This window comes from Acinetobacter sp. YH12129, assembly GCF_013418685.1.
GTDB lineage: Bacteria > Pseudomonadota > Gammaproteobacteria > Pseudomonadales > Moraxellaceae > Acinetobacter > Acinetobacter amyesii.
In genome coordinates, this window is record NZ_VPBP01000025.1 from 1 (window position 1) to 46,301 (window position 46,301).

42 protein-coding genes and 2 pseudogenes are annotated in these 46,301 nt (G+C 40.1%); 20 read left to right on the forward strand and 24 right to left on the reverse strand.

Annotation, left to right across the window (positions count from 1 at the left end):
* Positions 1-244: 244 nt before the first annotated feature.
* Positions 245-631 carry a hypothetical protein gene (locus tag FTU65_RS12140; protein ID WP_180010413.1) on the reverse strand — a complete coding sequence of 129 codons (387 nt, stop codon included), beginning with the start codon at positions 629-631 and terminating at the stop codon, positions 245-247.
* Between the two features lie 181 nt (positions 632-812).
* On the opposite strand from FTU65_RS12140, the gene FTU65_RS12145 reads away from it, so the two are divergent.
* From FTU65_RS12145 to purB, 4 genes are read left to right on the forward strand one after another with little or no spacing between them, the layout of a single operon-like run.
* A complete protein-coding gene (locus FTU65_RS12145) occupies positions 813-1,298 on the forward strand; it encodes an NUDIX hydrolase (RefSeq protein ID WP_180010414.1) in 486 nt (161 codons plus the stop codon).
* Between the two features lie 4 nt (positions 1,299-1,302).
* Positions 1,303-2,439 (forward strand): tRNA 2-thiouridine(34) synthase MnmA, encoded by a 1,137-nt coding sequence (gene mnmA / locus FTU65_RS12150; protein WP_168379207.1) that lies wholly within the window; start codon positions 1,303-1,305, stop codon positions 2,437-2,439.
* 12 nt (positions 2,440-2,451) lie between these two features.
* Complete coding sequence (gene hflD, locus FTU65_RS12155) at positions 2,452-3,183, forward strand: high frequency lysogenization protein HflD (protein ID WP_078190181.1); 732 nt, start codon at positions 2,452-2,454, stop codon at positions 3,181-3,183.
* Positions 3,184-3,239: 56 nt separating this feature from the next.
* Positions 3,240-4,628 carry an adenylosuccinate lyase gene (gene purB, locus FTU65_RS12160; protein ID WP_180010415.1) on the forward strand — a complete coding sequence of 463 codons (1,389 nt, stop codon included), beginning with the start codon at positions 3,240-3,242 and terminating at the stop codon, positions 4,626-4,628.
* A 293-nt stretch (positions 4,629-4,921) separates the two neighbouring features.
* On the opposite strand, the gene FTU65_RS12165 is transcribed toward purB, so the two are convergent.
* Positions 4,922-5,581 (reverse strand): IS1595 family transposase, encoded by a 660-nt coding sequence (locus FTU65_RS12165; RefSeq protein ID WP_180010416.1) that lies wholly within the window; start codon positions 5,579-5,581, stop codon positions 4,922-4,924.
* A 406-nt stretch (positions 5,582-5,987) separates the two neighbouring features.
* Between FTU65_RS12165 and FTU65_RS12170 the strand changes: the two genes are divergently transcribed.
* Positions 5,988-6,653, forward strand: a complete 666-nt coding sequence (locus FTU65_RS12170) for a DUF2238 domain-containing protein (RefSeq protein ID WP_180004911.1) — start codon at positions 5,988-5,990, stop codon at positions 6,651-6,653.
* Between the two features lie 364 nt (positions 6,654-7,017).
* Here FTU65_RS12170 and FTU65_RS12175 read toward each other — a convergent pair whose 3' ends face one another.
* From FTU65_RS12175 to FTU65_RS12200, 6 genes are all read right to left on the reverse strand, one after another.
* A complete protein-coding gene (locus FTU65_RS12175; protein ID WP_257222996.1) occupies positions 7,018-7,443 on the reverse strand; it encodes a hypothetical protein in 426 nt (141 codons plus the stop codon).
* A 105-nt stretch (positions 7,444-7,548) separates the two neighbouring features.
* The gene (gene sohB / locus FTU65_RS12180) at positions 7,549-8,511 is read right to left on the reverse strand and encodes a protease SohB (RefSeq protein ID WP_078190186.1); all 963 of its coding nucleotides are present in this window, start codon (positions 8,509-8,511) and stop codon (positions 7,549-7,551) included.
* Positions 8,512-8,701: 190 nt separating this feature from the next.
* Positions 8,702-9,625: a phosphate ABC transporter ATP-binding protein PstB gene (gene pstB, locus FTU65_RS12185; protein WP_218949716.1), complete on the reverse strand. Its 924-nt coding sequence runs from the start codon at positions 9,623-9,625 to the stop codon at positions 8,702-8,704.
* Positions 9,626-9,638: 13 nt separating this feature from the next.
* Complete coding sequence (pstA, locus tag FTU65_RS12190) at positions 9,639-11,030, reverse strand: phosphate ABC transporter permease PstA (protein WP_180065638.1); 1,392 nt, start codon at positions 11,028-11,030, stop codon at positions 9,639-9,641.
* Positions 11,027-12,406: a phosphate ABC transporter permease subunit PstC gene (gene pstC, locus FTU65_RS12195; protein WP_180010418.1), complete on the reverse strand. Its 1,380-nt coding sequence runs from the start codon at positions 12,404-12,406 to the stop codon at positions 11,027-11,029. The genes pstA and pstC overlap by 4 nt, the downstream gene beginning before the upstream one ends.
* Positions 12,407-12,504: 98 nt before the next feature.
* The gene (locus FTU65_RS12200) at positions 12,505-13,533 is read right to left on the reverse strand and encodes a substrate-binding domain-containing protein (protein ID WP_373683468.1); all 1,029 of its coding nucleotides are present in this window, start codon (positions 13,531-13,533) and stop codon (positions 12,505-12,507) included.
* 408 nt (positions 13,534-13,941) lie between these two features.
* On the opposite strand from FTU65_RS12200, the gene FTU65_RS12205 reads away from it, so the two are divergent.
* Positions 13,942-14,994, forward strand: a complete 1,053-nt coding sequence (locus FTU65_RS12205) for a Rieske 2Fe-2S domain-containing protein (protein WP_180010419.1) — start codon at positions 13,942-13,944, stop codon at positions 14,992-14,994.
* Between the two features lie 362 nt (positions 14,995-15,356).
* Here the strand turns inward: FTU65_RS12205 and FTU65_RS12210 are convergent, their stop codons facing one another.
* Both FTU65_RS12210 and FTU65_RS12215 read right to left on the reverse strand, forming a co-directional pair.
* Complete coding sequence (locus FTU65_RS12210; RefSeq protein ID WP_180007695.1) at positions 15,357-16,889, reverse strand: aspartate aminotransferase family protein; 1,533 nt, start codon at positions 16,887-16,889, stop codon at positions 15,357-15,359.
* Between the two features lie 2 nt (positions 16,890-16,891).
* A complete protein-coding gene (locus tag FTU65_RS12215; protein ID WP_180004919.1) occupies positions 16,892-18,265 on the reverse strand; it encodes a diaminobutyrate--2-oxoglutarate transaminase in 1,374 nt (457 codons plus the stop codon).
* A gap of 492 nt (positions 18,266-18,757) precedes the next feature.
* Here FTU65_RS12215 and FTU65_RS12220 point away from each other — a divergent pair, with 492 nt between their 5' ends.
* The 6 genes and pseudogenes from FTU65_RS12220 (at position 18,758) to arsH (ending at position 22,286) form a co-directional block, all read left to right on the forward strand.
* Positions 18,758-19,459, forward strand: a complete 702-nt coding sequence (locus FTU65_RS12220) for an SIMPL domain-containing protein (RefSeq protein ID WP_180004920.1) — start codon at positions 18,758-18,760, stop codon at positions 19,457-19,459.
* A gap of 75 nt (positions 19,460-19,534) precedes the next feature.
* Positions 19,535-19,627 (forward strand): annotated as a pseudogene (locus FTU65_RS16555) (hypothetical protein); the annotation flags it as partial.
* Between the two features lie 113 nt (positions 19,628-19,740).
* Positions 19,741-20,070, forward strand: coding sequence for a metalloregulator ArsR/SmtB family transcription factor (locus tag FTU65_RS12225; RefSeq protein WP_168379193.1), 330 nt, complete (start codon positions 19,741-19,743; stop codon positions 20,068-20,070).
* Entirely contained in the window at positions 20,067-20,540 is a 474-nt protein-coding gene (locus FTU65_RS12230) for an arsenate reductase ArsC (protein ID WP_180010420.1), read from the forward strand. Before FTU65_RS12225 ends, FTU65_RS12230 begins: the two co-directional genes overlap by 4 nt.
* Complete coding sequence (gene arsB / locus FTU65_RS12235; protein ID WP_180065640.1) at positions 20,540-21,580, forward strand: ACR3 family arsenite efflux transporter; 1,041 nt, start codon at positions 20,540-20,542, stop codon at positions 21,578-21,580. Before FTU65_RS12230 ends, arsB begins: the two co-directional genes overlap by 1 nt.
* A 1-nt stretch (position 21,581) precedes the next feature.
* A complete protein-coding gene (gene arsH / locus FTU65_RS12240; RefSeq protein WP_078191860.1) occupies positions 21,582-22,286 on the forward strand; it encodes an arsenical resistance protein ArsH in 705 nt (234 codons plus the stop codon).
* A gap of 57 nt (positions 22,287-22,343) precedes the next feature.
* Here arsH and FTU65_RS12245 read toward each other — a convergent pair whose 3' ends face one another.
* The 4 genes from FTU65_RS12245 to FTU65_RS12260 all read right to left on the reverse strand — a co-directional run bounded on the left by FTU65_RS12245 (position 22,344) and on the right by FTU65_RS12260 (position 25,930).
* Entirely contained in the window at positions 22,344-22,796 is a 453-nt protein-coding gene (locus FTU65_RS12245; RefSeq protein WP_218952802.1) for a GNAT family N-acetyltransferase, read from the reverse strand.
* Between the two features lie 157 nt (positions 22,797-22,953).
* Entirely contained in the window at positions 22,954-24,087 is a 1,134-nt protein-coding gene (gene proB / locus FTU65_RS12250) for a glutamate 5-kinase (RefSeq protein ID WP_078190202.1), read from the reverse strand.
* Between the two features lie 40 nt (positions 24,088-24,127).
* Positions 24,128-25,342 (reverse strand): Obg family GTPase CgtA, encoded by a 1,215-nt coding sequence (gene cgtA / locus FTU65_RS12255; protein WP_078190204.1) that lies wholly within the window; start codon positions 25,340-25,342, stop codon positions 24,128-24,130.
* A 213-nt stretch (positions 25,343-25,555) separates the two neighbouring features.
* Positions 25,556-25,930 carry a helix-turn-helix domain-containing protein gene (locus FTU65_RS12260; protein ID WP_078191873.1) on the reverse strand — a complete coding sequence of 125 codons (375 nt, stop codon included), beginning with the start codon at positions 25,928-25,930 and terminating at the stop codon, positions 25,556-25,558.
* Positions 25,931-26,045: 115 nt separating this feature from the next.
* Here FTU65_RS12260 and FTU65_RS12265 point away from each other — a divergent pair, with 115 nt between their 5' ends.
* Complete coding sequence (locus FTU65_RS12265; RefSeq protein ID WP_180065644.1) at positions 26,046-26,900, forward strand: SDR family oxidoreductase; 855 nt, start codon at positions 26,046-26,048, stop codon at positions 26,898-26,900.
* A 58-nt stretch (positions 26,901-26,958) separates the two neighbouring features.
* Here FTU65_RS12265 and FTU65_RS12270 read toward each other — a convergent pair whose 3' ends face one another.
* The 7 genes from FTU65_RS12270 to uvrB all read right to left on the reverse strand — a co-directional run bounded on the left by FTU65_RS12270 (position 26,959) and on the right by uvrB (position 36,557).
* Positions 26,959-27,639: a hypothetical protein gene (locus tag FTU65_RS12270; RefSeq protein ID WP_180066834.1), complete on the reverse strand. Its 681-nt coding sequence runs from the start codon at positions 27,637-27,639 to the stop codon at positions 26,959-26,961.
* Positions 27,640-27,642: 3 nt separating this feature from the next.
* Positions 27,643-28,344, reverse strand: a complete 702-nt coding sequence (locus tag FTU65_RS12275; protein ID WP_218949720.1) for an MFS transporter — start codon at positions 28,342-28,344, stop codon at positions 27,643-27,645.
* A gap of 308 nt (positions 28,345-28,652) precedes the next feature.
* On the reverse strand, positions 28,653-30,110 hold the full coding sequence (locus tag FTU65_RS12280; RefSeq protein WP_111885541.1) for a glyceraldehyde-3-phosphate dehydrogenase: 1,458 nt from the start codon (positions 30,108-30,110) through the stop codon (positions 28,653-28,655).
* A gap of 692 nt (positions 30,111-30,802) precedes the next feature.
* Complete coding sequence (locus tag FTU65_RS12285) at positions 30,803-32,506, reverse strand: hypothetical protein (protein WP_180065650.1); 1,704 nt, start codon at positions 32,504-32,506, stop codon at positions 30,803-30,805.
* Between the two features lie 218 nt (positions 32,507-32,724).
* Positions 32,725-33,657 carry an EamA family transporter RarD gene (gene rarD / locus FTU65_RS12290; protein WP_180065652.1) on the reverse strand — a complete coding sequence of 311 codons (933 nt, stop codon included), beginning with the start codon at positions 33,655-33,657 and terminating at the stop codon, positions 32,725-32,727.
* 133 nt (positions 33,658-33,790) lie between these two features.
* On the reverse strand, positions 33,791-34,381 hold the full coding sequence (locus tag FTU65_RS12295; protein ID WP_180063384.1) for a lipocalin family protein: 591 nt from the start codon (positions 34,379-34,381) through the stop codon (positions 33,791-33,793).
* 154 nt (positions 34,382-34,535) lie between these two features.
* Positions 34,536-36,557, reverse strand: a complete 2,022-nt coding sequence (uvrB, locus tag FTU65_RS12300; RefSeq protein ID WP_180065654.1) for an excinuclease ABC subunit UvrB — start codon at positions 36,555-36,557, stop codon at positions 34,536-34,538.
* A gap of 294 nt (positions 36,558-36,851) precedes the next feature.
* On the opposite strand from uvrB, the gene FTU65_RS12305 reads away from it, so the two are divergent.
* A complete protein-coding gene (locus FTU65_RS12305; protein ID WP_180065656.1) occupies positions 36,852-37,640 on the forward strand; it encodes a hypothetical protein in 789 nt (262 codons plus the stop codon).
* Between the two features lie 198 nt (positions 37,641-37,838).
* Positions 37,839-39,290, forward strand: coding sequence for a sensor domain-containing diguanylate cyclase (locus FTU65_RS12310; protein WP_180065666.1), 1,452 nt, complete (start codon positions 37,839-37,841; stop codon positions 39,288-39,290).
* Positions 39,291-39,359: 69 nt separating this feature from the next.
* On the opposite strand, the gene FTU65_RS12315 is transcribed toward FTU65_RS12310, so the two are convergent.
* On the reverse strand, positions 39,360-39,539 hold the full coding sequence (locus tag FTU65_RS12315) for a hypothetical protein (RefSeq protein ID WP_099339550.1): 180 nt from the start codon (positions 39,537-39,539) through the stop codon (positions 39,360-39,362).
* Between the two features lie 401 nt (positions 39,540-39,940).
* Between FTU65_RS12315 and FTU65_RS12320 the strand changes: the two genes are divergently transcribed.
* The 4 genes from FTU65_RS12320 (at position 39,941) to FTU65_RS12330 (ending at position 43,813) form a co-directional block, all read left to right on the forward strand.
* Positions 39,941-41,077 (forward strand): OmpW family protein, encoded by a 1,137-nt coding sequence (locus tag FTU65_RS12320; RefSeq protein ID WP_180050857.1) that lies wholly within the window; start codon positions 39,941-39,943, stop codon positions 41,075-41,077.
* A gap of 219 nt (positions 41,078-41,296) precedes the next feature.
* A complete protein-coding gene (locus FTU65_RS12325) occupies positions 41,297-42,508 on the forward strand; it encodes an MFS transporter (protein WP_180065657.1) in 1,212 nt (403 codons plus the stop codon).
* Positions 42,501-42,635, forward strand: a complete 135-nt coding sequence (locus FTU65_RS16375; RefSeq protein WP_257221407.1) for a hypothetical protein — start codon at positions 42,501-42,503, stop codon at positions 42,633-42,635. Before FTU65_RS12325 ends, FTU65_RS16375 begins: the two co-directional genes overlap by 8 nt.
* Before the next feature lie 221 nt (positions 42,636-42,856).
* Positions 42,857-43,813: a TauD/TfdA family dioxygenase gene (locus FTU65_RS12330; protein WP_180066835.1), complete on the forward strand. Its 957-nt coding sequence runs from the start codon at positions 42,857-42,859 to the stop codon at positions 43,811-43,813.
* Between the two features lie 107 nt (positions 43,814-43,920).
* Here FTU65_RS12330 and FTU65_RS12335 read toward each other — a convergent pair whose 3' ends face one another.
* Positions 43,921-44,832, reverse strand: coding sequence for a LysR substrate-binding domain-containing protein (locus FTU65_RS12335; RefSeq protein WP_180065662.1), 912 nt, complete (start codon positions 44,830-44,832; stop codon positions 43,921-43,923).
* A gap of 102 nt (positions 44,833-44,934) precedes the next feature.
* On the opposite strand from FTU65_RS12335, the gene FTU65_RS12340 reads away from it, so the two are divergent.
* Positions 44,935-45,786 carry a pirin family protein gene (locus FTU65_RS12340; protein ID WP_180065664.1) on the forward strand — a complete coding sequence of 284 codons (852 nt, stop codon included), beginning with the start codon at positions 44,935-44,937 and terminating at the stop codon, positions 45,784-45,786.
* 94 nt (positions 45,787-45,880) lie between these two features.
* On the opposite strand, the pseudogene FTU65_RS12345 reads toward FTU65_RS12340, so the two are convergent.
* Positions 45,881-46,177: pseudogene (locus FTU65_RS12345) on the reverse strand (alpha/beta hydrolase); the annotation flags it as partial.
* Positions 46,178-46,301: the final 124 nt, after the last annotated feature.

The following is a 46,301-nucleotide window of genomic DNA, read 5'->3' on the forward strand; positions in this document are numbered from 1 at the left end:
GAGGATCAGAAAGCTTGTTTGAATCGATGTATTTCATCCGCAGATTATGCACGAATGCTAAGAAATCCGGAGTGCAAATATTAACCAAAAAGAAGATCGTTTTTTGATTTATGAAAGAGATCTATTACTACTTTATTAAGCAAGTAGTTTTGAAAAGCAGTAATGTTAAATCTCTAACAACTCGGTTAGTACTGAGCTAAAACTATAATTTCACTAACTAATAAAACAATACACTTTTATTTATTTAACAATTTTTCTTACTATAAACAAAAGAAAATATAACTGTATCACTCATATCATATGTAATTGACTCTACAGAATAATCCCAACCAAATGTTTCTAATAAAGATTTGCAAATAACATTCTTTACAGAATCTGATTTTGCATATTCTTCTAACAAATATATTTTATCTTTTGGAAATGTATAATTATCCATCTGATATATTAATTTAATAGTTGCACCATCTCTGTATATATCTTTCCAAACTGTATATGCATTATTTTTCTTTGGCAGCGTTTGTTTAACGTCGAGAATTGCATCATCTACAAGCAACAAATTTTCATCAGCACCGCTTTTTGCAGTACAACTAACCATTAACATAACAAATATAAATAAACTTAGTATTTTCATCTAATTCTCAAAATAATTTTCAGTGTGAAGATATGTACAATGGATTTATCTTACAAGATTCCTCCACGTTCTTCTTACTTCAATATTGAAACGCATCTCAAGGAAATTAAGAAAAAAATCAATCATAGCCACCGCTCCCTAAATTTTGTAGAATAGCGTTTTTACCCCATGGTGCTTTTCTATGACCGCTTGGACTGCTCATGTCACTGTTGCTACAGTCGTTGAAAAAGACGGAAAATTCCTATTTGTTGAAGAACATACAGAAGGTGTGACCCATACTGTATTTAATCAACCTGCAGGTCATGTTGAAGCTGGCGAAACCATTATTGAAGCCGCCATTCGAGAAACCATGGAAGAAACAGGTCATGATGTAGAAATCACGAACCTCCTAGGCATGTATACTTATACTCCTCCGATGTTCCCTGATCGTACTTATTTCCGTTTCTGTTTCTTAGCTAAGGACATTCAGTACCATTCCGATGCACAGTTAGACACAGGTATTGTCGGTGCAGTATGGATGACGCTTGATGAACTCATTGAGTCTGCCCGTGCGCGCAGTCCATTAGTGATTAAAGCAGTGCAAGATGCTCTTTCAGGTCAAAAATTTCCTTTATCGCTCATTTACGAGCACCAAAATTCTCCCTTAATTTCAAATTTGGATGCTTAATCCTATGCAACAACGTGTCATCGTCGGTATGTCTGGTGGTGTAGATTCTTCTGTATCTGCAGCACTTTTACTTCAACAAGGTTATCAAGTTGAAGGTCTTTTCATGAAAAACTGGGAAGAAGATGACGGCACGGAATACTGTACGGCAATGGAAGATCTTGCCGATGCTCAAGCCGTTTGTGACAAAATTGGTATCAAACTTCATACCGCAAACTTTGCGATGGAATATTGGGACCGTGTCTTTGAGCATTTCTTAGAAGAATATGCCGCAGGTCGTACACCAAACCCAGATATTCTCTGCAACAAAGAAATTAAATTCCGCGCATTTCTAGACCATGCTGTCAACTTAGGTGCTGACTTTATTGCGACAGGCCACTATTGCCGCCGTGGTGAAACGCTAAAAAATTCACGTGGTGAAGAGTATGCACCTCTACTGCGTGGTCTAGACAACAACAAAGACCAAACCTATTTCCTACATGCAGTGCATGGTCGTGAAATTAACAAAACTTTGTTCCCTGTGGGTGAAATTGAAAAACCACAAGTGCGTAAAATCGCTGAAGAATTAGGTCTAATCACCGCGAAGAAAAAAGATTCAACAGGAATTTGCTTTATTGGCGAACGTCGATTTAATGACTTCTTAAAGCAATATTTACCTGCTCAACCCGGAAAAATCGTCCTAGACACGGGTAAAGAGGTTGGTGAACATCACGGCTTAATGTACTATACGCTCGGCCAACGTGGTGGCATCGGTCTTGGTGGTCTAAAAGGTGCTGAAGAAGGCGCTTGGTTTGTACTGCATAAAGATATCGAAGGTAATCGCCTAGTCGTTGGTCAAGGTCATGAACATCCACTCATGCAAAGCACCATTTTATGGTCTGAAGCGATTGATTGGGTGGCTGGTGAACAAGAGATTCCTGAATCAGGCTTCCGCTGCACAGCGAAAACTCGCTATCGTCAGCCTGACCAAGACTGTACAATATTTAAAGACCCTACAGCGCCAAATGGTGTGCGTGTCGAATTCGATGAGCCACAACGTGCTGTTACACCGGGTCAAAGTGTGGTGTTCTACACCGGTGAAGTTTGTTTAGGGGGTGGTGTGATTCATCATACCAATGCGCCTAAACCGGATTTTATTGAATAAGGATTGTTTCGGATGACAGAGTTACCGTTTCAACAGCCTCAGACTCTGAATACTCGCCAAAATCGTGCATTGGCGTTAGCTGCTGTTTTTCAAGCGACACAGCTGACCCACATGACTGCATTGACTGGGCAACAGAGTATCGGGGAAAGCGGTAACTTTTATTTTGAACATCTCATTAAAGCCAGTTTAAATATCCGTCCTAAGTCGAATCAGTCTAGTCAGACGCTTGATTTTTTTAGTGGCTTGGCGGATATTTCGCTGGGATTAAAAACCTTAGAAAGTAGCATTACTCAACCCTTCAATACATCTCCCAAATCTAGACTTCCTAAACTTGCCAATACTAAGCTACCCATGACGTATGCGATGGCGTTATTGCAGTTAGAAAAGAAAGTCTATAGCAATCCTAAATTTGTCGAAATCATCGAACAATCCCAACAAAAAATTCTAAGACAGCTTTCCTTTTTTGATAATAATTATTTACATCCAAGTATCATTGCCAATTTAGCGCAAACCTATATTGAAACTGCTGGCCAAATTAATCCACGTATTATGGTTCGTGGTAATGCCGAAGCATTTAAAGACACCTCTCATACCAATCGCATTCGCGCCACCTTATTTACCGGCTTACAAATGGCACATTTATGGCGTCAGCTCGGTGGTAGCTCATGGGGTATGATTTTCAGTAAGCGCAAGCTACTACAAGATATTCAAGATCTTGCCCGTTTACAGTATCAGGTGGTTTAACTGATGCAGTACAGGCTTTTTGTTTTACGTTTAATTCCAAAATTAAAGGAATCGCTATGAACGCTTTAACCGCACTTTCTCCATTAGATGGACGTTACGCAAGCAAATGTGATGCTCTACGTCCCTTCCTCTCTGAGTTTGGTTTAATCCATGCTCGTGTGACTGTTGAAGTGCGTTGGTTACAAGCGCTTGCAAACCGTCCTGAAATCACTGAAGTTCCAGCGTTCAGTGCTGAAACTAACGCTGCACTTGATGCAATTGTTGCGAACTTCTCTGAAGACAATGCAAACCGCATTAAAGAAATTGAACGTACAACTAACCATGACGTAAAAGCAGTTGAGTACTTCTTAAAAGAGCAAATCGCGCATATTGATGAGCTTAAAAATGCTGGCGAATTCATTCACTTTGCATGTACATCTGAAGACATCAACAACTTGTCTCATGCTTTAATGCTTAAAAATGGCCGTGAAGTTTTAGTTGCAGCAATGCAGCAAATCATCGATTCAATCGTTGCTTTGGCTGAACAACACGCTGAACAACCAATGTTGTCTCGTACACATGGTCAAACTGCAAGCCCAACAACTTTGGGTAAAGAAATGGCGAACGTGGCTTACCGCCTTGCACGTCAAATCAAACAATTCAAACAAGTTGAATTACTTGGTAAAATCAATGGTGCTGTAGGTAACTACAACGCGCACTACTCTGCTTACCCTGAAATTAACTGGCCTGCTCATTCACAAGCATTTGTTGAATCATTAGGTTTAGAATTCAACCCGTACACCACTCAAATCGAACCACATGACTACATGGCGGAACTTTTTGATGCGCTACGTCGTTTCAACACCATCTTGATCGACTTTAACCGTGACGTTTGGGGCTACATCTCACTTGGTTTCTTCAAACAACGTTTGAAAGAAGGTGAAGTTGGTTCTTCAACTATGCCGCATAAAGTAAACCCAATTGACTTCGAAAACTCTGAAGGTAACTTGGGTATTGCAAATGCAGTACTTGCGCATTTAGGCGAAAAACTTCCTGTATCTCGCTGGCAGCGTGACTTAACTGACTCAACTGTTCTTCGTAACATGGGCGTTGGTTTTGCACAAAGTTTGATCGCATTTGAAGCTTGCTCTAAAGGTATTGGTAAACTTGAATTGAATGCTCAACGTATTCTAGAAGACCTTGACCATGCGCAAGAAGTACTTGCTGAACCGATTCAAACTGTTATGCGTCGTTATGCAGTTGAAAAACCATACGAAAAACTTAAAGCCCTAACTCGTGGTCAAGCAATGACTCGTGACATGATGGTTGATTTCGTAAATGGTAATGAGCTTGAAGCTGTTCCTGCTGCTGACCGTGCGCGTCTTGCGACAATGACACCTGCAACTTATACAGGTAATGCATCAACTCAAGCGGCAAACATTAAAGATCTTATTTCTAAAATCTAATTTTAGATAGATCAAAAAACGAGGCTTCATGCCTCGTTTTTTATTTCCACCTATATACTCCTTCTCACTTTGGCATGAGGAACGTGCGCCGCACGGAGATGAGACTATCCATCTCTCCCTTGCGAACTCAGAATATATTCTGCGGATTCTCATCTCCTATAAGGAGAGTGAAAATTTAGAAGTAAATTTTATTCCGCAGGGCAATATTTCGCCCAATCATCTTTCATTCGTTGTAATTCACAGCCTGTTAAAACATCTGAGTAATAAATATAAGGGGCTGTACTAGATAAGATTTAAATTCCAGTCCAAACTCGCAAAGTTTTTAACTGTTGACTTGGACTGCCATAATTAAATCTAAACTCACATTCCTTTAGAAACAAGCGAAAAGATTCTTTAGGAATACCATTATATTTTCTCAATATTCTTTTCGCTTGATTCCAAAAAATTCTCAATTCCATTGATATGATTTTTCCCATTTGCGAAATGAGTTGAATGGTTAACTCTATGGTGGCAAAAACCTGCAACATCCAAAGCATTGTAGCTACCCATTGATCTGTATAAACAATGCTATCTGGTGTGATTTTCTTAGAAATTACAGGCATTAAAGTACCAGACTTAGTATCAGGAACAACAACAGTATAAACTTTACCATTTCGCTTCAATAGACCAAATACGATAACTTTGTCAGCAGCTCCACGTCCTCGTTTCCCTTTACGGGTTCCGCCGAAATAGCTTTCATCTAATTCAATCTCACCATCGAATATTTCAAAGGCTTCAACTTCTAAATGATAAGAAATAATTTTACGAATCTTAGTAAAGAAAAGTGCTGCTGAATTATGATGAATTTTTAATAAATCAGCAGCAGCTCTTGCAGTCACTCCTAGCACGAAAAACTCTAGTAGTTTTAATTGAGTTTTCTTATTTAATTTACAGTTAGTTAGCTTCATTTTCATCGATTAACATAGTGCTAATCTAGTACAGCCCCAAATATAAATATGGCATCAGGATACTGAATTTCATGGCGAAACATCATGCCGCGCAAAGACACTGAGAGCTCTTCTGGAAAATCATCTGTTAAATAAAGTTATTCAAACTCATAGTTAAAATAACAATTTTGAGTCGCAATAAATGCCTCAACAACGGTTATAGTCATTTCCAAATATATAAACTTCGATATACATCTGAGTTTAATACAATCTTTTTGAAAATACTTATCCCTAGTAGCTAGCTGATGACATTTGAAAAAATAATGCACAAATTCTAACGCCGGCGAACTAACACCTTTCATCGCATTATGGCTATACTTGCCGCGAATTATAAACATTGCACACCGATAAAAAATTTGAGCTTTGCCTTTTCATGATTGATTTCAAATTAAAACTTAAGCACATCTTAGCTTTTGCGTTATTAACTCTTGCTATTGCGATCGCCAGTATCCAACCTTTAGAAATGGAAGCGTATATACTCCATCAAATTGGCACAGCGTTTATGCTGATCGTGCTGCTCGTTTTCCTCTATAAAATAGGGCTAAGTTTCGCAACTGTTTGCCTGTATCTTGGCTTTTTACTGATTCATGTCATCGGTGCCCATTATTTATATTCTTATGTGCCTTATTCTGAATGGACACAAGCTCTCTTCGGTTTCAACCTTGACCAAAGCATGGGATGGTCTCGGAATATGTATGATCGGCTTGTACACCTTGCCTATGGATTGCTGCTCTATCCGTTCTTTTATCGCATATTTCAAATCTGGCTACCACAATTAAAAGCCGGAACACTCTTTTTATTGGTCGTACAATTCGTCATGGCGACCAGTTTATTTTATGAATGGATCGAATGGCTGATTGCCATTGGCTTATCACCAGAAGAAGCTGAAAATTATAATGGGCAACAAGGTGATATTTGGGATGCGCATAAAGATATGCTGCTCGCAACACTTGGTGCGATGATCACTGGTGGTATTTGTTTAATGACATCAAATTTGTTGAATAACGCTAAACAAAAGCCTGAATATTTTTTATCTTAAATACTGATGTTACGCACCTAGAAGTAATTTCTCATTTTAAAAATGATTTTTAAGTCTATTCGACGGAGTCTTACATCTAGGAATTGAATAACGGGATTAGCCTTCGGCTGGAGGTACTTTTACGAAACGATGTTTCTCATTCGGCAAAATGAGAAGCGAAGCTTCGCAAGGAAACCATCTTGCGGAGCAATGCTCCTCACCGCAAAACTCGTTCGCTCGCGTCTACGTATTCAAAGTATCGCAAAAAAATTTTTGATTAGAAGCAGCCCTGTCTCAAACACTTGCGGATGACGTTACCGCGTATCGTTGTTTTATTTGAATCAAATTGCACTTCTGGTGTTACTGCGTAACATCAGTTAAATATTTAAGCAGTCCATTGAGTTAAGATTGAATCTGTCATATGCGGGTTCAATTTTCGGTCATAATATTCAAAACAAACGTTTGCGCCCGCTGGCTGTTTTTGCAGCTCATTTGCTATACGTAAATGCCGTGTATATTTTGCATGATTCACTAAAATTTCAACCCGTTCAAAAGGTTGTCTTTTATTTTTATTGCCACTGCTCATATAACGCTGATAACTCACAATAGTGCCGCATGCTTTGGAGCGGACATCTGTCTGTAGTGATGAATAATAAAAATAGCCTGCCAACAGCGTTGCTGCTGGGCAAAACAGCGCAGCATACTGTTTCAGCACAGATGTTTGCGTACTGTGAAAATGCAGCAGATAAATCCAAGGCCAAACCATTAGGCAAATGACACCACCTAAAATAAACAGAAAATTAGACATCATTATCATCAATATCTATGAACGCAACGCAATCTATCACAGCAGCATCATTTAGCATAAAAAAAAGCCCACCAAGGTGGGCTTTAAATACTTCATAACAAAACAATTTTAGAGTTTTGGATCACGCAACTGCACGAGACTCGAATTTGCTTTACTCAATGACTCCATCACTTTAGACATGACTGCAGGAACCAATGAGTCCGCAATTTGTGCTGCTTGTAAGCCCAACTTCTCACCAAGTGTTGGCTTTTTGCGGGTTTCAATCATATATACATCATGTTGTGGCATAAGACTTAACAGATATTCATCTGACGTTTGCAATTTATCGACTAGATTAAGATCAATGGCATCTTGCCCATACCAATGCTCACCTGTTGCAACTTTATCGACATTAAGCTGAGGACGATATTTTTCAACAAAGTGTTTAAATAAGTTATGGGTTTGCTGTAACTCTTCTTCAAATTTGGCTTTACCTTCAGCCGTGTTTTCACCAAACATCGTTACGGTACGTTTAAACTGACCCGCAGTATACAGTTCAAAATCGATATGCTTTTCTTTCAATAAACGGTTAAAGTTCGGCACTTGTGCAACCACACCAATCGAACCCACCACAGCAAATGGTGCTGAAACGATTTCATTTGCAATGCAAGCCATCATATAGCCACCGCTTGCAGCAACTTTATCCACACAAATGGTTAAGTTAAATCCAGCATCACGTAAACGTACCAATTGTGCAGCAGCTAGACCATAGCCATGCACCATCCCGCCTGGACTTTCTAAACGTAAAACCACACGGTCGCGCCCAGCTTTTGCTGTCGCTAAAATCAGGGTAATTTCTTCACGTAGACTTGTTACCGCAGATGCAGCGGTATCACCATTAAAATCGATTACATAAATTTTTTGGTTATTCTTTTTACGTGCGCGCGCTTCTTTTGATAATTGTTGGCTTAGTTGCAGCAGCTCAAGTTTAGATGCAGTCGTTTGCGCAATTTTTTTTCGTTGTTCATTAATACGTGCATTTAAGTGACTTACACGAATTTCCGCAGGCAACTTGGGATTATGAAATAGCATAAAATTGAAACTCATTTAATTCATATTTATGTTGTATAACATGTGGGTTGCATCACAAAAATTCAATCTATTTTTTGAAAATAATTCTCATTGAATCAAATTGAGCATTTTATTTCTATCAGGACTTTTTTACCTTAATATTTACTCCATAAAAAAAGAGCCTTTCGGCTCTATTTTCAAACAGTCTAGATTAACCAAAACGACCGGTAATATAAGCTTCTGTCAGCTGATGATCTGGTTGGGTAAAGACTTTTTCAGTGGAATTGACTTCAATCAAATCACCCAAATGGAAATATGCGGTACGGTCAGATACACGTGCTGCTTGTTGCATCGAGTGGGTCACAATCGCAATGGTATATTGCGCTGAAAGTTCAGTGATGAGTTCTTCTACTTTTGCTGTTGCAATCGGATCGAGTGCTGAACAAGGTTCATCCATCAAAATTACTTCAGGACTGACTGCAATGGTTCGCGCAATACATAGACGCTGCTGCTGACCACCTGAAAGTCCCGTACCTGGTTGACTCAAACGATCTTTCACTTCATCCCAAAGCCCTGCTTTACGCAGACTATTTTCTACAATTTCTTCCATGTCATATTTATCACGTGCCAAACCATGAAGTTTTGGACCATAAGCGACATTATCAAAGATTGACTTTGGAAATGGGTTCGGTTTTTGGAAAACCATACCCACTTGGGCACGCAGTAACACCACATCTAGATTTGGATCATAGATATCTTGATTATCCATGAGCACTTGCCCTGTCACACGACAAGAATCAATCGTGTCATTCATACGGTTGAGCGTACGTAGGAAAGTTGACTTACCACAACCAGACGGACCAATAAAGGCAATCACTTCATTTTCATAAATATTCAGATCAATGCCTTTGATCGCTTCAGATTCGCCATAGTACACATGCACATCATTGGTACTGATTTTCACATTGGTCGATTTCGCATCTTTTTTCGCGCTAGATTGCGTATCGAATTGTGATACAAACGCAGTATTGGTTTGTTTTTGGCTGCCCTGAGCAGAGGTAAATTGTGTTTGTTCTGGATTCACGGACTTATCCTGATCTAAGGAATTCTTTTCTGTTGTAACGACGCTATTCATATAATGCCCTCAATTACCAGCGTACTTCAAATTTCTTACGTAACCAGATGGCTAAACTGTTTAAGCCGATCATGAGAGCAAGAAGTACAATGATTGCTGCTGCGGTACGCCCTTCAAAGAAGTTACGTAGTTCGTTACCTTGCCAAAGGAAAATTTGTACAGGTAATGCAGTGGATTGATCTAAAGGAGTGGCTGGTACACTTGCCACAAAGGCACTCATACCAATCAATAATAATGGAGCAGTTTCACCTAAGGCTTGCGCAACACCAATAATGGCACCAGTTAAGATACCCGGTAATGCCAATGGCAAGACATGGTGAAATACAGTTTGTAAACGTGATGCACCCAAACCTAAAGCGGCTTGGCGGATCGATGGCGGTACAGCTTTCAGTGAAGCACGTGTGGTAATAATGACCGTTGGTAGTGTCATCAAACTTAAGACTAAACCACCAACCACAGGTGCCGAAAGCGGCATGTGCATCCAACCAATAAAGATCGCAGCACCAAGCAAACCAAAGACAATCGAAGGAACTGCTGCTAGGTTGTTAATGTTGACTTCGACAACATCGGTAATCCAGTTTTTAGGTGCAAATTCTTCTAAGTAAATTGCGGATGCTACACCGATTGGAATCGAAATAATGATCACAATCAGCATCATGAAGAGTGAACCCATAAACGCCCCTGCTAAACCTGAAGTTGCAGGTGAGCTACGAGAGTCTGGATTTTTAAATATTTCAGTATTAAATGAGTTAGATATCACACCGTCAGCTTTAAGTTTATCTGCGAGTTGACGCAGTTCCGGACTTAATTGCTGCTGTTCATCAGGCAAGCTACGGTCAATATTACCGGCTAACCAGACATCGACATTGGCATCTGCAAGGATTTTTAAATCTTGTTTTTGACCGATCAATGAAGGATCTACCATAACCATGTCTCGTAAGCGATAAGCTTCTGAACTGGTATATAAACTGTTGAGATCATCACGTTGAGAGGCAATCGCTGGATCTTTTGCAATGATCCCATTCACAATCAGCGCATCCCAATCCACCATGCCCATTTCTGTTTGCCAAGCAATATAACGCTCTTGGAACTGTGCAGGAGATTCACCTTCTTTTTGAACCGGTTTCGCACCTATATTGACAATGCTTGGATCAAAAAACACAGGCACCGTCATCGAGCTTTGCCAGAATGCTGGTAAGCCTTTGGCTAAAATACTGCCAAACAATAGCACGACGAACAATAAGCCAGTCACTACTGCACTAAAGCCCAAGACACGGAAGGTATTTTCTTTACGGTGTCTTTTTGCCAATGAGTTTTCAATGATTTTCTTACGTTTTTCACGAAGCTCTGCGGCTGCGTGCGGATCAAAATTTTGATCCATATTTGATGTATTCGTCGTACTCATTCGTATTGCTCACGGTATTTACGCACAATGTACAGTGCAACAATATTCAGACCTAAAGTAATCACAAACAGTGTTAAACCGAGTGCAAAAGCGACCAATGCTTGAGGACTCGCAAAGTCTGTATCACCTGTTAATTGGTTTACGATGGTAATGGTGACTGTAGATACCGCTTCGAGTGGGTTGATATGCAGTAAAGGACTGTTGCCTGCTGCAAGCACCACAATCATGGTTTCGCCAATCGCACGAGATGCTGCCAATAAGAATGCACCGATGATGCCCGGCAATGCAGCTGGAATCACTACTTGGCGAATGGTTTCTGATTTTGTAGCACCCAAACCGAGTGAACCGTCACGAAGCGCGCGAGGGACTTGGGTAATGATGTCGTCAGATAATGATGAAACGAATGGGATAATCATAATCCCCATCACAAAGCCCGCTGTTAAAGCACTGGTTGCATTAATATCAAGTCCAATATATGCACCGAGCTGTTTTGCAAAGGGTCCAATAATCATTAAGGCAAATACACCGTAAACGATGGTTGGAATACCTGCGAGAACTTCAATGGCCGGTTTTGCCCAAGCACGGAAACTTGGCTTGGCATATTCAGCTAAGTAAATAGCAATCATCAAACCAACAGGAACAGCAACCAATAGCGCAATACCACTCACCATGAGCGTACCCCACAATAAAGGTAATAAGCCGTAGCTGCCTTCTGCACTTCCCGAAGTACTAAAACCTGGGTTCCATTCAGTACCAAAGAAGAAATCGAGTGGATTAACAAAACTAAAGAAGCGCATTGCTTCACTAAACATCGACATTACGATGCCGACAGTGGTCAAAATCGCCACGCCTGAACATAGTGCCAATGCCACATTTAAAACTTTTTCAACTTGGTTTCGTGCACGATATTTTTCTGCGATGCGGCGTTTAGCCATGACTAAACCAATCAATGCCGCACAAATCACAACGGCCAATTTTGCATATGAGCCGATGTTTTCAATTTTCTTTAACTGTTCTGCTGCTGCAAGTTCATATGCAGCTGGCGTATCACTTACCCCAAAACCAGAAGCAATCGCTTGAACGCGGTCAACCATTACGCTCGTGCTTGCAGGATCTAAACTTAAACGAATATTTTCAGGGACATTATTTAAAATAACGTGTTGAAAAATACTCGGTTCAACCAAGTTCCAAACAATCAAGATTAAAAAAGCGGGAATCCCACACCATAAAGCGACCAAAACACCATAATAGCCCGGTCGTGAATGCAACATTGCTGAGTTATTGCCTTTACCTGCAAGTTTGCGACTTTTAGTCAGTCCAACTTGATAAGCGATTGCAATAATTGCGAGCAACACACCAATAAGTAGCAGATTCATGTAATCTCCACTGTTTTTTCAAAAGCCCTTCTTGAAAAAACTGTTTCTTTGCAAAAAGCCAATGGCAGGTCGACCCTGCCATTGGCTATTTCCATACTTTATTTAACAGCCTTACCCGCTTTGAAGTTTGCAAGTACCGCAGCACGTTCTTTGTCAGACATTGAAATTAAGCCTGCTTTTTCTAGCTTAGAACCTTTACCTGATACTTTTTTACTTAGGAAGAATTCTGTGAACTCTTTTAAGCCTTTAATTGATTTTAAGTGCTCGCCTTTAACGTAGAAGAACAATGGACGAGATACTGGGTATGAACCATTTAAAATTGTCTTCTCAGACGGCGCTACATTATTCACTGTTGCTACACGTAGCTTGTCACGGTTTTGGTCATAGAAACCTAGACCGAATACACCTACTGCATTAGGAGACGTTTTCAAGCGTGCCAATGTTTCTGTATAGTCGCCCGCAATTTCAATCACACGACCATCTTTACGGAAAGTTGAGCATGCTTTTTTCTGAGCATCTTTATCTAAAGCTTTGATCGCTGAGTACGTCTCACAACCTGCTTCTACCATTTTTTCTTGGAATACTTCACGTGTACCATGGTTTGATGCAGGAATAACTAAAGTGATTGCTTCGTTTGGTAATGTCGGGTCAATTTGATTCCAACGCGTATATGGGTTTTTAACCATCTTGCCTTGAGATGGTAATTCAGCAGCCAAAGCGGCATACACGTGTTGTGGACGAAGTTTAAATGCTGCTTTTTTCGCATTTGAAGCAAATACGATACCATCATAACCAACTTTGATTTCTAAAATTTGGTTAACACCTGCTTTTTTACATGCAGCTAATTCAGTATCCTTAATTTGACGTGAGGCATTTGCAACGTCAATTGTGTTGTCGCCAACACCGTTACAGAACTGTTTCAAACCGCCTGAAGTACCACCTGAACCTACGACAGGTGCTTTAAATTGTGGGAATGTATTACCAAATTCTTCTGCAACAATACTTGCATAAGGCAGTACAGTTGAAGAACCAGCAATTTGGATCGTGTCACGAGCTGCATTTGCAGTTGTAGCGACTGTTGCCCCAGTAGTGAGTACCATAGCAAGTGCGATATGATTTAAGCGCATTCTCATCTCTCTTTATTGATGCATTTATTGGAGTACGCCACTTTCTAATAAAGTCTTGTACTTTTTCGATATACGCATTTTGATTTTAGAGTATGACAGTTAGGTTACATCTTTATGACGCTTTTATGATAATTGATGATTGCACATTGATTTAAATATAATTCTTTATTTTTCAATACGTAATGAAATTTATCAAAGTATTGGTCTTATTTATTTCTACTTTGATATTCGTAAGAATTCATGTCACTGTCATATTTTGTCTTATTTTCTTTTTTCAAATTCTCCTCTTTTTCTGAATGATGCACATTTGCATGTTCGATTTTTTATTCACTCATATTCCAATAATTGAAATTTCATTACATTTTTAGTTCGCTCAATATGCAAGTTTACATAAAAACAGAGCCTAAAATGACCAGTAAAGCCATTGCGACATTTAATCCGGACTTGCCTGTGCATATGACTTTTGAAGAACATGACTGGCACTTACTTGCAGAATTTTGGTATCCCATTGCACTCGCTCGAGACATTACAGAACAGCCTTATGGCACCATGCTTTTAGATATGCCGCTCGTCATTTATAAAATGGGAGAAGAACTGATTGTCGCTAAAGATGCCTGCCCTCACCGCGGCGTCCCACTCAGCTTAGGTAAAAATGATGGTCTAGGGATAGTCTGCCGCTATCATGGCTTACGCTTTGGTGAACACGGTCATTGCAACCGCATCCCTGCACATCCTGAGCACAAAATTTCACCTCGCTTTAACTTACGTACTTATGCCGCTGTTGAGCGTTATGGACTGATATGGTGTTCGCTCACTGCCACTAAAGATGCTGCGCCAAACATTCCAGTCATGCCATATTGGGATGAAGCCGAGTTTCAGCAATTGGTGTGCCCAACGGTCGATTTTCAATGTTTTGCAGGCCGTCAGCTTGAAGGCTTTATTGATGTCGCGCATTTTGCTTGGGTACATCCTGATACCTTTGGCGACCCTGAAAATGTAGAAGTGCCTGACTATAAAACCACGGAAACAGCAACTGGCTTTAATGCAGACTATTGGAGCAGTGTTGGGCGCTACCCAATTGGATTAGAACAACGAGGACAAGATGGCTTTGAATGGCTACGGCATTTTGAGATTCATCTACCCTTTACTGCAACGCTCACCATACATTTTCCAAACGACAGCAAGCAAGTGATTATGAATGCGGCATCCCCCATGACTGCCCGCTCCACCCGTCTATTTGCTCCCATTTGCCGCAATTATGACAAAGACTTACCTGTCGAAGATGCTTATGACTTTAACCTGAAAATATTTGAAGAAGACCGTTTAGTCTCTGAATCGCAAAAGCCTGAATATTTACCCTTAGATTTAAGCATCGAAGCGCATTTCCCTGCGGACCGCAGTTCGAGTATGTACCGCAAACTGCTGCGTAAGAAAGGTTTTAGTCCATTATTTGCGGCATAACATCAATATCGTATTGCATTCACCTCACCCTAACCCTCTCCTACAAGGAGAGGGAAACTCCTTTACAAGCCTTCTATTGGTTATAAATATTAAGTGGTATCTCATTCATCAAATGATAAACATCAATGAATATCGCGACTGGCGACAGGGATGTCACTATAAGGTAATGGTCACATGGATGTACCTTTTCCCTGAGAAGGATTTTAGTTACTTTGATCCGTCAAAGTAAAAATCTGCCTACACAGTAAACTATCATCACTCAATGAAAAATTGTGGCCATGTAATAAATTAAGCGCCTTTTCATTTAAAACAAAAAAAAGGAGCTCAAATGAGCTCCTTCTTCTACAACTACAAAATGACAATTAGTCAATTGCAGGTGTATATGTACCGTCAGCGATTGGGCCTTTGATACGGTCAGCTTCTGCAAGCACCAGAGCAAGCAAATTCTTCACGTTGTCTAAAGTCGCTACTGGGCTTAAAGTCGTCATTTTCAAAGATTGAACCTGACCTACTTTAGTTACACCAATATTCGCTTCACCACGTGCAAACAATTCGTCTGCTACGTTTTGGTTCAATGTATCTAACAATTCAGCTGGGTAGCCTGCTGGCACTACACGGAACAATACCGATGCAAATTGCGGATCAACCAGCATTTCTAGACCGTCAGTTGCATTGATATAATCTGCAACATCACGTGTTAGACCTACACCATGGTCGATCATCGAACCATAAAGCTCTTCACCTAGCGCTTCAACCGTCATCCACAATTTCAACGCGTCAAAACGGCGAGTTGTTTGTAGTGACTTAGACACCAAGTTAGGAACCCCATGCTCTTCATCATAAGCAGAGTTTAAGTACTCAGCTTCATAATGCATGAAACGATAGTTCGCTTCATCTTTCAGCAAGAACGCACCACATGAAATCGTTTGGAAGTAATGCTTATGGAAATCAAGCGTTACCGAGTCAGACAGTTCAATACCGTCTAACATATCACGGTAATCATTCGATAAAATTAAAGCACCACCCCATGCTGCGTCGATATGCATCCACGCGCCATATTTGTTGGTGATTGCACGAACTTCTTTCAATGGGTCAATTGCGCCTGCATCGGTTGTACCCGCAGTTGCAACTACACATGCGACGATTTTACCTTCAGCTTGAAGGTGCGCCATGGTTTTCTCAAGTGCATCCATGTCCATGCGTGCATTTGCATCTACAGGAACAGTCACTACAGATTGGAAGCCCATACCCATCATGGCCATGTTCTTTTGCACAGAGAAGTGTGCGTTTTCAGAACAGATCACTTTGACGTTACGCATTGCTTCCGCAGGTACGCCGTCACGCTGAACAGACCACGGTCTACCGTTTTCGTCTTTCCAGTTTTTAGCAATACATGCATCACGTGCAAGCAAAACACCCATTAAGTTAGACTGCGTACCGCCAGAGGTGAATACACCTGCTTGACCTGCACCATAGCCAACTTTTTGGCGAAGCCAGTCAATTAACTGAACTTCCATCAATGAACCTGCAGGGCTTTGATCCCATGAGTCCATAGATTGGTTTGTCGCGTTAATTAACACTTCCGCAATTTGGCTAGTGACCATTGTTGGACAGTGTAAATGCGCGAGTGAATGAGGATGATGCACCTTTAAACTTTTGTTTAAGAACAGCTCAACCATACGGTCTAGTGATTTTTGTACACCCATACCTTCTTTAGAAGGATTGAATGCAATTGCACTACGAAGCTCTTTAATACTACCGCCGGTGTACATTTTGTCATTTTGCAACCATGCAGAAACGGCTTTTACCGCTTCGCCCATTGCTGACTGGTAGTCAGCAATGGATTGTGCATCATTGCAGAATAACGCTTTACGATGTTCTGCAAAATCAACCATTATTACGCGCCTCGAGTTGCAACAAGTGCTTCAGCAAGTGCTTTCTTGAAGCGAACGATCACCTCAATACATTCAGCTTGATTGATGATCAATGGGCAAAGTAAACGAATGACTGTACCGTTACGACCACCTTTTTCTAACAACAATTTGTTGTTGAAACATGCTGCTTGAATTGCTGCTGCCAATTGAGAATCACCTGGTAAAGAACCCATGTGATCTGCTTTTTGACGCTCATCAACAATTTCAACACCAATCATCAAGCCACGACCACGTACATTACCGATACATGGGAATTCTACAGCTAATTTTTTCAATTCAGCTTGTAAGAAATCACCACGTTCTTGTGCGTTTTGCGCAAGATTTTGCTCTTTGATGGTTTTTATTGTTGCAAGACCAGTACCCATAGCAAGTTGGTTACCACGGAATGTACCCGTGTGACCCGCTGGTTGCCATGCGTCAAACTTACGTTTAATACCCAATACTGCAAGTGGTAAGCTACCACCAACTGCTTTAGACATTACAACGACGTCTGGCTCAATACCTGCATGTTCAAAGGCAAACATTTTACCTGAACGTGCAAAGCCCGCTTGTACTTCATCAAGAATCAACACGATGTTGTGCTTTTCAGTCACTTCTCGGATTTTCTTTAACCATTTTACAGGTGCAGTCACCACACCGCCTTCACCTTGGATTGCTTCCAAGATTACAGCTGCAGGTTTTGTTACACCGCTTTCTACGTCTTCAATGAAGTTTTCGAAATAATACGTTAATGCGTCTACACCCGCTTCACCACCAATGCCTAATGGGCAACGGTATTCATGCGGATACGGCATAAATTGAACACCCGGCATTAAGCCGTTCACAGCATTTTTAGCAGACAAGTTACCTGTCATTGCTAAAGAACCGTGAGTCATACCATGGTAACCACCTGAGAAGCTGATTACTGAACTACGACCAGTGTAAGTTTTTGCTAATTTAATTGCTGCTTCTGTACCATCTGCACCAGACGGGCCACAGAACTGTAGACAATACTCTTCTTTACCACCAGGTAATTGCTCAAGTAGTGCTTCAGTAAAAGCATCTTTTAAAGGCGTTGTTAAATCCAAAGTATGCAATGGGAGGCCACTTGCAAGTGTATCTTGGATACTTTGAATTACCGCAGGATGATTATGGCCTAATGCCAATGTTCCTGCCCCAGCTAAACAATCGAGGTACTCTGTACCTTCAACATCGGTAACCCAACAACCTAAAGCTTTTGCTATCGCAAGTGGAAGTTTACGCGGATAGCTACGAACATTGGATTCCATCTGGCTTTGGCGAGTCAAATAGTATTCGTTAGTAGAATTAGTGGCAGGGTTTACAGAAGAAACGCTCATATCGAATTACCATCTCTGATATGGGTTGAAAGAAATAAGTCGGGTGACTTGCGGTCCTTTGACTCGGTGCTTTATGAGTTTCTAGTTAGTTTTAAGAGCTCTTTGTGTAATGGCTAACTAGACGGCGGATGATACAGACTTTTTCAATAAAATAAATCACTTTTATGATCAAATAAAAAGATAATTGAGAGAAAAAACAGATCTATGCCATGGATAACCTGAATTATCATCTTACAGTGTGACAAAACAAAGAAAACCTTTTTATTTTATGCTTTTTTACAATTTATGAATGATTATTGTAATCTTCAAACATTTACGCAATTAAGTATTGATTATTTGAAGCAATATTCATCAAGCAATGCATTTATTTTTCTTGAAAGATTTACAATCCCACCACAGATTTTCCTTTAATCCATCACAATCCCCTTTTAAGATTTTAAGATAAGAGCATAAGCTAAATTAGTCATTCTGAAAGAAGAATAGGTCATAACAATGCGTAAAATTATCTTATCTACTGTTTTATTAGCATCCGGTCTAGGTTTGGCAGCAGCAACTCAAGCAGCCGACCCACTCAATTACAACATCGTGAACATTCAGGCGGATGCTACTCGCCAAGTGTCGAACGACCAAATGTATGCCGTTTTATATATTGAAAAATCAAATAAACAACCGGCTGAACTTGCTACCCAAATCAACCAATTGATGACCCAAGCGGTGAACACAGCCCGTAAATACCCTGCGGTAAAAATCGAAACGGGATCTCAAAGCACCTACCCGATTTATGACAATGACAGTCGTAAATTGAAAGAATGGCGTGGTCGTGCCGAAGTGCGTTTAGAAAGTACAAATTTTAAAGCAGCTAGCCAGTTGGTAAGCGAGTTACAACAAAATTTCCAAACTCAGTCCATCAGCTTTAGTGTGTCAGATGCACAGCGTAAAAAAGTTGAAAATGAACTGATGGTTGAAGTATCCAAAAACTTTCAACAACGTGCCCAAGCGCTCGCTCAGGCATGGAATAAATCAGGCTACAACTTGGTTAATATTAATTTAAATACCAGCAATTATGGTGGTCAGCCAGTTCCGCGTATGGCGATGATGAAAGCTGCGGCAGCTGATGCTATTCCTGAGCAAGAAATGGCAGGTGGCGAATCTAAAATCACGGTAAATGCCAACGGTACCATCCAGTTTAAATAATTAAGTATATTTCAAGAAACCGTGCTTTAGCGCGGTTTTTTTGACTATAAATTCCATCTAATCTTTATTTAAACCAAACAGTATTTCACCCGTTCATCAGATGCAACAGGTGGTAAATATATTGGTCAGCCACGTACTTTCTTTTTACAAACTTCATTCGACTTTTAAACTGATCTAAATATAAAAATCCCACCAAGTGTGGGATTTTTATTGAACAATACATATGGACATCCATATATTCATATGTAAAGATATATGCAAATCCATATATACAGATAAACATGGAACAGACTGAATTTTTCAAATTACTTGCAGATGAGACTCGTCTGAACATCATCATGCTGTTGGCATGTAAAGGTGAACTCTGCGTCTGCGAACTCACTGAGTCCCTTGAATTAAGCCAACCTAAAATTTCGCGTCATTTGGCATTACTGCGTTCATCAGGTGTGCTGAGTGATCAACGTAAAGGTCAATGGGTCTATTACTCCATTCACCCTGCACTGCCTACTTGGTGCACACAAATACTCGATGTCATGCGTCACCAAGAACGATTTAAAGACCTAGATTTAAATTCCCCAAAAAACACGACAACATTGTGTGAAACGCTATGAATTTTTTATTTCTATGTACTGGCAATAGCTGCCGCAGCATTTTATCCGAAGTACTTTTTAACCAGCGTGCCCCTGAAGGTTTCCGTGCCTATAGCGCAGGAAGTAAACCTTCAGGACAAGTCCACCCGTTTACCTTGAAAACCCTACAAAACATTAATCTACCGACTGAGGGTTTGTCGAGTAAATCCATCGCAGCATGTGAACAATACCAACCCGATGTGGTAATTACCGTCTGTGGTTCTGCCGCTCAAGAAGCTTGCCCAATTTACTTAGGTTCTGCCATCAAAGCCCACTGGGGCTTAGAAGATCCTTCCCATTTAGAGCTTGCAGATGACATCAAACTTGCAGCTTTTCTTGATACCGTGGCGCATATTAACCGCCGTTTAGATGCTTTATTTACGCTCGATATTACGCAATTAAGTCGCGAAGAACTCAACCAAGAAATCCAAAAAATTTCAGAGATCCAATAATGGCTGCTGCAAAACTGTCATTTCTAGACCGCAATCTAACGCTATGGATTTTTATCGCAATGGGGCTAGGCATTGCGATTGGCGTGTATATTCCTAGTGCTTCAAGAGCTTTAAATCAACTCAATATTGGTGATGTCAATATTGCGATTGCCATTGGTTTAATCCTGATGATGTATCCACCTTTGGCGAAAGTGGATTACAAAGCGCTGCCTGAAGTGTTTAAAGACAAACGCACCCTATACCTTTCACTGCTTCAAAATTGGTTAATCGCACCTTGCCTGATGTTTATTTTGGCTATCGTGTTTTTACAACACTACCCTGAATACATGACCGGTTTGATTCTGATTGGTTTAGCACGTTGTATTGCAATGGTTCTGGTTTGGAATGATCTCGCTTGTGGGGATAACCAATACGTTGCGGCTTTAGTGGCATTTAACAGTATTTTCCAAATTGCATTTTTTAGTACCTACGCATGGTTCTTTTTGAGTTTTTTACCGCCATATTTTGGTATCGAAGCACAAGTAATCCAAGTCAGCTTTTGGACCATCACACATGCAGTATTGGTGTATCTAGGTATTCCCTTCCTGCTCGGTTTCCTGACGCGTGCCATATTGGTAAAACAAAAAGGTCTGGATTGGTATAAAAATCAATTTATACCCAAAATCAGCCCCATCAGTTTAATCGCATTACTCTTTACCATTGTGGTGATGTTTAGCCTCAAAGGTGCAGATGTCGTGAGCCTTCCGATGGATGTACTGCGTATTGCCATTCCCCTCACAATCTACTTTGTGGTGATGTTTTTCATTAGCTTTTTGATGAGCAAATGGATGGGCAATAACTACGCCAAAACCACTGCGATATCCTTTACCGCAGCAGGTAATAATTTTGAACTTGCCCTCGCTGTTGCCATCGCCACCTTTGGCATTGCATCTCCGATTGCATTTACCACGATTATTGGCCCATTGGTTGAAGTCCCTGTGCTGATTGCATTAGTGAGTGTATCGCTATGGTTAAAACGCAAATGGTATAAAGAGAACTAAAATGAAGCTCCCCAATATTCAACTAGATCTACTTGAAACACCGCGTTTTGAGCAAGTTCAAGCTAAAGCACTGGAACATCCGCCACGCATCCTGCTGCTATATGGCTCCAACCGTGAACGCTCATTTAGCCGCTTAACGGTATTGGAGGCGGGTCGAATCCTTGAACATTTTGGTGCAGAAGTCAAAATCTTTCATCCTAAAGGTCTTCCACTACCGGAAGATGCTGAAACCTCCCATCCTAAAGTTCAGGAATTACATGAATTACTTGCATGGTCTGAAGGCATGGTTTGGTGTTCTCCAGAACGACATGGTGCGATGAGCTCTATATTGAAAGCACAAATTGATTGGATTCCTTTAGCTGCAGGTGCCATTCGTGCTACTCAAGGTAAAACGCTGGCGTTAATGCAAGTCAGTGGTGGTTCGCAATCTTTTAATGCTGTTAATCAAATGCGCATCCTTGGGCGTTGGATGCGGATGATCACGATTCCAAATCAATCTTCCGTTGCGAAAGCATTTTTAGAGTTTGATGAAAATGATCGCATGAAACCTTCCTCCTATTACACTCGCATTGTCGATGTGATGGAGGAATTATATAAATTTACCCTACTCACACGTGGTCAATCTGCCTACCTCACAGATCGCTATTCTGAACGAGTTGAAAGTGCGGAAGAACTCTCTAAACGAGTTAATCAAAAGAACCTTTAATGAAAAACTCCTGCATCTGTGCAGGAGTTTTGGTCTAAAATATCCATCCGTTTCAACTTAAACTAATAATTTATAAAATAATGTCGTTGAATCTATTGTCCCTGTATGGCTCAATGCAAATTGCGGAATGATCCCAGCTTTTATAAAGCTAAATTTTTCATATAGCTTTTCAGAGACATCGCCTGTACGCGTATCAAGTACAAGTAATTTCAAGTTCAAGTGTTTTGCTTTATCTTCTGCAAGTGTTAATAGTTGGTGAGCAATGCCTTGCTGACGTACCTTTGGATGCACCATAAGTTTTTCAATCTCAGCACGATGCAGTGCATTGGCTTTGGTGGCACGAACCAATTGTACTGTGCCCACAACTTCACCGCTTTGCAGCGCCACCCACAAAAAGGTTTTATGCTTTTGAATATCCTTTGCCACAGCAGACCAATATTCATCATAGTGCGACTTAGATTCTTCTGCTAAAAAATCCAGTGATGCACCATCTTGCACACATTGGGCCAATAAATCACACAGTTGAGCCTGCTCATCTTTTAGATCTTGAAGGTTTAAATATTAAATTTCGCTCATATTCTTCTCGTCTTATTACTATTTTTATCGTTATATTCAAATGGCATGCCATAAAAAATCCCGCTCGGAAGCAGGATTTTGATCTTTCAATTTAGTAAATCGACATATGATTGCGATGGATCATTTCAAGTGATCGGGCTTCCCCTAAAACTTGATGAACTTTATCTGAGGCCAAACCTTTAACGATTTCTGCCGAGCGTGAACTGAAGTTTACACGACCTACGGCAACACGATGACCTTGTGTATCGACACATTCCACCACATCACCACGTTCAAAATGCCCTTCAACCGCTTTCACGCCTACAGGTAATAAACTGCGGTGATTATCACGAATGGCTTTGACTGCACCATCATCAATCACTAAACGACCAGCTGTTTGTAAATGTGCAGCTAACCATTGTTGATGGGCTGTGACACGGTCATTATCCGTAATGAATAAGGTACCGAGTAATTCACCGGCCATCACACGTGAAAGCACATTGTCGCTATCGCCGCTCGCAATGACTGTTGGGCAACCTGACTTGGCTGCCAAACGTGCCGCACGAACTTTGGTCAACATACCACCACGACCGAATTTACCGCCGCCGCCCGCCATATCGAATAATGATTCATCCATTGCACGTACTGTATGGAACAGTTTTGCGTCTGGATTGGAGCGTGGGTCAGAGTCGAACATACCTTCTTGGTCAGTTAGAATCACCAAGAGGTCTGCATGAACCTGTCCAGCCACCATCGCAGCTAAAGTATCGTTATCGCCAAAGCGGATTTCGTCAGTCGACACTGTGTCATTTTCATTGATCACAGGAATCACACGCCAATCGATCAAATGCTGCAAAGCATCACAAGAGTTCAAATAGCGACGACGGTCTGCCAAGTCATCATGCGTTAACAGAACTTGCGCTGTGCGTATCGAACGTTGTTCTAATACGCTAGACCAAGTATGAATTAAGCCCATCTGACCAATGGCAGCACAAGCCTGTAGACTGGGTAGATCTGTGGGTCGGTTGTCCAAATTCATACGTACCATCCCTTCAGCCACAGCACCGGAAGACACAAGAATGATCTCGTGTCCTGCATTGTGTAGTTCTGCAATTTGTCCCGCCCAATGCGAGATTGCATCCAGATCTAACCCTTTTCCGTTTGCTGTGAGTAGTGATGATCCGATTTTAACAACGATACGTTTACAACCCTTGAGCTGACGTTGCCCATCTACCACTTCTATCATCTTGTCCTCAGACTTGTTTGCTTTGACACTTATTCAGCAATTAACGTACGTAGTACGACTCTGCCTCATCATCACCGTCTTCAAATTCATCATCAAAGTCTTCACCTTGACCTGCCAGACGTTGTTGACGACGCATTTCACGATATGCTTCTTTCGCAGCAAGCGTTTGCTCACGTGTTTCAGCTTCAAGCTGATCACGGAACGCTTTAACTTCTGCTGCATATTCAGGATCTTCAGTTTCGCGTTCGCGCTGTTCTTCAATTTGATCCATCAGGTAATACACAACGTCTTTAGTACCTTCAAACGTTAAACCTGAAGTTTTGAATACAGGGCCTTTCCACTGCAACTCTTCGAGAATGTGATCACACCATTCATCACGCGTTTCAGCCGCCAATTGGTCTACTTTATTGAGTACCAATACAACAGGTAATTTTGAAAGTGTTGGGGAGAATTTTTTCAACTCTTCCAAAATTGCTTTTGCATTGTACGCAGGGTCAGAACCATCAATCGGTTGAACATCTACGATGTGCAATAAAATACGTGTACGTGCCAAGTGTTTCAGGAATCGAATACCTAGACCTGCACCTTCTGCAGCACCTTCGATTAGACCCGGAATATCCGCCATTACAAATGAACGGTGACTATCGGCATCAACCACACCTAGGTTTGGCACCATAGTGGTAAATGGATAATCTGCAACTTTTGGTTTTGCTGCTGAAACTGCACGGATAAAGGTTGATTTACCCGCATTTGGCATACCCAACAAACCAACGTCTGCGAGTACTTTTAATTCAAGACGAATTTCACGATATTCGCCTTTTGAGCCGTGTGTACATTTACGTGGAGAACGGTTGGTTGAAGATTTGAAGTGAGTATTACCCAAACCACCTTCACCACCTGCTGCCACTAACACACGCTGACCGTCAGCCACTAAGTCGCCGATGATATCGCCAGATTCTGTATCTACAATTGTTGTGCCCACTGGAACGAGCAATACGGTATCTTCACCGCCACGACCTGAGCAGTTCGCTCCACGACCATTTTTAGCACGTTCTGCACGGAATTTACGTGTATAACGATAATCTACTAGGGTACTTGTGTCGTTGTCGGCTTGAACGTATACGTTACCGCCACGACCACCATCACCACCATCTGGACCACCAAATGGTACGAATTTTTCACGGCGAAAACTGGCTACGCCATTGCCACCGTCGCCAGCCTCTACGGTAATGACTGCTTCATCAACAAAGCGCATATTTGCCAATCCTCTAAAAACTTTAAAACCGCTTATTCTGCCATATTTTAAAGAATTTCTCGAACAATATTATTCAGCAATACTATAAATTTCATTCATCTTGGTGCTGATGCAAATTTTTAGGAAAATCCGCACATCGCTCGAAAATCTTTAGCTCATCATCAAAATAGCTTTGATAAATAGCAAACGAATTTCACTCCCCATTTCTGAAAGCTATTTACGTGCATTTTCCTTGGCTTCAATAATTTCAGGCAATGTTCGTTCAACCCAACCAATCAGATGCATTAACTTTTCTGCAGCCTGTGAGCCCATTAAAGTCAGTTGATATTCAACTTTGGGTGGCACGACTGGATAGACTGTCCGTAAGATAAAACCATCTTGCTCGAGCATTTTCAGCGTTTGAGCCAGCATCTTTTCGCTCACCCCTTCGATCCGCTGCTTAAGTTCACTAAAACGGTGTACCCCTTCAGTCAAACAACGCAAAACTAATACTGACCATTTATTGGTGAGATGTTCCAATATTTCTCTAGATGGACAGTCCGTGGATAAAACTTGACCTAATAATTTACTTGTAGCGTATGTGTTCATTAAATCTTTCCTCAAAGTCACTAACTTACTTTTTGGTACGTACTTACATTTAGTAAGTTAACAGATTAAGATTCAACCATCAAGATCATTGATTCAACAATCAGAGGGTTTAAATATGAAAATCGCAATTACAGGTGCAACAGGTCAACTAGGCCAATTGGTCCTTCAATTTTTATTGAAAGAAACCGCGGCCGAAAACATCATCGCTTTAGTTCGATCACCAGAAAAAGCAGCATCTCTACAAGCTCAAGGCATCGAACTTCGTCATTTTGACTATGATCAACCAGATACACTTGTTCCTGCACTACAAGGTGTCGATAAATTATTACTCATTTCTGCCAATGAAATTGGTCGCTGTACTCCACAACACAAAGCCGTAATTGATGCTGTTGTAGAAGCAAAAGTTCCATATATTGCTTATACCAGCCTGTTACGTGCCGATACATCGCCATTGGGTTTATCTCAAGAGCATCGTGAAACAGAAAGTCTGATTCAAGCTAGTGGTTTAAGCTATACCTTCTTACGAAATAACTGGTATGTCGAAAACTATCTTGCTGCTGCTGGGCATGTGGTTGAAACAGGTACCTTATTTGGTGCAGCAAAGGATGGAAAAATTAATGCAGCGACCCGTGCTGACTATGCCGAAGCAGCTGCAAAAGTACTTACAAGCTCTGGTCATGAGAATAAAACCTATGAACTTGCAAGCTCAGACAGTTTCACATTGGCACAGCTTGCTGAAACCCTACAGCAAGTTTCAGGTCAAAATGTTCACTATCAAAATCTAACAGCAGAAGACTACACGCAAGGCCTATTACAAGCGGGCTTACCCGCTGGTCTTGTAGATGTGATCGTCGATGCCGATATCAATAGCATTGACGGTGCAATGCAAAGTGATCGTAAAGACTTGGAACAGTTACTCGGTCACCCAACCACTTCTCTACGTAGTGCTGTTGAAGCTGCTTTAAAATAAGATTGAACCCACAAAAAAGCCCGAATTGATTCGGGCTTTTTTTTGAGTTGAATCACGCTTATGGATGTACATTTTTTATCGGCAAATCCATATTCATATCTAAATTTGCCTTGGTATTACGCTCTGCGTTATACATCGTGGCATTAAAGGTTGCGATTTTTCGCATGGTCATCGGGTCATTGAGTTTGAGTTGTGGTGCAAACTGATGTACCACATGCAAATCGACTTTTTCATTAAACTCAAAATACACTGGACCATTAAAATTTATTCGAATAGGAATGTTATAGGTTCTTTTCAAATGAAAAGGCACATCTAACTTGACAGGAATATCCATTTTTAACGGAAATTTCGGCACGAGTTTATTTTTAATCACCAAATCTGTGGTCGCCTCAAGCGGCATCGTCTGGTTAATTTGAATATTGGTGGAATAATCAATATCAACAGAAATGGGAACCTCTACACTAAACTGCAAATCTGCCAGATATTTTCCCTTCAAGGGTAGTTGCAGCTTCCGATCTAAAGCAATCTGCGTATCCAACGTCCCGATGGACTGCGTTTGCAAATAATTGCAAACGAAAATTTTGGTGGGTAGTGAATGCGACAATTGAATATCAGCATTTTTTGCACGCACTTGCATCGACGCATAAATATTTAAATACAACCAAAATAGCACCGCAACCAATAACGCAACTGCGATAAAACTTAAAATGATGCGCTTCGCCGATTGAAATATCCACATGGCTTACTCCTGAGCTTTCGCTTCAGTTTTGGCATGCTCTCTGTTGAGTCGCATTGTTTTTAGTGGAATCACCAATTCACCCTTTTTAATTTGAACGGGCAACGTATTTTGCACATCCACTGTCGCTTTTAATGCCGTTTTAATTGGAACATTCAAATTACCTTCAATAGGAATGTTGGTTTTTAAATTTGCATTGAGTGGAATATGTAGGTTTTCTTTCAGCACTGTTTTGACTGGCGCATCAAATTTTAAATGTACTTTTTGCTCCAAAGGCACATTCATATTCACTGGAATATCCAATTGAATCGGGATATCACCTTTGAGTGGCAAAGTCACATCCTGCCCCATGACTTTAACTTTCACTTTGGTAGTCACAGGAAGGTTTTGATTCACTTTCAAAGTTTCACGCACTGGAATCGTGGTCTTGATCGGGACTTGATTATCAAAATACACCCGTGGTGTCAGCGTTTGAGTTAAGGGAATATTTAAATTTTCATGTATAGGAATTTCAGCATTCACCCGCCCTGTCACGTCCACATCCAAGGCATCATGAATTTTGACTTCGGCTTGTAATGGCTCTTGCAGGTCGATATTGACGTTTTGATTTTCTAGCGGGATATAAATATTAAAGTGCTTAAACACCCAAATGGCGATAAGTACACCACAGAGTGCAGCAAACACAATAAATGCCAATCCACTGAGCATGTGCTTTGCTTGCAAACTAAATTCCTTTTGCTTTTTATTTTTTACAGTCTCATTTTGAACACATTATATAAACCAGTTTGCAATTTTTTGTATTTAATTCTTTAATAATTTCATTAACTTAAAACTTGAATATTTTAGTCAGCTTTTCATTATAAATGACTCACACTCATCTAACAGTGGCAGAAAAAACAAGAACTTTTGATGCTTTTGATCAATCCATTCGTCATCTATGCCTTAAGTTTTTAACCCATACTCTTTAGATAAAAAAAGAGCCTCAAATGAGGCCCTTTTTTTACAGCGTGTACTAATTAAGCATTAGTTTCAGCAGGAACTTTTGGATAGCTTACGCCGCCCATTTGCTCAGCAATACGCAATACTTGGCAGCTATAACCCACTTCATTATCGTACCAAACATAAGCAGTTAAACGGTTACCAGAAGCGATTGTCGCTTGAGCGTCAAACACACCAGCAGTACGTGAACCGATAAAGTCAGACGATACAACTTCAGTTGAGTTTGTATAACCGATTTGACCTTGAAGGTTAGAGTTGATTGAAATTTGGCGAATGTATTCATTCACTTCTTCACGGTCAACATCTTGACCCAAAGTAAGGTTCAAAATTGCAAGAGATACGTTTGGAGTAGGTACACGTACTGAGTTACCAGTCAATTTACCTTGAAGAGCAGGAAGTGCTTTAGCAACAGCTTTAGCAGCACCTGTTTCAGTGATTACCATGTTTAAAGTAGCAGCACGACCACGACGGTCAGCTTTATGGTAGTTGTCGATTAAGTTCTGGTCATTCGTGAACGAGTGAACTGTTTCAACGTGACCATTGATCACTGTGTACTTGTCGTTTAACACTTTAAGTGTTGGTGTGATCGCGTTTGTTGTACAGCTTGCAGCAGAGATGATTGTATCTTCATCAAGGATGTCAGCTTGGTTCACACCGTATACAACGTTCTTCATGTCACCTTTACCAGGTGCAGTTAGAATTACACGTGCAGCGCCAGCGCATTTAAGGTGCTGTGCAAGACCTTCAGAATCACGCCATTTACCTGTGTTGTCGATTACAAGCGCATTGTTAATACCGTAAGCAGTGTAATCAACTTCAGATGGGTTAGACGCATAGATCACTTTGATGAAGTTACCGTTAGCAATGATTGCTTCGTTTTCTTCATCAACAGAAATCGTACCTGCGAATGGACCATGAATAGAGTCACGACGTAACAAAGACGCACGTTTTTCTAAGTCACCGTCAGATGATTTACGAACAACAATTGCTTTAAGGTTAAGACCACGGCCTAAACCAGATTGGCTGATCATCAAACGTGCAAGGATACGACCGATACGACCGAAACCGTAAAGTACAACATCACGGTTTTCAACGTTAGTTGCATTGCCTTCAAGTGATTTCACAGCGTCAGCAACGAATGCGTCAACATCACCGCCTTTTTCTTTGAACTCAACAGCAAGTTTGCCAAGATCAATTTCAGCAGTACCGATGTTTTCGATTTTTGCCAAAGCTTCAAGAATTGGGAAAGTGTTCACAACTGAAAGTTCAACGTCAAGTACGCGAGTACGACGATGCGCTTTAAGAATTTGGATAACCGAACGGTTAATTAAAGAACGACCGTATACTGTAGCTACGATGTTTTTTTCACGATATAACTGACCCACTAGGGCAATCATACGTTCCGCGATTTCTTCACGGTTTTTCCAGCGACCTTGGTGCTCTGCATGTAGGGCAACGATAGTGTCTTTGCTCACAGATACGTCCTCTAATTAATTGTAAATCTAAGCATAAATTTCAAAACCCCACAATTGTAATGGAAAACTGAAAATTAATGAATCTAAAAGCAGATTTCGACAAGGTTATTTTGTTATATATTCACTATCAATTTTCAAAATAATCATGATTAGTATTATGATTTTATAGCCGAAAGTTGAAAAACCGGTTTTTTCGCAGATTTTTGTCACAAAATTTCAAATGTAGTTTTATCAACCAGATCTCTGCATATTTAGCTCAAAGATAAACGAATATTTATATTGTTCAAATTGTGGTGTTTTTTATTTTGCTCAATTTATAGTATTTTTACTAATGTTGAGCTCGTAATAATAATTTCACATTTTTAAATGATTTTTAAGACTATTCGACAGAGTCTTACATCTAAGGTTTGAATAAAGGGTTTAGCCTTCAGCTAGAGGTACTCTTACGAAACGTTGTTTCTCATTTGGCAAAATAAGAAGCGTGCTTCATAAGGAAACCATCTTGCGGAGCAATGCTCCTCACCGCAAAACTCGTTCACTACCGTCAATTTATTCAAAGTATCGCAAAAACATTTTTTATTAGAAGTAACCTTGTCTTAGACAATTGCGGATAACATTACCGCGTATCGTTCTTTTATTTGGATCAAATTACGCCTCTAATGTTACTGCCTAACATTAGTTTTAAAGTCAGATCAATATTTAAAATTCTGTGAATTTTTCAGATTCTCAGCAAACTTTTCCAAATTAAAATCAAAGAAATTTACACTCAGCTCTAATATTTTCGGTAGTGCATTTAAACCATTCTCTCCAGTACTAATCGCAAAATATCTCCGATCACTAAAAGACTGCACCTTTAAGGCATTTTCACATGGCTCAAAATCGAGATTGACGAGCTGTGAAGCATGTTCCTTCAGCAACATTAAAACCTGCATATAAGTCTGGCACTTTTTTTGCTGCTGCGCTTTTAAAGCATCGGTTTCAAGGCTTTCATACTCCCCTGTTTTCGTCATGCGTTTGGAAAATCCAACATGCGCATGCGCGCCATGGGTACCCGTATTTTCTACAGTTGCGTCTGTAGCAAAGATCTTCTGTTGATCATCGACCGGCTGCAAGAGCGCTTTCAACGCCGTATGAATTTGCTGTGACTGCTGATGATGTAATTCCCACTCATCTTCGTTTTGAACATGAAAAATTTGAGCACGCCGTTTCAACAAAAGCACCTGCCAAGCCTGTAGTTGAAGTCGCAGTCGTTTTAACTCCAAACTCGCCTCAAACTTCGGGCAGCTACTTAAGACGTTTAGACTCGTGATGAGCTTCTGAGATATTTGCATGCTATGGAAAAATACAAAATCATGTTGTATCTGCTCACTTAGTTGAAATTGAACAGTCTGATGTAATGGCTTCAAAATCAATTCATTGAACTGCTGCTCAAAAGCAGGTAAAACCGTCGCCAATTGTTGAGTGGCATCCTCTACATGCAGCATCAAAAGTAGATGCTTATCTACCCGTGTATGTAGTTGCTGCATTAAATTTTGTAGATCTAAATGTATAAAACCTACTATGGATGCTAGCTTTGACACTTGAATTTTTAATTGTTCTATTTGCTGATTCTCTAAAGCAGTAGTTAAATCTATGGCCACCCCATCAAAAACGTCGTCTGCTAAAGCGTCATTGTGCTTTGTCGATAAAAACCGTGTAGCGGAATACTGCGTCGTCCAATCTAAATTAGGCGACAAAATATAAATAAACTCAGATGTTTGTACGATTTGTAAATATCTCGTTTTTTGTTCACGCTTTAAATAGTATTTAAAAATCGGATGTTGCCAAATCTCAGACGATTTCGGGATAGTGGCATCAAAAAATTGCCCCAACATATGTGACTTTAAGAAAATTTCGATCAAGAAAATTTTGACTTGCTGGGCAGTGAGTTCACGTGCATCACTCGGCGCAATCAAATCCATTTTACGGATGATTTGTGCAGCATTTAAAATGAAATGCCGATGTAATACGTTTTTTTCATGCTGTAATTCAAAATCTTCTTCGGCATCTATTTTATTGATATAGGCTAGGTTTTCTTCTAATTTTTGCGCAACTTGAATACTCATTGTCAATGTTCGAAGTTCTTCGAGCTGTGTTGCCAAATACTGTGCATGCTCACGCATGACATCATATTTTAATACTTTCATCAACATGCCCAAATTCATCGGCACATCAAGTTGATACGACCGTGATGAAGACTCCCAACGAATACCTTTTTGCGATAACACCTGCTGTATCTGCGCTAAATTGGATTGATCAAGATCAGTGCATACTTCAGACACAATACTCCGCCAATGCTGATCCAACACAGGCTCTAGCTGTAAAAGTTTAGCGCTTAGATGAAATGGGACAACCACTGACTGCTTCCTGTATCTTGGTTTTTTAATCAATCTTTTATCGATTTCAGTTTATTTTTATCTAAAATAAATATTTTTGTACACCATCATTCAATGCTGTTCTTCCTAAACAATGAATTGAATCATGGTGTGTTTTAGTTTTATAAGTTTAAGATTTTCTTAAAAAACAGCAAGCGTTAATTGTGAACTGATCAATTTATCGTACCAATATTTTCAGTCTAAGAATCGATTCGATCATTTAACGCTTTTACATTTTTAGCTAACGCACGTTCATTTTGCTTTTGTTTCAACAGATGCAAGATGCCTTCTATCACCAATAACAAAACGGCACCCCAAATTGGAATATAGGTCAGCCATTCTTCTGCTTCTACTCGCTCTCCCAATGCGATCGATGCAAATGCTAACAACACAGGTTCTAAATAACTCAACAAACCAAAAATCACAAATGGCAGATAGCGACTCGCCAACATATAGCTACCTAAGCCAAGCGCACTCAGAAAACCAAGTCCTAAAACCGCCAAAATCAGATGCGGGAATAACGACATCAGCGCTAAACTATCGCTATGAATAAATCCTAAATAAAATGCTACAGGCAGAATTAAGCAAAGATCCCACCAAAAACCACCCAAATGATCAGTTTTAAAGGTACGACGTAAAAAGAAATAAATTGGATAAGCCACAGCGACATAAACAGTTTCCCACGCGATACTGCCAATACGCCAAATTTCATGGCCGACACCTAAAATTGCCAGTGCCACGGCAGCCATCTGCCATTTAGAAAGTTTTTCTTTATACAGCACACATCCGACCAGAACCATCACTAAAGGCAGTAGAAAATATCCCAAAGAAACTTCTAGTCCACGGCCATTAATCGGCCCCCACAAAAACAACCAAAGCTGTGTAGTACATAAAAAAGAACTGATGATTAACCAAATCAGAAAGATCGGCTGTTTAACCACTCGCCAAAAAATTTCACTGACTTTGTTTAAATCTTTCATCCACCACATAAATAAGGTTAAAAATGGTAAGGTCGCCAACATGCGCCATGCAAAAGTTTGCTCGCTATCTAGAGGTTTTAAAAAGATGGTAAAGAAATACAAAATACCAAAAGTGACCGATGCCAATACAGACAATGCAACGCCTTTATACATCTTTCACTCCAGTCCAAATGACTACATAATCTTGATATTTTGCTTGATCAATCAAGCTTTTCGCATGGACATTCTAGCAAATAAAAAACCATGCACAGGCATGGTTTTTTAGCATTTGTTCAAATATTTAGGTTTATGGTTTTACTGTCTGCTTGGTATGAATAATATCTGATAAGTCATAACCGACAGATTGAGCATAATTCAGATATTCCTGAATCACTTCCTGATCTGGGTGAGCCGAACGAGAAAGAACCCACATATATTTACGACGTGGCTCACCCACCAAAACTGTTTGATAGTCTTCATCGGCTTTGAGTACCCAATAATCACCACGCCCCACAGGCAACCAACGAATGGCTTCTGGTAAGAAACTAACTTTTAATTTCGAGTTAAACGGTGCATTTTGTACAAATGCCTCGCCTATTGATTGCTTCTTGGTACCATCTTTAGATACACAGCGATTATTTACATTAATGTTGCCATTTTCATTTAGCGTGTAAACCGCAATCACATCACGGTCACAGCTTTTTTGAAAAACCATAGGCTTACGAGCTACTTCATACCACATACCTAAATAACGATCGAGCTCGACTTTTTCCACAGTCTGTAACGGTTTCGTCTGTGCATAGGCCATTGTGGCTGCACCCAAACCAATTAACACTGCTGCACCAAGTGCAATTTTTGCGAGTTTAAAACCAGCTTTCGGAAGATTCGTTGTTGTCATTTTTATGCCTCATTTCGCTGCAAAATTATCGATAAAATAAAGTAGATTCTTTTCTCGTGATTTTACTCTAGCGGAAAAAATTGCTCTAAAAATCATTTTCTTGTCTGAATTATGTATGTCATTCAAACAATATTCCGCATCTTGTCTAACAAAATTATGAAATCATCTGTGCTTTTAAACGCAAGATTTCATCGCGTAAACGAGCCGCTTGTTCAAACTGTAATTCCTTAGACGCTTTTAGCATTTCTTTTTCCAACTTATTCATATGTTTTGCCAGAAGTTTTGGATCCGACATCAAATGACGTTCATCTGCAGTTAATGCCTTGGCCTGATCTGAAATTTTTTCATCGATTTCATCATCTGTCAGCACTTCACCTGTATCAATATCATTGACGTTTTGACGCACTGCACTGCGTGGCGTAATGCCATGTTCAAGGTTAAATGCAATCTGTAAATTACGACGACGATCCGTTTCATCAATGGCTTTTTGCATGGAGTCAGTCATACGATCTGCATATAAAATCGCTTTACCGTTTAAGTTACGCGCTGCACGACCAATGGTTTGAATCAAAGAACGCTCAGAACGCAAGAAGCCTTCTTTGTCTGCATCTAAAATGGCGACTAGAGACACTTCTGGCATATCTAAGCCTTCGCGCAGTAAGTTAATCCCAACAATTGCATCGTATACACCCGAACGCAATTCATGGATAATTTTAGTGCGCTCAACAGTGTCAATATCAGAATGTAAATAAGCGACCTTAATACCATATTCTTTCAAATATGAAGTTAAATCTTCTGCCATACGTTTGGTTAATGTCGTAACCAATACACGCTCATTTAAGTTTTTACGATTATTAATTTCTGACAATACATCATCCACTTGCGTTAACACTGGACGAATTTCAATTTCAGGGTCGACCAAACCTGTGGGTCGAACCACTTGCTCAACGACTTGTTCAGACTTTTCCATTTCATAATGTGCAGGCGTTGCACTGACATAAATGGTCGAAGGAATAATCCGCTCCCATTCTTCAAATTTCATTGGGCGGTTATCAAGCGCACTTGGTAAACGAAAACCGTAATTGACCAAATTTTCTTTACGTGAACGGTCACCTTTATACATAGCCCCAATTTGCGGTACGGTAACGTGCGATTCATCAATGATTAATAAAGCATCATCAGGTACATAATCAAACAAAGTCGGAGGTGCTTCACCAGAAGGACGGCCAGACAAGTGGCGTGAATAGTTTTCAATACCATTGGTATAGCCAAGCTGCTGCATCATCTCTAAATCATAACGTGTACGTTGTTCGATACGCTGTGCTTCGAGTAATTTATCATTTGCACGAAAGAATCCTAGTCGTTCTGCGAGTTCTTCACGAATCGTTCCAATTGCACGCTGCAAGTTATCTTTAGGCGTCACATAATGGCTCTTTGGATAAATCGTAATCCGTGGCACTTTACGCACCATTCTGCCTGTCAATGGATCAAACCATCGAACTGAATCAACTTCATCATCAAATAACTCTATTCGAATGGCATTTTGATCAGATTCAGCAGGAAAAATATCAATAATTTCACCACGAATACGGTATGTGCCCCGTAAAAATTCGAGTTCATTTCGGGTGTATTGCATTTCCACCAAACGACGGATGATATCATCACGGCTAATACGGTCTCCTTCCACGATATGCAGAAGCATACTCATATAAGCATTGGGATCACCCAGACCATAAATAGCTGAAACTGACGCTACAATAATTGCATCACGTCGCTCTAATAATGCCCGTGTTGCCGAAAGACGCATTTGGTCGATATGATCATTAATCGATGAGTCTTTTTCAATAAAAGTATCTGAAGATGGAACATAGGCTTCGGGTTGATAATAGTCATAATAACTGACGAAGTATTCCACGGCATTATGCGGAAAGAAGGCTTTAAACTCGCCATAAAGCTGCGCAGCTAAAGTTTTATTATGCGCCATAATAATCGTTGGACGTTGCGTGCGTGCTATCACATTTGCCATGGTATAGGTTTTACCTGAACCTGTTACCCCTAAGAGCAACTGATCATGCATTCCTTTTTCAATCCCCTTCACCAATTTCTCAATCGCTTGAGGCTGATCACCTGCCGGCTGATATTGTGTTACCAGTTCAAAAGGCTGTTCCTGCATCACACTCTTCTTCAACAGTTTTATATGGCTTTATTATGAGGGCAAAGTTGCACAAAACAACGCTAAATTTATGTAAATACCAGAGGCGTGTACGGACTGTAAAATTATAATTCAACATAAACCCATAGATTTTTTTCATGTTTGAAAAATAATTCGCCTGATTTCGCATGTTTTTCTTGAGGAAACTCTTGGCTCTAAAAAAACTCAAGAATAAAGCGTTCATTTATCCCTTATTGATACTTGACCTATATAAATTTCACCTGCAACATGAACAAAAGGACGCCACAGATCAAACTTATGACTTACCAATATCATGACGAAAGTATTGTTAAAAACCTACCCGAAGATACTATTTTTGTTTTTGGCAGCAATATGGCAGGTCAACATACTGGCGGTGCAGCGCGTACTGCCCTAGAGCATTTTGGTGCAATGAATGGTATTGGTCGTGGATGGGCTGGTCAAAGTTTTGCTATTCCAACAATGAATGAGCATTTACAACAAATGCCATTGTCTCAGATTCAATATTATGTTGATGATTTTAAAATCTATACCAAGAATCATCCGAAGACCAAATATTTCATTACTTCGATTGGCTGTGGTGTCGCTGGCTATAAAGTTGAAGAAATTGCTCCCATGTTTAAGGGGATTTCCAGAAATGTTATTTTTCCAATTTCATTCCGTCCTTTCGTTGAAAAAGCTTTACCTAAACTTACTTCGAAACTTCTACATACAATTTTTCAAGACTCGGTAATTTTTGCACCTTCGGCAGATAAATTGGTTGATGTTCTGGCCTTAACAGATAATGAAAAAAGTCTTGCGAAAATTGTGCTGAATACCCAAATGTACCCGACAGATAGCAATGGTCGTGACCGTATTTTTGAAATTGAAGATATTTTGCATGCTCTGAATGGGAAAATATTTGAGTTTCAAAGCAACTCAGAAGGCCCAATGATGTTTGGCGGCGTCATTTTAGCCCTACTTGAACTGTACAATATTAATGAAAAAGATTTCATTGATGTTTGGAAAGCTGAACGTGAAATCGCTGCACCAAGACCTGAAAATAAAGCTCGTAAAGCCAGCCGCTAAAGACTTTTTTCACCATATCTCCCCCCCTAAAAAAGCCAAAGTCTACATTGGCTTTTTATCTAAGTTGAATTAACGACTTTTAGCGACATAAGTCACACTAAAAATAAATTTTATTTTATATATCACATTATTTTAATATCATTTTTTTCATCTTATACTACATGCTGTAATTATCATGAAGAATGACGAGCACATAAAATAGACATGCTAGATTCTCCTTTTTTTGAGCTATCCCCCATTGCCATGTGGCTTGAAGATTACAGTGAAGTCAAAAAACAATTTGATCTCTGGCGTCAGCAAGGTGTGCAGGATCTCGCCACTTTTCTTCAACAAGATGAATCACGTATTCTGCAATGTGCGAGAAAAATAAAACTCTTACAGGTTAACGCAAAAACGTTGGAACTTTATCAAGCACGTGACTTTGAACATTTATGTCAAAACCTGGATTTAGTTTTTCAGGCGGAGATGTGTCAAACACACATTAGAGAATTGGTTGCATTGTGGAATGGTGAAACACATTTTTCCCATTCTGCCGTGAACTATACGCTCAATGGACAACGCCTAGACATTCAACTCAAAGGCATCGTGCTACCGAGTCATGAGCAGGATTTATCTGCCGTTTTAATTACGACTGAAGATATCACCTCTTATACTGAAGCTTGCCGTTTACAAGAACAAAGTCGTCATTTGGCAGAAGCGCGTTTTCATTATTCTCCAACCTCACTTTGGGTCGAAGATTTTAGCCGGATTAAAATCAAATTAGATCAGCTACGCGCTTTAGAAATCGAAGACTTTGTCACTTTTTTGGATGTTCATCCCGATTTTGTACAAGAGTGCATTAAAGAAATACTGATCGTTGACGTCAATCAAGCCACGCTTGATTTATTTGGCGCTCCGAACAAAGAAATATTGCTCAAAAATGTACATAAAGTGTTTGCCAAAGAAATGCTGCAAACCTTTAAAGAACAGTTGATTGAACTTTGGAATGGCAATCTACATCATCAACGTGAAGCCGTAAATTATGCACTTGATGGCAGTATTCGCCATGTCTTGCTGCAATTTACCGTATTTCCTGATTATCTCGACGACTGGAGCACCGTGCAGGTTGCTCTGACTGATATTACCGCACGTAAAAAGGCTGAAAATTATCTTGAATATTTAGGTAAACATGACGTCCTGACCAAACTCTATAACCGTTCATTTTATATCGCAGAACTCAATCGTCTCGAACGCAATCAATTACGTCCTGTTTCTTGTATTTTTATTGATTTAAATGGACTAAAAGAACTCAATGACAGTATTGGGCACGATGCTGGTGACAGTATCCTCAGACGTCTGGGCAACATTTTAAACCAACTTATTCAGCATACGCCCTATTCTGCTTCGCGCATTGGCGGTGATGAATTTGTCATTCTATTACCTGGTGCAGATGATGCAGCGCTGCAAAACTGCTTACAAAGTTTGAATGAGTTATTATTGGTCGATAACCAATTTTATTCTCATCAACCGATGAGTATCTCGATTGGCTGTGCCACCAATGAGCTGAATGAGCGGATGGACGATATGCTTAAACGTGCAGATCTGGATATGTATCGTCAGAAGAAAAAGTATTATCTCAATAAAGACCGAAGAATGTCAGTCTCTCAGTAAGTTGCATGATTTAAATATCAGCGAATAAAAAAGCCATGGTCAAATACCATGGCTTTTTTATTTTAAAACTTAGCGTTTTCCCATCGAACGGCGGGTACCACGTGGTGGCATCCAGGTTCTATCCGCATAGCGTTGTGGCTTAGGACGAAGATCTTCAAGGATCTCATCTGTCGCACCTTGTTCAGCTTGCTTCAAAGGAAACGGTAAATTAACTAAAGGCTTTTTCTTGGGAGTATTTGGGGAGCTCATCAGACTGACTCAATAATAACTCAGCCTATTGTACAAAAAAAAAGAGCAGAATGTAAAAACAAGTCTTTTATTATGCACTCTAATAACAATTCATTTAATTTCGATATCATGTTCAGGATAAAAAATACGTCTTAAGTGTTCTATTTTATCTAACTAAAAGATGTCTAAAAAATCGATGGCTATTCATATTTTCTAAAAAGCAGAGCGAACCAGTATTTTTTTATTTTTAAATTAAAAAATTACATAATTACTAAAATAATTAAACTTAATGAAATACATTTCCTTATTTATTAACTTTTCACCTACTTAGTACTCTTGTTTTTCATACAGATTAATTGAGCCAAGTTTAGTTTATTAACAATAACAAAAACAAAGATGAATAAATTGAACAAGGAGTTCAAATGAAAAAGGTTTTAGGGACGTTTATTGGCTCAATGGCATTAATGCCTATTTTGACTCATGCCGATTCCCCTTATTTTAGCCTGCAAGAAGGCGATGGCTTTAAACGTTTTTCAGTTTCGGTGGGTGCTTTACATGTTATGCCACAAGGGAAAGCACAACCTTTCAAAGTAAATACCGCAGCTAACGAAGGCATTACATCTGCAGTAGGTAATGTCAGTATTCAAGCTGTTCAAAATAATCTCGATCTTGACATGGGTTCAAATTCAACCACCGCAATCCTTCGACTTCTAGATGGATTAGGGGTCGATACGCTTTCTGCAAATCTGAGTGGTTCTGCTGAAGTTTATAATCTCTCAAGCTGGAACAATCCAGGAACAGGTTTAGAAGCCGAGGATGTGACTACCCTAGGGATCATGACCAATTACTTTTTTACCGATAATATTTCTCTTGAAATTAAAGCCGGGATTCCACCAACAGTGGACTTAAAAGGTAAAGGAAGAATTTATGCGCCTTTCTCTGCGCAAGCTACGCCATCTATAGACCTCTTTCCGAGTATTCCCGGATCAATTGATTTACAGAGTATCGACTTGAAAAAAGATATTTTAGTTACAGATTTAGGTGCACAGGATAAGGCTGCTTCTGCTCGTGCTTGGACACCAGCTTTTGAATTCCAATATCACTTTGGTAAAACAGGTGTAAATAAGTTCCGTCCTTATGTAGGGCTGGGTGTGATGTATGCTTATTTCAACGAATTGGAAATGAATAAGAATGTTGAGCAGGACTTGATCAAAGCGGGTCATATGATTGCAAATATTAAAGATGGTCAAGCAGGTAAAGCTCTGGAAATTGGTGAACTCCCTTATGGCACATCAGTTCCTGATAATCTGAAAAGTAATGGTAGTACACCTAAAGTTAAACTTGAGGCTACTGATGTCTTTGCTCCCGTTGCTACAGCTGGCTTTACTTACGACTTTAATGATACATGGTTCGCAGTAGGTTCAGTAAGTTATGCTCATTTAAAAAATGAAACAACGATTACTGTGTCCAATGCCGAACATGGAACTTTAATTACCTCTAAAGCAGATATTGAGGTAAATCCAATTCTGGCTTATGCAGGTATTGGTATGCGTTTCTAACCGATCCAATTTAAAAGCAGAGCTTAGCTCTGCTTTTTAGTTTCTTGCTCATGGAATAGCTAAAACCTTTATTCAGCACCTAAATTCTATTCATGACTTAACTATCTCCATAGACATTAAATCCATAAAAAAAATTTATCTTTTAAGTAATTATTATTCTATCGCGGCAACAAGTTGAATCGACTAACATAGGCTCGACGATCTCAGCACAAAGTTCTTATGACCAATACCCAGTTTTCCAAGCCACTTATTTATATGCTCATTGGTTCAGCAGTGATTCTGGCTTTGTCTTTGGGTGTCCGTCATGCATTTGGTTTATATCTGGTGCCGATGAGCCATGAATATGGTTGGGGTCATAATGTATTCAGTCTGGCGATTGCCATGCAAAACCTGATCTGGGGTGCGGTTCAGCCGGTAACAGGTGCGATTGCTGATAAATACGGTAGTAAACTGGTGGTGGCAGTCGGTGGCGTACTATATGCCTTAGGACTATTACTCATGGCCATCAGCTCTACCGGTTTACTGCTTAATTTAAGCGCAGGTTTAATCCTAGGTTTGGCTCTCTCGGCCACTTCATTTCCAGTATTACTCTCGGCCGTAGGACGTGCAGCGCATCCAGACAAACGTAGTTTAGCCATGGGTATTGCCAGTGCCGCAGGTTCTTTTGGTCAGTTCATTATGCTGCCCTCTACATTACTGCTACTGCAAAAATTTGGTTGGTCTTCGGCTTTGGTGGTCAGCGCCATTTTAATTGCGCTTATTATTCCTTTAGCTTGGATGCTAAAAGCACCAATGTATGTTGCACCAAATGCAACTAATACGCATGAAGCCTCTCTGACTTTTAAACAAATTTTGCAATTGGCTTGGGAGCATAAACCCTTTTGGTTTCTAGCACTCGGTTTCTTTGTCTGTGGCTTCCAAGTGGTGTTTATTGGCATCCATCTTCCGGGATATTTAATCGATCATGGCTTTAATGCCACTACGGGCACTATTTTCCTAGCGCTCGTTGGACTGTTTAATATTGTCGGCACCTACACAGCTGGTTGGCTCGGTGGCAAATATTCCAAACCAAAGCTGTTAATGGGACTTTATGGTTTACGTGGCATTGCCATTATTGCCTTTCTTTTGCTGCCTTTAAGTACATGGACAATCTATGCGTTTGGCGTCATTATGGGTTTACTATGGCTTTCTACCGTACCGCTCACCAACGGTATTGTAGCCAATATGTTTGGCGTTAAATATCTCAGTATGCTGAGTGGCATCGTATTCTTTACACACCAAGTCGGTTCTTTTTTTGGTGGCTGGTTGGGTGGTGTGAACCACGATATGACCGGTAACTATAATGCCATTTGGATTTTTTCGATTGTCCTGAGTATTTTTGGGGTATTGGTACATTTCATGGTTAATGAGGAAAGTGTCATTCATGACTAATTCAACATTATGGTTTCGACTTAGTATTGCCATCAGTATTCTGGCCTTGTTGGCCTTATCCATCGGCTTATGGAGCCAAACACCTGAATTATTCGAATACTTTAACCAAGCGTTTTGTGCGCATTAAAGACGTATTGAAATCTTAATTCCGCCCCAAACTGCTGTTTTATCAACACTACAACAGCAGTTTTTTAGCTATTTTCTACACGATTCAATAAAAGCTGAATTTTCAACATATTAGTATTAATAATACGTTTTTTCATAAACTTAGCTTATTTTTTAATTTTCCAACCTGCACTTTCTTTCATAGATTAAGTCTCAATAAAGAACAATTTGAGAACTTATGAAATGACCGCATTAACTCAACTTTCGCAAGCCATCCATGATGCTCCACGTTGGCATCAAGCAGAACAATTTCAAGATGGCAATGAAATTCGTATTGAAGCGCAACATGACCAAGCTTTGGGGGCTGTGGTTTATGGTTTAGATGCGCGTAAAGCACAGTCTGGGGAAACCATCTACCGTTTAAAACAAGCGCTGGCAGAACACTTGATTTTAATTTTTAAACATCAAAGTCTAGATGATTTACAGTATCTCGCGTTTGCAAGCTACTTCGGTTCAATTTTCAGTCCTGGTGCAGATATTCCTGTGCTGGCGTCACAAGATGATACCGGTACACCACCAGACGTGGTACCCGTTTCAAATGCAGTCGGCAAAGGTGACTATACTGGACATGGTGAATTGGCTGCGCATGCAGATCATCAGTGGACTCCGCTGCCATCTTTTGGCTCATTACTCTATGCCATTGAACTACCGCAAGACGGTGGACAAACCTCATGGTATAACACCATTAAAGCCTATGAAGCTTTAGATGAAGCGACACAAAAACATTTAGACCAACTTCAACTCATTACCTATAACCCATTTGTCCGTGCCAAAAATAATAAAGGCACAACGGGATATGGCGCTACACCGCTATATCGTTTCAAAGACCAACCGATTGTTGGACATGCTTATCCACATCCGCTTGTACGTACCCATCCAGAAAGTGGCCGTAAAGGGCTGTGGTTAAATGAACGATCTGAAGTGGAATTGGTTCACTACGATGATCAGTCAGGCAGTGAATTGATTGCATCTTTACGTGAACATTTATTGAAACCTGAGTTTCGATATGAACATCAATGGGAAGAAGGTGACATTGTATTTTGGGATAACCAAGCGACATTACACTCACGCCGCCCTTTCCCTTCAGACCAACGCCGCTTATTAAAGCGAATTAGCTTAGCAGGAGGACGACCATACTAATGTTGAACTTCATGCCAACAATAAAAAATAAATAACCCTGTAAAATCCGTGTTTGAGCAATAACCCCAAATAATTAAAATCTGAAAACAATAAGAACACTGCTCAAATTACGGATGATCTATATCTAAGGCCTTAAAACCTGAAATCAAATGATCTAACATCGCACGCACACCCGGCAGCATGCCTTGTCGTGTCGCGTAGGCAACATGGATGACCCCTTGCGGCAATTGCCATTCAGGAAATAGCTCTATTAACTCACCACTTTTTAAAGCATCACGTACAAACACTTTGGGCAAAGAAGCGATTCCCACGCCAGAAATTGCAGCAGAAATCATGGCACTAAAACTGTCAGTTCTTAAGCGTGGATGAAATTCAATTTGTTGAGTTTCACTTTTTTCACGATGTCGGAAATCCCAAAAATGTTTAGGCCGATCAAAACCAATACACGGAAAATTTTGAATCTCAGCCAATTGCTGTGGAATTTCACGCTCGAAGAAAAGTTGTGGCGATGCCACCAAAACATGATCCCAAGCATCTAAATCTCGAACGATCAAATCACTATCCATTAAAGGCATATTACGCACACGAATGGCTAAATCTACGCCTTCCTCAATCACATCAACCCGATGATTGGTCGCCATCAGATGCACACTGACCTCAGGATATTGCTGCATAAAATCAGTGACCATTTTTGCAACAGGCATTTCCACCAAAGCCACAGGACAAGAGATTTTAATCTGGCCACAGAGTTGGTCATTCAACGTACTGAGCACAAAGTTTTCCGTTTCGCTGACTTCCTCTAAAATTTTTAAGCAATGCAAATAGAACTGTTGTCCTATTTCAGTTACTGTAAATTTTCGCGTATTACGCTGAATCAGACGCACACCCAAACGGGTCTCTAATTCTGTGATACGGCGTGATAGCTTAGATTTTGTAATACCCAATGCTTCACTGGCTTTGGTATAACCTTGGTATTTCACCACTTGCACGAAATAGTAATAGTCATTTAAATTTTGCATGATTGTTTCATTTTTAGAATAATCTGTTGAGTTTTTCGCCCTGTCATTCCCTCACTATACCTCAATAATAGATCTCAGAAGCAATAAATTGAGGACTGAATTATGAATCCAATCAAACGTGTTTATCATAGTGATCGTAGCACTTGGGTGGGCGATGGCTTTCCAACAAACTCTATGCTGCCTATGCAAGAAATGGGCAATCAAACCAGTCCATTCCTCGTTATGGGCTATACCGGCCAATATCATTTCTCTCCAAGTCATCATCAACGTGGTGTTGGGTCACATCCACACCGTGGCTTTGAAACAGTAACCATTGTTTATGAAGGAGAATTGGAGCATTTTGACTCTAAAGGAAATCACGGCAGCATTGCCAAAGACGAAGTGCAATGGATGACCGCAGGTCGAGGCATTATGCATGAAGAACACCATTCTAAAGATTTTGCCAAAACAGGCGGAAATTTAGACATGGTACAACTTTGGGTCAATTTACCTCGTCATGCCAAAATGACTGAACCTCGCTATCAAGAACTGACTACAGCCAATATTGCTGAAGTTAAACTTGCACAAAATGCAGGCGTGGTACGCGTCATTGCTGGCCAATTTGAAGACACAATGGGCGCCGCTGAAACCTTTAGCCCGATGAATGTGTTGGATGTGCGCTTGAATGCAAATGCTGAACAGGAATTTTCATTCAACCCACAGTGGAATAACATGATTTTTGTATTAAGTGGCGCGATCGAAATTGAAGGTCAACGCTTTGATGCGAAACAGACTTTATATGTCAGTGACCAAGTATCGTCTTTGAAACTTAAATCTTTTGAAGCAACCAAACTGCTTATTTTAAGTGGCGAAGCTTTAAATGAACCTATTGCGGCACATGGACCATTCGTCATGAATACTGAAGATGAAATACGTCAGGCATTTTATTATTTTCAACATGGTCATTTTGCTTAAATATTTCCACGATAAAGTCCCAATAAAAAAACTGCCTTCTGGCGGTTTTTTTATATCTATGTTGGTATGAATTACGCATCACACTTTCAACAGATTATTGCGTGACTTTTTGATAAAACGCATCGATTGTATTGACCATTTGATCGAGTCCCAGCTGTTCCAAAGGATAATGTCCTGCGTTTTTCAACATGACGACATCGACTGGAACTTGCTTAATCCGTGCTAAAAATGGCTGACTTAAAGCCAAAGGCGTCCAGCGGTCTTGTTCAGGCTGCGTTAGTAAAATTGGGCAGACATCAAACTGCTCCGGTGGCGTGCCATTTTTATAATATAAATACGAATCTAGAAATTTAACCGATACACTATTCCCAGCTGACGTTTTATCTTTTATAGCCAAATCCTAAAAACTATAGAACAATAGAGATATGGGATATTCAAAAGATTTTAAAGACAAAGTCATAGAAATTATGATTCGAGATGAAATGTCTGTGCGAAAAGCAGCACAGCATTTTAAC

Coding starts and splice junctions, on each gene's coding strand:
- FTU65_RS12320 (WP_180050857.1), top strand. CDS start 39,941: ATGAAAAAGGTTTTAGGGACGTTTATTGGCTCAATGGCATTAATGCCT.
- FTU65_RS12175 (WP_257222996.1), bottom strand. CDS start 7,443: ATGATGTCTAATTTTCTGTTTATTTTAGGTGGTGTCATTTGCCTAATG.
- FTU65_RS12275 (WP_218949720.1), bottom strand. CDS start 28,344: ATGCTCAGTGGATTGGCATTTATTGTGTTTGCTGCACTCTGTGGTGTA.
- FTU65_RS12260 (WP_078191873.1), bottom strand. CDS start 25,930: ATGAACACATACGCTACAAGTAAATTATTAGGTCAAGTTTTATCCACG.
- FTU65_RS12335 (WP_180065662.1), bottom strand. CDS start 44,832: ATGCAAAATTTAAATGACTATTACTATTTCGTGCAAGTGGTGAAATAC.
- arsB (WP_180065640.1), top strand. CDS start 20,540: ATGGCTGCTGCAAAACTGTCATTTCTAGACCGCAATCTAACGCTATGG.
- rarD (WP_180065652.1), bottom strand. CDS start 33,657: ATGTATAAAGGCGTTGCATTGTCTGTATTGGCATCGGTCACTTTTGGT.
- FTU65_RS12315 (WP_099339550.1), bottom strand. CDS start 39,539: ATGAGCTCCCCAAATACTCCCAAGAAAAAGCCTTTAGTTAATTTACCG.
- FTU65_RS12305 (WP_180065656.1), top strand. CDS start 36,852: ATGACTTACCAATATCATGACGAAAGTATTGTTAAAAACCTACCCGAA.
- arsH (WP_078191860.1), top strand. CDS start 21,582: ATGAAGCTCCCCAATATTCAACTAGATCTACTTGAAACACCGCGTTTT.
- FTU65_RS12325 (WP_180065657.1), top strand. CDS start 41,297: ATGACCAATACCCAGTTTTCCAAGCCACTTATTTATATGCTCATTGGT.
- FTU65_RS12220 (WP_180004920.1), top strand. CDS start 18,758: ATGCGTAAAATTATCTTATCTACTGTTTTATTAGCATCCGGTCTAGGT.
- FTU65_RS12225 (WP_168379193.1), top strand. CDS start 19,741: ATGGAACAGACTGAATTTTTCAAATTACTTGCAGATGAGACTCGTCTG.
- FTU65_RS12340 (WP_180065664.1), top strand. CDS start 44,935: ATGAATCCAATCAAACGTGTTTATCATAGTGATCGTAGCACTTGGGTG.
- FTU65_RS16375 (WP_257221407.1), top strand. CDS start 42,501: ATGACTAATTCAACATTATGGTTTCGACTTAGTATTGCCATCAGTATT.
- FTU65_RS12145 (WP_180010414.1), top strand. CDS start 813: ATGACCGCTTGGACTGCTCATGTCACTGTTGCTACAGTCGTTGAAAAA.
- pstC (WP_180010418.1), bottom strand. CDS start 12,406: ATGAATCTGCTACTTATTGGTGTGTTGCTCGCAATTATTGCAATCGCT.
- FTU65_RS12230 (WP_180010420.1), top strand. CDS start 20,067: ATGAATTTTTTATTTCTATGTACTGGCAATAGCTGCCGCAGCATTTTA.
- FTU65_RS12330 (WP_180066835.1), top strand. CDS start 42,857: ATGACCGCATTAACTCAACTTTCGCAAGCCATCCATGATGCTCCACGT.
- FTU65_RS12215 (WP_180004919.1), bottom strand. CDS start 18,265: ATGAGCGTTTCTTCTGTAAACCCTGCCACTAATTCTACTAACGAATAC.
- mnmA (WP_168379207.1), top strand. CDS start 1,303: ATGCAACAACGTGTCATCGTCGGTATGTCTGGTGGTGTAGATTCTTCT.
- FTU65_RS12270 (WP_180066834.1), bottom strand. CDS start 27,639: ATGTGGATATTTCAATCGGCGAAGCGCATCATTTTAAGTTTTATCGCA.
- FTU65_RS12295 (WP_180063384.1), bottom strand. CDS start 34,381: ATGACAACAACGAATCTTCCGAAAGCTGGTTTTAAACTCGCAAAAATT.
- hflD (WP_078190181.1), top strand. CDS start 2,452: ATGACAGAGTTACCGTTTCAACAGCCTCAGACTCTGAATACTCGCCAA.
- FTU65_RS12165 (WP_180010416.1), bottom strand. CDS start 5,581: ATGAAAATGAAGCTAACTAACTGTAAATTAAATAAGAAAACTCAATTA.
- purB (WP_180010415.1), top strand. CDS start 3,240: ATGAACGCTTTAACCGCACTTTCTCCATTAGATGGACGTTACGCAAGC.
- pstB (WP_218949716.1), bottom strand. CDS start 9,625: ATGAATAGCGTCGTTACAACAGAAAAGAATTCCTTAGATCAGGATAAG.
- proB (WP_078190202.1), bottom strand. CDS start 24,087: ATGATAGAAGTGGTAGATGGGCAACGTCAGCTCAAGGGTTGTAAACGT.
- sohB (WP_078190186.1), bottom strand. CDS start 8,511: ATGCTATTTCATAATCCCAAGTTGCCTGCGGAAATTCGTGTAAGTCAC.
- cgtA (WP_078190204.1), bottom strand. CDS start 25,342: ATGCGCTTTGTTGATGAAGCAGTCATTACCGTAGAGGCTGGCGACGGT.
- pstA (WP_180065638.1), bottom strand. CDS start 11,030: ATGAGTACGACGAATACATCAAATATGGATCAAAATTTTGATCCGCAC.
- FTU65_RS12140 (WP_180010413.1), bottom strand. CDS start 631: ATGAAAATACTAAGTTTATTTATATTTGTTATGTTAATGGTTAGTTGT.
- FTU65_RS12170 (WP_180004911.1), top strand. CDS start 5,988: ATGATTGATTTCAAATTAAAACTTAAGCACATCTTAGCTTTTGCGTTA.
- FTU65_RS12265 (WP_180065644.1), top strand. CDS start 26,046: ATGAAAATCGCAATTACAGGTGCAACAGGTCAACTAGGCCAATTGGTC.
- FTU65_RS12210 (WP_180007695.1), bottom strand. CDS start 16,889: ATGGTTGATTTTGCAGAACATCGTAAAGCGTTATTCTGCAATGATGCA.
- FTU65_RS12205 (WP_180010419.1), top strand. CDS start 13,942: ATGACCAGTAAAGCCATTGCGACATTTAATCCGGACTTGCCTGTGCAT.
- FTU65_RS12200 (WP_373683468.1), bottom strand. CDS start 13,533: ATGCGCTTAAATCATATCGCACTTGCTATGGTACTCACTACTGGGGCA.